General features: G+C 71.6%; 52 protein-coding genes, 1 pseudogene and 1 riboswitch. Of the genes and pseudogenes, 21 read left to right on the top strand and 32 right to left on the bottom strand.

Going from position 1 to position 53,820, the window contains the following annotated elements; all coding sequences use genetic code 11:
* The first annotated feature begins 189 nt into the window (after positions 1-189).
* Positions 190-852, top strand: a complete 663-nt coding sequence (locus D0D28_RS23785) for a ComF family protein (RefSeq protein WP_116112514.1) — start codon at positions 190-192, stop codon at positions 850-852.
* A 404-nt stretch (positions 853-1,256) separates the two neighbouring features.
* Here D0D28_RS23785 and D0D28_RS23780 read toward each other — a convergent pair whose 3' ends face one another.
* Entirely contained in the window at positions 1,257-2,102 is an 846-nt protein-coding gene (locus D0D28_RS23780) for a MurR/RpiR family transcriptional regulator (protein WP_233157541.1), read from the bottom strand.
* A gap of 173 nt (positions 2,103-2,275) precedes the next feature.
* Between D0D28_RS23780 and D0D28_RS23775 the strand changes: the two genes are divergently transcribed.
* The 3 genes from D0D28_RS23775 to D0D28_RS23765 are packed head-to-tail and all read left to right on the top strand — an operon-like array spanning position 2,276 to position 5,309.
* Positions 2,276-3,667, top strand: a complete 1,392-nt coding sequence (locus tag D0D28_RS23775) for an MFS transporter (protein ID WP_094008937.1) — start codon at positions 2,276-2,278, stop codon at positions 3,665-3,667.
* A complete protein-coding gene (locus D0D28_RS23770) occupies positions 3,664-4,098 on the top strand; it encodes a GAF domain-containing protein (protein ID WP_094008936.1) in 435 nt (144 codons plus the stop codon). The genes D0D28_RS23775 and D0D28_RS23770 overlap by 4 nt, the downstream gene beginning before the upstream one ends.
* The gene (locus D0D28_RS23765; protein WP_094008935.1) at positions 4,095-5,309 is read left to right on the top strand and encodes a metal-dependent hydrolase family protein; all 1,215 of its coding nucleotides are present in this window, start codon (positions 4,095-4,097) and stop codon (positions 5,307-5,309) included. Before D0D28_RS23770 ends, D0D28_RS23765 begins: the two co-directional genes overlap by 4 nt.
* A 511-nt stretch (positions 5,310-5,820) precedes the next feature.
* Here D0D28_RS23765 and D0D28_RS23760 read toward each other — a convergent pair.
* The 7 genes from D0D28_RS23760 to ahcY all read right to left on the bottom strand — a co-directional run bounded on the left by D0D28_RS23760 (position 5,821) and on the right by ahcY (position 12,951).
* The gene (locus D0D28_RS23760) at positions 5,821-7,566 is read right to left on the bottom strand and encodes an LpqB family beta-propeller domain-containing protein (protein ID WP_116112508.1); all 1,746 of its coding nucleotides are present in this window, start codon (positions 7,564-7,566) and stop codon (positions 5,821-5,823) included.
* Positions 7,563-9,257 (bottom strand): MtrAB system histidine kinase MtrB, encoded by a 1,695-nt coding sequence (gene mtrB / locus D0D28_RS23755; RefSeq protein ID WP_240323325.1) that lies wholly within the window; start codon positions 9,255-9,257, stop codon positions 7,563-7,565. The genes D0D28_RS23760 and mtrB overlap by 4 nt, the downstream gene beginning before the upstream one ends.
* 7 nt (positions 9,258-9,264) lie before the next feature.
* A complete protein-coding gene (gene mtrA, locus D0D28_RS23750; protein WP_116112503.1) occupies positions 9,265-9,942 on the bottom strand; it encodes an MtrAB system response regulator MtrA in 678 nt (225 codons plus the stop codon).
* A gap of 73 nt (positions 9,943-10,015) precedes the next feature.
* Positions 10,016-10,663 (bottom strand): dTMP kinase, encoded by a 648-nt coding sequence (locus D0D28_RS23745; RefSeq protein WP_116112500.1) that lies wholly within the window; start codon positions 10,661-10,663, stop codon positions 10,016-10,018.
* A 23-nt stretch (positions 10,664-10,686) separates the two neighbouring features.
* Positions 10,687-11,133 carry a type II toxin-antitoxin system VapC family toxin gene (locus D0D28_RS23740; protein ID WP_240323324.1) on the bottom strand — a complete coding sequence of 149 codons (447 nt, stop codon included), beginning with the start codon at positions 11,131-11,133 and terminating at the stop codon, positions 10,687-10,689.
* Positions 11,130-11,417, bottom strand: a complete 288-nt coding sequence (locus D0D28_RS23735; RefSeq protein ID WP_116112496.1) for a toxin-antitoxin system HicB family antitoxin — start codon at positions 11,415-11,417, stop codon at positions 11,130-11,132. The genes D0D28_RS23740 and D0D28_RS23735 overlap by 4 nt, the downstream gene beginning before the upstream one ends.
* Positions 11,418-11,475: 58 nt before the next feature.
* A complete protein-coding gene (gene ahcY / locus D0D28_RS23730) occupies positions 11,476-12,951 on the bottom strand; it encodes an adenosylhomocysteinase (protein ID WP_116112493.1) in 1,476 nt (491 codons plus the stop codon).
* An 86-nt stretch (positions 12,952-13,037) separates the two neighbouring features.
* Here ahcY and D0D28_RS23725 point away from each other — a divergent pair, with 86 nt between their 5' ends.
* A complete protein-coding gene (locus tag D0D28_RS23725) occupies positions 13,038-15,338 on the top strand; it encodes a hypothetical protein (RefSeq protein WP_162831168.1) in 2,301 nt (766 codons plus the stop codon).
* Positions 15,339-15,387: 49 nt separating this feature from the next.
* Here the strand turns inward: D0D28_RS23725 and D0D28_RS23720 are convergent, their stop codons facing one another.
* From D0D28_RS23720 to D0D28_RS23710, 3 genes are all read right to left on the bottom strand, one after another.
* On the bottom strand, positions 15,388-16,923 hold the full coding sequence (locus D0D28_RS23720) for an amino acid permease (protein ID WP_116112488.1): 1,536 nt from the start codon (positions 16,921-16,923) through the stop codon (positions 15,388-15,390).
* A gap of 80 nt (positions 16,924-17,003) precedes the next feature.
* On the bottom strand, positions 17,004-17,918 hold the full coding sequence (locus D0D28_RS23715) for a cation diffusion facilitator family transporter (RefSeq protein ID WP_094004749.1): 915 nt from the start codon (positions 17,916-17,918) through the stop codon (positions 17,004-17,006).
* A 57-nt stretch (positions 17,919-17,975) separates the two neighbouring features.
* Entirely contained in the window at positions 17,976-18,434 is a 459-nt protein-coding gene (locus D0D28_RS23710) for a DUF2000 domain-containing protein (protein ID WP_094004748.1), read from the bottom strand.
* An 80-nt stretch (positions 18,435-18,514) separates the two neighbouring features.
* On the opposite strand from D0D28_RS23710, the gene D0D28_RS23705 reads away from it, so the two are divergent.
* Positions 18,515-18,967 (top strand): Lrp/AsnC family transcriptional regulator, encoded by a 453-nt coding sequence (locus D0D28_RS23705; protein ID WP_094004774.1) that lies wholly within the window; start codon positions 18,515-18,517, stop codon positions 18,965-18,967.
* On the opposite strand, the gene D0D28_RS23700 is transcribed toward D0D28_RS23705, so the two are convergent.
* From D0D28_RS23700 to D0D28_RS23675, 6 genes are all read right to left on the bottom strand, one after another.
* The gene (locus D0D28_RS23700) at positions 18,964-19,584 is read right to left on the bottom strand and encodes a maleylpyruvate isomerase family mycothiol-dependent enzyme (RefSeq protein ID WP_205413340.1); all 621 of its coding nucleotides are present in this window, start codon (positions 19,582-19,584) and stop codon (positions 18,964-18,966) included. The two genes, D0D28_RS23705 and D0D28_RS23700, sit on opposite strands and share 4 nt — an antisense overlap.
* A 35-nt stretch (positions 19,585-19,619) precedes the next feature.
* Positions 19,620-20,843: a mannose-6-phosphate isomerase, class I gene (manA, locus tag D0D28_RS23695; RefSeq protein ID WP_116112483.1), complete on the bottom strand. Its 1,224-nt coding sequence runs from the start codon at positions 20,841-20,843 to the stop codon at positions 19,620-19,622.
* A 68-nt stretch (positions 20,844-20,911) separates the two neighbouring features.
* The gene (locus D0D28_RS23690; RefSeq protein WP_116112481.1) at positions 20,912-22,006 is read right to left on the bottom strand and encodes a hypothetical protein; all 1,095 of its coding nucleotides are present in this window, start codon (positions 22,004-22,006) and stop codon (positions 20,912-20,914) included.
* Entirely contained in the window at positions 21,990-22,202 is a 213-nt protein-coding gene (locus D0D28_RS23685; protein WP_094004745.1) for a Trm112 family protein, read from the bottom strand. The genes D0D28_RS23690 and D0D28_RS23685 overlap by 17 nt, the downstream gene beginning before the upstream one ends.
* Before the next feature lie 11 nt (positions 22,203-22,213).
* Entirely contained in the window at positions 22,214-23,569 is a 1,356-nt protein-coding gene (locus D0D28_RS23680) for a phosphomannomutase/phosphoglucomutase (RefSeq protein WP_116112478.1), read from the bottom strand.
* 79 nt (positions 23,570-23,648) lie between these two features.
* Positions 23,649-24,005: a DUF3499 domain-containing protein gene (locus tag D0D28_RS23675; protein ID WP_094004743.1), complete on the bottom strand. Its 357-nt coding sequence runs from the start codon at positions 24,003-24,005 to the stop codon at positions 23,649-23,651.
* A 96-nt stretch (positions 24,006-24,101) separates the two neighbouring features.
* Between D0D28_RS23675 and D0D28_RS23670 the strand changes: the two genes are divergently transcribed.
* Complete coding sequence (locus tag D0D28_RS23670) at positions 24,102-24,563, top strand: metallopeptidase family protein (protein WP_116112475.1); 462 nt, start codon at positions 24,102-24,104, stop codon at positions 24,561-24,563.
* Positions 24,564-24,685: 122 nt separating this feature from the next.
* Here the strand turns inward: D0D28_RS23670 and D0D28_RS23665 are convergent, their stop codons facing one another.
* A complete protein-coding gene (locus tag D0D28_RS23665; protein WP_116112473.1) occupies positions 24,686-26,611 on the bottom strand; it encodes a hypothetical protein in 1,926 nt (641 codons plus the stop codon).
* Positions 26,612-26,746: 135 nt separating this feature from the next.
* Positions 26,747-27,070, bottom strand: a complete 324-nt coding sequence (locus tag D0D28_RS23660) for a WhiB family transcriptional regulator (protein ID WP_026153473.1) — start codon at positions 27,068-27,070, stop codon at positions 26,747-26,749.
* 213 nt (positions 27,071-27,283) lie between these two features.
* Between D0D28_RS23660 and D0D28_RS23655 the strand changes: the two genes are divergently transcribed.
* Positions 27,284-28,045, top strand: coding sequence for a site-2 protease family protein (locus D0D28_RS23655; RefSeq protein WP_094004740.1), 762 nt, complete (start codon positions 27,284-27,286; stop codon positions 28,043-28,045).
* Positions 28,046-28,048: 3 nt separating this feature from the next.
* Here the strand turns inward: D0D28_RS23655 and D0D28_RS23650 are convergent, their stop codons facing one another.
* The 3 genes from D0D28_RS23650 to mshB are packed head-to-tail and all read right to left on the bottom strand — an operon-like array spanning position 28,049 to position 29,954.
* Positions 28,049-28,759, bottom strand: coding sequence for a hypothetical protein (locus D0D28_RS23650; RefSeq protein WP_198958177.1), 711 nt, complete (start codon positions 28,757-28,759; stop codon positions 28,049-28,051).
* A complete protein-coding gene (locus D0D28_RS23645) occupies positions 28,752-29,123 on the bottom strand; it encodes a hypothetical protein (protein WP_094004738.1) in 372 nt (123 codons plus the stop codon). The genes D0D28_RS23650 and D0D28_RS23645 overlap by 8 nt, the downstream gene beginning before the upstream one ends.
* Complete coding sequence (mshB, locus tag D0D28_RS23640) at positions 29,124-29,954, bottom strand: N-acetyl-1-D-myo-inositol-2-amino-2-deoxy-alpha-D-glucopyranoside deacetylase (protein ID WP_094004737.1); 831 nt, start codon at positions 29,952-29,954, stop codon at positions 29,124-29,126.
* Between the two features lie 384 nt (positions 29,955-30,338).
* Between mshB and D0D28_RS23635 the strand changes: the two genes are divergently transcribed.
* The 5 genes from D0D28_RS23635 to D0D28_RS23615 all read left to right on the top strand — a co-directional run bounded on the left by D0D28_RS23635 (position 30,339) and on the right by D0D28_RS23615 (position 36,303).
* A complete protein-coding gene (locus D0D28_RS23635; protein WP_094004736.1) occupies positions 30,339-32,090 on the top strand; it encodes an ABC transporter family substrate-binding protein in 1,752 nt (583 codons plus the stop codon).
* A gap of 167 nt (positions 32,091-32,257) precedes the next feature.
* Positions 32,258-33,238 carry an ABC transporter permease gene (locus tag D0D28_RS23630; protein WP_094004735.1) on the top strand — a complete coding sequence of 327 codons (981 nt, stop codon included), beginning with the start codon at positions 32,258-32,260 and terminating at the stop codon, positions 33,236-33,238.
* Positions 33,231-34,172 (top strand): ABC transporter permease, encoded by a 942-nt coding sequence (locus D0D28_RS23625; RefSeq protein ID WP_094004734.1) that lies wholly within the window; start codon positions 33,231-33,233, stop codon positions 34,170-34,172. The genes D0D28_RS23630 and D0D28_RS23625 overlap by 8 nt, the downstream gene beginning before the upstream one ends.
* Positions 34,169-35,254 (top strand): ABC transporter ATP-binding protein, encoded by a 1,086-nt coding sequence (locus D0D28_RS23620; RefSeq protein ID WP_094004733.1) that lies wholly within the window; start codon positions 34,169-34,171, stop codon positions 35,252-35,254. The genes D0D28_RS23625 and D0D28_RS23620 overlap by 4 nt, the downstream gene beginning before the upstream one ends.
* Positions 35,251-36,303: an ABC transporter ATP-binding protein gene (locus D0D28_RS23615; RefSeq protein ID WP_094004732.1), complete on the top strand. Its 1,053-nt coding sequence runs from the start codon at positions 35,251-35,253 to the stop codon at positions 36,301-36,303. Before D0D28_RS23620 ends, D0D28_RS23615 begins: the two co-directional genes overlap by 4 nt.
* 173 nt (positions 36,304-36,476) lie before the next feature.
* Here D0D28_RS23615 and D0D28_RS23610 read toward each other — a convergent pair whose 3' ends face one another.
* Together D0D28_RS23610 and typA are read right to left on the bottom strand one after the other, a co-directional pair.
* Positions 36,477-38,207 (bottom strand): ABC transporter family substrate-binding protein, encoded by a 1,731-nt coding sequence (locus tag D0D28_RS23610; protein WP_430732405.1) that lies wholly within the window; start codon positions 38,205-38,207, stop codon positions 36,477-36,479.
* Between the two features lie 192 nt (positions 38,208-38,399).
* Entirely contained in the window at positions 38,400-40,322 is a 1,923-nt protein-coding gene (gene typA / locus D0D28_RS23605) for a translational GTPase TypA (RefSeq protein WP_116112467.1), read from the bottom strand.
* A gap of 142 nt (positions 40,323-40,464) precedes the next feature.
* Here typA and D0D28_RS36265 point away from each other — a divergent pair, with 142 nt between their 5' ends.
* The gene (locus D0D28_RS36265) at positions 40,465-40,620 is read left to right on the top strand and encodes a hypothetical protein (RefSeq protein WP_167481539.1); all 156 of its coding nucleotides are present in this window, start codon (positions 40,465-40,467) and stop codon (positions 40,618-40,620) included.
* Between the two features lie 39 nt (positions 40,621-40,659).
* Here the strand turns inward: D0D28_RS36265 and D0D28_RS23600 are convergent.
* Positions 40,660-41,444 (bottom strand): annotated as a pseudogene (locus D0D28_RS23600) (integrase core domain-containing protein); the annotation flags it as partial.
* A gap of 102 nt (positions 41,445-41,546) precedes the next feature.
* Positions 41,547-41,846, bottom strand: coding sequence for a YciI family protein (locus D0D28_RS23595; protein WP_027934134.1), 300 nt, complete (start codon positions 41,844-41,846; stop codon positions 41,547-41,549).
* Between the two features lie 300 nt (positions 41,847-42,146).
* Here D0D28_RS23595 and trpS point away from each other — a divergent pair, with 300 nt between their 5' ends.
* Positions 42,147-43,112, top strand: a complete 966-nt coding sequence (gene trpS / locus D0D28_RS23590) for a tryptophan--tRNA ligase (RefSeq protein WP_116112465.1) — start codon at positions 42,147-42,149, stop codon at positions 43,110-43,112.
* A gap of 205 nt (positions 43,113-43,317) precedes the next feature.
* Here the strand turns inward: trpS and D0D28_RS23585 are convergent, their stop codons facing one another.
* Genes D0D28_RS23585 through D0D28_RS23575 form a run of 3 tightly spaced genes read right to left on the bottom strand, consistent with a single transcriptional unit; the run spans position 43,318 to position 45,733 of the window.
* Positions 43,318-43,704 (bottom strand): (deoxy)nucleoside triphosphate pyrophosphohydrolase, encoded by a 387-nt coding sequence (locus D0D28_RS23585; RefSeq protein ID WP_116112462.1) that lies wholly within the window; start codon positions 43,702-43,704, stop codon positions 43,318-43,320.
* Positions 43,701-44,996, bottom strand: coding sequence for a sensor histidine kinase (locus tag D0D28_RS23580; protein ID WP_162831170.1), 1,296 nt, complete (start codon positions 44,994-44,996; stop codon positions 43,701-43,703). The genes D0D28_RS23585 and D0D28_RS23580 overlap by 4 nt, the downstream gene beginning before the upstream one ends.
* Before the next feature lie 32 nt (positions 44,997-45,028).
* Entirely contained in the window at positions 45,029-45,733 is a 705-nt protein-coding gene (locus D0D28_RS23575) for a response regulator transcription factor (protein WP_162830641.1), read from the bottom strand.
* Between the two features lie 144 nt (positions 45,734-45,877).
* Here D0D28_RS23575 and D0D28_RS23570 point away from each other — a divergent pair, with 144 nt between their 5' ends.
* Genes D0D28_RS23570 through D0D28_RS23560 form a run of 3 tightly spaced genes read left to right on the top strand, consistent with a single transcriptional unit; the run spans position 45,878 to position 48,800 of the window.
* A complete protein-coding gene (locus D0D28_RS23570) occupies positions 45,878-46,936 on the top strand; it encodes a LolA family protein (RefSeq protein WP_116112457.1) in 1,059 nt (352 codons plus the stop codon).
* The gene (locus D0D28_RS23565; protein ID WP_116112455.1) at positions 46,933-47,937 is read left to right on the top strand and encodes an ABC transporter ATP-binding protein; all 1,005 of its coding nucleotides are present in this window, start codon (positions 46,933-46,935) and stop codon (positions 47,935-47,937) included. The genes D0D28_RS23570 and D0D28_RS23565 overlap by 4 nt, the downstream gene beginning before the upstream one ends.
* On the top strand, positions 47,934-48,800 hold the full coding sequence (locus tag D0D28_RS23560) for an ABC transporter permease (RefSeq protein ID WP_094004725.1): 867 nt from the start codon (positions 47,934-47,936) through the stop codon (positions 48,798-48,800). Before D0D28_RS23565 ends, D0D28_RS23560 begins: the two co-directional genes overlap by 4 nt.
* Here D0D28_RS23560 and D0D28_RS23555 read toward each other — a convergent pair.
* The 3 genes from D0D28_RS23555 to D0D28_RS23545 are packed head-to-tail and all read right to left on the bottom strand — an operon-like array spanning position 48,797 to position 52,463.
* On the bottom strand, positions 48,797-49,804 hold the full coding sequence (locus D0D28_RS23555) for an ABC transporter ATP-binding protein (RefSeq protein ID WP_094004724.1): 1,008 nt from the start codon (positions 49,802-49,804) through the stop codon (positions 48,797-48,799). The two genes, D0D28_RS23560 and D0D28_RS23555, sit on opposite strands and share 4 nt — an antisense overlap.
* A 2-nt stretch (positions 49,805-49,806) precedes the next feature.
* A complete protein-coding gene (locus D0D28_RS23550) occupies positions 49,807-51,408 on the bottom strand; it encodes an ABC transporter permease (RefSeq protein ID WP_162831169.1) in 1,602 nt (533 codons plus the stop codon).
* A gap of 14 nt (positions 51,409-51,422) precedes the next feature.
* The gene (locus tag D0D28_RS23545; protein WP_116112452.1) at positions 51,423-52,463 is read right to left on the bottom strand and encodes a thiamine ABC transporter substrate-binding protein; all 1,041 of its coding nucleotides are present in this window, start codon (positions 52,461-52,463) and stop codon (positions 51,423-51,425) included.
* Positions 52,464-52,485: 22 nt separating this feature from the next.
* Positions 52,486-52,596, bottom strand: a riboswitch (TPP riboswitch).
* A 33-nt stretch (positions 52,597-52,629) separates the two neighbouring features.
* Between D0D28_RS23545 and D0D28_RS23540 the strand changes: the two genes are divergently transcribed.
* The 3 genes from D0D28_RS23540 to D0D28_RS36260 all read left to right on the top strand — a co-directional run.
* Complete coding sequence (locus D0D28_RS23540; protein WP_094004723.1) at positions 52,630-52,920, top strand: 4a-hydroxytetrahydrobiopterin dehydratase; 291 nt, start codon at positions 52,630-52,632, stop codon at positions 52,918-52,920.
* Positions 52,921-52,983: 63 nt separating this feature from the next.
* Positions 52,984-53,208 carry a hypothetical protein gene (locus D0D28_RS23535; protein ID WP_094004722.1) on the top strand — a complete coding sequence of 75 codons (225 nt, stop codon included), beginning with the start codon at positions 52,984-52,986 and terminating at the stop codon, positions 53,206-53,208.
* A gap of 366 nt (positions 53,209-53,574) precedes the next feature.
* On the top strand, positions 53,575-53,820 hold a 246-nt coding region (locus D0D28_RS36260; protein ID WP_430732404.1), incomplete at its 3' end, for a hypothetical protein.

Here is a 53,820-nt window from a genome sequence, read left to right as displayed (position 1 = left end):
GCCACCGCCCCACCTCCAAGCCCAGGACCGACGCAGCCACCGGCCCCACCTCCAAGCCCAGGACCAGGCGACCACCACCCACCGCCCCACCGCTGCCAGCGGCGCGGCCGTTGCTCCATTTGATCTAATCCCCCTCCGCTGGTCGCCGGAGCGCCCGGAACTGTCGGTCCCCCTCCGCACACTCTCCGCATGAACCTCGGAACCCTTGCCCTCGACCTGCTCCTCCCCGCGCTGTGCGCCGGCTGCGGCGTGGCCGGCGCCGCCTGCTGTGCGGCCTGCCTGCTCGAACTCGCGCGCCCGCACCCGGCGCCCCGCGGGGCGGCCGGGGTGCCGGTCTACGCGCTGGCTCCCTACGGCGGCACCCCGCGCCGCCTGGTGCTGGCCTACAAGGAGCGCGGCAGGCGCGACCTGGCCGATCCGCTGGGCCGCGCACTGGCCGGCGCCCTGCCCCATCTCCCCGAGGCCAGGGCAGCCCCGGACGGCACGTGGTGGCTGGTCCCGGCGCCGTCCCGCCGCTCGGCGTCCCGGCGACGAGGTGGCGCGCACCTTCTCCGCCTGGCCCGCCGGTGCGCCGCACACCTGGCCCTGGCAGGCCATGCGGCCGCCGTCGCCCCGGCGCTGGGCTTGTCGTCGCGCGCCCGGGACGCGGTGGGGCTCGACCGCGACCAACGGGCCCAGAACCTCGCGGGCCGCCTCCGGCTCGATCCACGGGGCCACCCACCACCCCGCACACCGGTCGTCCTGCTCGACGACGAGATCACCACCGGCGCGACGATCGCCGCCTGCACCCGGACGCTCGCCTCCGCGGGCTGGGAGGTGAGCGCAGCACTGGTACTGACGTCAGCGAGCTGACCGAAAGACTCGCCGTCCGTCACCCGTGGCGAGCACGCTCCACCGGGCACGGGTAACACCGCGCACGAACGTGCGGCGGCGGCAGCGCCAAACGGCGGGATCAGCCGCCCCAACGGCGGGATCAGCCGCCCCAACGGCGGGATCAGCCGCGCAACGGCGGTGCCCAACCGTCGTGGTGGCGGCGACACCCTCCCCGCCTGGAGGGCGGCGGCCGCCCGGCCGGGTGCCGGCTAGTGACGGGCAGGCAGTAGGCAACGGTCCCGGAGGCACCAGCGGCCGCCACTCGCCGACCCCAAGAGGCAACAGCCGATCAACCACCCCAAAGGCTGCAACAACCCAGCCCGAAAGCGGCAACCGCCCAAACCCCCAGGCGACAACCGCCCACCCCCGAAGACAACACCCGCTCAACCGCCCTGCGGGTGGCGGCTGCTCACGGGCCGGCGGTGCAGCAACTCGAAACGGGACCACATCGCCTCGGCCGCCTCGATGGAACTGTTCGTGCGCTGCGGATCGACCGCGGCCAGCTGGGCCACGATCGCCTGCACCAGGGCCATTCCCGCGGTCAACGACGGAAAGAAGGTGACCCCCTCGGCCGGAACCATCAACACCCGCTCGGCGGCACCCGCCAGGGCCGGGCTCGCGGCATCGCTGATCGCGAACACCCGCGCGCCCCGGTCATGGGCCTCGTTCGCCGCGCGGACGGTGCTCTCGTACAGCCGCCAGAAGCTGATCGCCACCAGGACGTCGTCGGCGGTGAGCTTCGCCGTGGCGTTGGCCAGTTCGGCGTCCCCCGCGGTCACCGCGTGCACGTCGTACCCGGCCAGGCGTGCGTTGTGCGCGAAGGCGATGCCGACGGCGGCGTAGCTGCCGTCCGCGATGACCGTCGTCCGCCGGGCCGCGGCCACCGCTTCCGCGACCGCGCGGATCTCGTCCTCGTCGAAACGCCGGTTCACCAGGGCCAGGCTGTCGAGGTCGCGCCGCAACGACGCGGACGCCGGCGAGCCGGCGCTGTGGTGCTCTTCGGCGACCTGGGGCGCGCTCAACGACGACAGGTACCGCGCCCGCAACTCCTGTTGCAACGCGGGCCAGCCGGCGAACCCGAGCGCCTGCGCCGTCCGGGTGACCGTCGCGACGTTGACCCCGGCCAGCCGGGCCAGGTCACTCGTCGAACCGAACGACGCCTGCCTGGGCTGCGAGACCAGCACGTCGACCACCGCCGCGGACTTCGGCCGCAACCCCCGCGGCGGCATCCGCTCGCGCAGCCACTCCTCGAGACCCTCGTCCGCCACCGCCAGCCCTCCTGCCGCGCACACCGTATCCCACCTGAAAGGTGTTACAGACATGCAAAGCGTATTGCAGTTCCTCCGATTTGCAGTTTATGTTGACCCGACCATCCCTCCCCCACCTCAACGGAAGGCGTGTCATGACCCTGCTGGCACGACTCGACCGGCTCCCGCTGAGCCGTCCGCACTACCTCCTCCTGCTGATCGGCGGGCTCGGCTACACCTTCGACGGCATGGACTCGGCCGTCGTCGCGTTCCTCCTGCCCAGCGCGAAGGAGGCTTGGGGCCTGAGCAACGGCGAACTCGGCCTCATCGGCTCGGCCACCCCGTTCGGGTTCCTCTTCGGCGCGATCGCGGCCGGCCTGCTCGGCGACCGCATCGGCCGCAAGAAGGTCATGATGTACGCGCTCGCCTTCTACGCGGTCTTCTCGGTGGTCGCCGCGTTCGCGCCGAACTACGAGGTCTTCCTGGCGGCGCGGGTGCTGGCCGGTACCGGGGCCGGGGCGGAAAGCGCGATCATCGCGCCGTTCCTGTCCGAGTTCGTGCCGGCCAAGCGGCGCGGCTGGTTCGTCGGGGCGCTCGCCGGGTTCTTCTCGTTCGGGTTCGTCGCGGCCGCGCTGCTCGGCCGGTTCGTGGTGTCCACGCTGCCCGAGGGCTGGCGCATCGCGCAGGTGATCACCGCGCTGCCGATCGTGCTGCTGCTGTGGTGGCGTCGTTCGCTGCCGGAGTCGCCGCGGTTCCTGCTCACCCAGGGCCGCGCCGAAGAAGCCGAACGGGTGGTCGCGAAGATCGAGCGGGACGTCGAGAAGGCCACCGGCAAACCCCTGCCGCCGGTACCGGAATCGGTCACCGAACCGCTCACCAGGACGCCGAAGGTCGGCCTGTTCACCGCGCTGAAGTTCCTGTGGAGCCGCAAGATGGCGCGTCGCACCGCGGTGATCTGGGCGGTCTGGTTCGTCATCACGTTCTCGTACTACGGCTTCTTCTCGTGGATCCCGACGCTGCTGATCGAACGCGGCATCACGGTGACCAAGAGCTTCGAGTTCTCGATCATCATCTACCTCGCCCAGGTGCCCGGGTACTTCTCCGCCGCCTGGCTGTCCGAACGCCTCGACCGCAAGCACACCATCGCGCTGTACCTGACCGGCTCCGCGGTGAGTGCGTTCTGGCTCAGCCAGATGAACGCGCCGTGGTCGATCACGCTGGCCGGCGCCGTGCTGTCGTTCTTCCTCAACGGCACCTACGCCGGCGTCTACTCCTACACGCCCGAGGTGTTCCCGACCTGGATCCGCGCCACCGGAACCGGCCTGTCCAGCGCGTTCGGCCGCGTCGGCAGCATTCTCGCGCCCTCGATCATCGGCGTCTTCGCGGCGAGCCTCGGGTTCGGCGGGGTGTTCGGCCTGACCACCGCGGTGCTCGCGATCGGCGTGCTGTGCGTGATGGTGTTCGGCCTGTCCACGGCCGGGCGCTCGCTGGAGGAACTGACCGAGGAGGGCGCGCCCGTCGCCGCCACGAAGGAGATGACCAAGTGACCGATCTGTCCACAGTGGAAGAACGAGTGGCGGAAGCCGTCGGCGCACGGCTGTTCACCGTGCTCGCCTGGTTCCCCGAGCGCCGCGCGATGCGCCGCGTCTACAGCAACCACCCCGAGCAGTACCCGGTCGGTGGGGAGAAGACCGTGGAGATCTCCGCGGGCTGGCTCCGGCAGTGCGTCGAGCTGCAGCAGCCCTACCTGGGCGCCGACCGCGACGCGGTGCGGGCGGTGTTCGCCGACGCCGGGCTGATCGAATCGCTCGGCTGCGGCGCGGTGATCAACGTGCCGGTCGTCGACGACGGCCGGACGCTGGGCGCCCTGAACATCCTCGACGCGGAAGGAAAGTACGACGAGGCGTCGGTGGCCGCGGCGGTGGAGCTGGCGCCGCTGGCCGTCCCGGCCCTGCGGAAGGTGGTGGACGCACGATGAGCGGGAACCTGTTGCTGCGCAACGCGACCCTGCTGGATCCGGAGACGGGTGAGTACACCGAGGGCGACCTGCGGTGCGCGGACGGCCGCATCGCCGAGACCGGCCGCGGCCTGAGCGCGGGGGACGCCCGGATCGAGGACGTGCGCGGCGCGGTGGTGCTGCCGGGGTTGATCGACGCGCACGTGCACGTCACCGCCTCGACCGCGGACCTGGGCTCGCTGCCGTCCACCGCACCGTCCTACGTGGCCCTGCAGAGCGCCCACACCATGGGCCGGATGCTGGACCGCGGGTTCACCACGGTGCGGGACGCGTCCGGCGCCGACTACGGCTTGGCCGACGCGCAGGCCGAAGGGCTGTTCCGCGGGCCGCGGCTGTTGTTCTGCGGGCGGGCACTGAGCCAGACCGGCGGGCACGGCGACAACCGCAACCGCGGCACCCGCGTGCACGACGACCACCCGTGCTGCGCCGGGCTGGGCCGGATCGCGGACGGGGTGGACGCGGTGCGCGAGGCAGCGCGGGACGAGCTGCGCAAGGGCGCCCACCACATCAAGGTGATGGCCTCCGGCGGGGTCGCCTCGCCCACCGACCGCATCGACTCGACCCAGTACTCGGCCGACGAGCTGCGTGCGATCGTGGAGGAGGCGGAGGCGGCGAACCGCTACGTCGCCGCCCACGCCTACACCGCGCGGGCCGTGAACCGGGCGCTGGAGCTGGGTGTGCGGTCGATCGAGCACGGCAACCTGATCGACGACCGCAGCGTGGAGCTGTTCCGCGAGCACGACGCGTTCCTGGTCCCGACGCTGGTCACGTACTGGGCGCTCAAGCAGGAGGGCCGCGAGTTCGGGCTGCCCGAGGCGAGCTGGCGCAAGGTCGACGAGGTGCTGGGCGCCGGGCTGGCCGCGCTGGAGCGGGCCGCGCGGGGTGGCGTGCGGATCGTGTACGGGACGGACCTGCTGGGCGGGATGCACCGGCACCAGAACCACGAGTTCCGCCTGCGGGCCGAGGTGCAGTCGCCGCTGGAGATCATCCGTTCCGCCACGACGGTGGCCGCGGAGCTGGTGAACATGGCGGGCGAGATCGGCACGCTGCGGCCGGGTTCGTTCGCCGACCTGCTGGTGGTGGACGGCGACCCGCTGGCCGACATCGGCGCACTCGCCGAGCCGAAGCACTTCCGGCACGTGATCCAGAGCGGCGAGATCATCCCCCGGTGACGCGACCCGCCGTTCTGCCCGGGCCGGCTCAGCCCGGGCAGAACGGCGATCCGCTCGCCGAGCACTAGCGCCCCGGCGCGTGATCGGCGGGATCGTCCCCGGGTGAGCGCGGCCGAGCGTTTTGCCAGGGCAGACCCAGCTCGGGCAGAACGGCACCCCCAGGCCGACACCGACGTGCTCGCGCCCAGCACGCCGGCAGGTGATCCAGAACGACGAAAACGCCCCGGGGTGATGGCGAGCCGCCGCTGCCCGGGTAGAAACCCCCGATCCGAACACAACTGGCGCCTGCTCCAGAAACGCCGCCGGCCGTTCTACCGGACAGGCTCAGCCCGGGCGGACGCGATCCGCCGGCCGGATGTCGGCGCGCTCGCCCAGCCCAAGTACCTGCGGCAATACTCCAGAGCAGCGGGATCCGGATGAGCGCGACCCGCCCTGCCCGCAGACGCGCCCCGCCCAAGCACCTCCGCCACATCCCCCACAGCGCCGCCAGCCGTTCGGCCCCGGCAAAAGTTCAGCCCGGGTAGAACGGTGACGCGTTGCCGCCGAAGCTGTGGGGGTGTGGGCGCCACACCTCGCCCACGTCGGAGGCTGTCCAGAGGCCTCCGTCGTCCGCCACGACTATCGACCGGCCCGGTGCGGCGGTGATCGCGTGGACCGGGAGTGTCAGGTTCGAGATGTTGAACGGGTCCAGCCGCAGGCCGTCGATCGGGATCTTGACCACCGGTTGTGACGGCATGGTCGTCGCGGCGACCAGGGTGTCCTGGCTGAGCCAGTCGACGTCCACGACCCCGCCCAGCGTGCCGCCCTGCAGGATCCGCGGCGCGCGCAGCGTCACCGAGTCCTGGGTGCGCACCACGGACGCCACCAGCAGCTGCCCGCCGGCGACCACCGCCGCCCGCGCGCCGTCCCGGGACAACCGCAGCACGCTGATCGGCCCCACCTGGAGGATCTCGTCCGCGTTCACCACCTGCGGCACCCAGCTGCCGTCCGGCGTCCGCAGCGCGCGGACCACCGTCTGCCCGTCCACGACGGTCCACACCTCGCCCGAACCGTCCGCCGTGGCCGTGGGCCGCCAGGTGGGCCGGGTCATCGTCGCGCCAGCCAGGTCGACCGCCGCGGCCTCCCGCCCGAACTGGCCCACCCGCAACCGCTGCCGCCCATCGGCGTACTCGACGATCGCCAGCTGACGGCCGTCGATCGACTGCGCCGCGCTCGCCACCTGGTAACCGCTGCCCTGCCCGGCCGGACCCGAGATCAGCGAACCGTCACCCAGCGACCGCACCCGCCCGTTCACCGTCACCAGCCCGGGCTGGTCCGCGCTCGGCGACGCCAGCGCCGTGTAGGACGGCAGGTCGCTCGGCACCCAGTCCTCGTGCCCGTCCACCAGCGGCGCACCGTCGGACAACAGCCGCACCCGGTTCGTCGTCACCGACTGCAACGACAGCACGATCTGCGCCGCGATCAGCCGCCGCACGTCCGCCGTCTGGTCCGCCACCCCGGTCAGCGGCACCACGCCCTCACCGTCCGGCGCGGTCGTCACGTTGCCCTCGGTGTTCGCGTCCTCCGGCAGCAGGTTCCGCACCGCCCCGGCCAGGCTGGCCGACGGCCCGGCCAGCAGCAGCCCGACCACGCGCCCGGCCAGCCCGGTCTGCGGTTTGCCCGCCACGTACCGCAGGTCCGGCACCACCGTGTTCGAGTCCTGCGCGAAGAAGAACGCCTGAACCCGCACGTAGTTCGCGGTGAAGTCGCTGTAGGGCATCACCAGGTTCGGCGGCGGGTTCGTGATCCGCCACTGCCCGTCGGACTGCCGCCGCACCAGCAGCTTCAGCTCGACCGGCGTGCGCAGCGAGATGAACGCGCCGTCCTCACGCAGCGTGCCCAGGCCGGTGCCGCGCAGCACGACGTTGACCTCGTTCGGGTTCGCCGTGGTGTCCGCGCCGCTCGCCGGGACGGTCGCGAACACGTCGTCGATGATCGTGATGACCTTGCCGGGCGTCCACGCCTTGCCCGCGGCCTCGTCGAGGTACATGCGCGCGGCGGCGTTGTTGCTGATCGGCTGGGCGCTCGCGCGGACGAAGTCGCGGACGACGGTCAACGCGTCCAGGTCCTTCGCCGGCTGCGGCACGTCCGGGTTGACCGGCTGCCCCAGCTCCTGCTGCGGAACGGCGACGGGCTGCGACTCCTCGGGGACGTTCGCGCAACCGGCGGCCAGCACGAGACAGGCCAGCAGGGCGAACAGCCGCGGCAGGAGCTTCACACGTCCTCCTTGCGCATCTCGCCGATCGTGATCGTGTACTCGGTGGGCAGCCCGACCTGCAGGTGGCCGTTGGTCGCCGGCGCGTCGTCCGGCACCAGCGGCAGCGGGCTCTCCTCGAACGGCTCGCCCTGCTTGCGCGGCAGCGTCAGCCGGAAGCACGCCCCCTGCCCCGGCGCGCCCCACGCCTCCAGCTGACCGCCGTGCAGGCGCGCGTCCTCGTGGCTGATCGCCAGCCCCAGGCCGGTGCCGCCGGTGCGGCGGTTGCGGGACGGGTCCGCGCGCCAGAACCGGTTGAACACCAGGTCCGCCTCACCGGGCCGCAGGCCGACACCGTGGTCCCGCACCGTGATCGCCACGGCGTGCTCGTTCGCCGCCAGCGTGAGCCGCACCGGGTTGCCCTCGCTGTGGTCGACCGCGTTGGCCAGCAGGTTGCGCAGGATCCGCTCGACGCGCCGCGCGTCGATCTCGGCGAGCGTCTCCTCCTCCGGCAGCTCCAGCTCGATCTCGGTCTCCGCGTTGCCCGCGATCACCCGCACCTGCTCGACCGCCCGCCGCGCGATCGACGACACGTCGATGAACTCGGCCGCCAGCTCCTCGACACCGGCGTCCAGCCTGCTGATCTCCAGCAGGTCGCCGAGCAGCGCCTCGAACCGGTCCAGCTCGTCGACCAGCAGCTCGGTGGACCGGGCCAGGCCGGCGGGGAACTGCTCACGCGAGGCGTGCAGCACGTCCGCCGCCATCCGCACGGTGGTCAGCGGGGTGCGCAGCTCGTGCGAGACGTCCGAGGTGAACCGGCGCTGCAACGTGCCGAACTCCTCCAGCTGCCGGATCTGGTGCTGGATGCTCGCGGCCATCTCGTTGTAGGACACGGCGAGTTTCGACAGGTCGTCCTCGCCCGTCACCGGCAGCCGTTCGTCCAGCTCACCGCCCGCGAACCGGGCCGCGGCCGCCGCGGCCTGCCGCACCGGGCGCACGACCTGGCGGGTGACCAGGTTCGCGATGCCGGCCAGCAGCGCGAGCAGCACCAGGCCACCGACCAGCAGCGTGTTCTGCACCGTCTGGACCGTGCTCTGCTCCGCGGTCATCGGGAACAGCAGGTACAGCTGGATCGGGCGGCCGGTGCTGGTGACCGGCGCGCCGACGATCAGGTGGGTGGTGCGGGTGCCGTCCGCGTCGGTGTCGGTGTTGATCTGCCAGGCGACCTGGTTGTTCTCGACGAACCGCTGCAGGCCGTCCGGCACCTTCGTGATCGGGCCGGCCGAGTCGGTCGAGTCCTCCCCGCCCGCGGTCAGCACCGGCTCGAACGCGCCGGCCGCCGACGCCGCGGTGCCCTGGTCCTCCGACGAGCTGCTGGTGATCTTCTTCAGCGCGTTCTGCAGCCGGTCGGCCAGCGCGTCCTGGTCGCTGATGCCGACCAGCTCGTTCTCCGCGGTGCGCACGACCTGCAGGGTCTGCGCGACCGCGGCCTGCCGCTTGGTGTCGGTGAGCCGCTGGGTGATCTGGTTCTGCAGCACCATGCCCAGCACGAGCCCCACCGCCGAGGACAGGGCGAGCGTCGACACGGTCACCTTGAACTGCAGCGACCGCCGCCACAGCACGCCGAACGCGACGGCGCGACCGCGGGCGTAGGCACCCGCGCGGGGGGCCAGCCGCAGCACCGCGCGGACGAAGGCCAGGACTCTTCGCTTCATTTCGCTGTTACGGCGGGCCCGCCTTGTACCCGACGCCGCGGACGGTCAGGACGACCTCGGGGTGCTCGGGGTCCTTCTCGACCTTCGAGCGCAACCGCTGGACGTGCACGTTGACCAGGCGGGTGTCGGCCGCGTGCCGGTAGCCCCAGACCTGCTCGAGCAGGACCTCGCGGGTGAACACCTGGCGCGGCTTGCGGGCCAGCGCGACCAGCAGGTCGAACTCCAGCGGGGTGAGCGGGATGGACTTGCCCTCCCGGGTCACCTCGTGGCCGGGCACATCGATGGCCAGGTCACCGATGGTCAGCGTCTCGGCCGGCTCGGCCTCGGTGCGCCGCAGCCGGGCGCGCACGCGGGCGACCAGCTCCTTCGGCTTGAACGGCTTGACCACGTAGTCGTCGGCGCCGGACTCCAGGCCCAGCACGATGTCGACCGTGTCGCTCTTCGCGGTGAGCATGACGATCGGCACACCCGACTCGGCCCGGATCGCCTTGCAGACGTCGATGCCGTTCATGCCGGGCAGCATCAGGTCGAACAGCACGAGATCGGGCTTCAGCTCCCGCAGGGCGGGCAGCGCCCGGGAGCCGTCCGCCACCACCGCGGTGTCGAACCCCTCGCCGCGCAGCACGATGGTGAGCATCTCCGCGAGAGCGGGGTCGTCGTCGACGACCAACACACGTGCCTTCATGACCACATATTCGCACTACGGAGACCGTTCGTGACGGCCGACCCTGCGAACGGCTCACGGACCCGCACGCCCGTTACCCCGGATGGACGAGCGCGGCGACGAGCCGGGCGTGGTCGACGCCCGCCGCGCCGTCCACCACGTGCCAACCGGACAACCAGGACACCGCCGCCAGCTCGTCGTAGACGGCGGCGCAGCGGGACTGCAGGTCGTCGTCGGACTCGAAGGCGTCCTTGGCTCGCCCGGCGTCGGCCGAGGCGCGGCGCTCGGCCCGCTCGGCGGCCACGGCGGGCGGCACGCGCAGCAGGATCTGGGCGTCCGGCAGCGGCAGGGCGAAGCGGTCGATCTCGATCTCGCGCACCCACCGGACGAACTCGCCGTCCGCGTGCTGCCGCAGGCGGGCCGCGCCGTAGGCGGCGTTGGAGGCGACGTACCGGTCGAGCAGGACGACGTCGTGGGTGGCCAGGTCGCGGCGCAGGTCGGCGGCGGCATCGCGGCGGTCGAGGGCGTAGAGCAGGCCCATGCCGTAGACGGAATCGGTGAGGTCACCGTGGCGGCGGTGCAGGCCCTCGTGGATGAGGTCGGCGTGCACGCTGCGGCCGTACCGGGGGAAGGCCTGGGTGGTGACCGTGTGGCCCTGGTCGTGCAGTGCCTTGGTGAGGCCGTCGGTCAGGGTGCGCTTGCCCGCACCGTCGAGCCCCTCGATGACCACCAGCCGTCCCACGCGCCCAGGTTATCGGGCGGCGGTCAGCGGACTTCGAGACCGTGCGCCTTCGCGGCGTCGGCCTGGCGCTGGTCGCGGGTGACCATCACGACGGACTCCCCGTCGGCCAGTCCGGTCGTGTCGTGCAGTGCGACGGCCAGGTGGATCGCGTCGAGCGTCCGGAGCGCGTGGTGGTCGGACACCAGCCGGTACGCCGCCGGCATGATCACCTGCGGCGCGAACGGGACGAGGCTCAACGCGCCCTCCCCACCGGCTTCGGCGTCGAAGCGCGCGAGCGCGAGCTTGGTGTCGCGGATCCGGCCGTTGTTCCACGCGGTCGCCATCGCACTGGCGAACTCGACCCGTGTCAGCTCGCTCGTCAGCACCAGGTCTTCGTTGTCCAGGAGCAGCTCGATCATCTGCTCGTGCTCGGGCTCGTCGGGGAGGAACGCCCGGACGACCGCGCTGGTGTCGGCGTAGAAGACCGTCACCACTCGCCTCGCGACCAGTCCAGGGCCTCACTGACGGCGGTTCCGCTGCCCTTCAGGACCTCGTCGAGTTGCTCGCGGGTGGGCACTGGCCCCTCGGGAGCGAACGAAACGATCTTGCCTTCGGCGAGCAGGCGTCGCTTGCGTTCCGCGCGGGACTCGGGGCGATCGACCGCCGCCTTGAGGAGCTCGGTGACGAACTCGTTCACACTGCGCCCCTCCGCCTCGGCTTTCGCCTTCACGCGGGCGTGCAGCTCGTCGTCGATGCGCGTGATCATCTGCCGCATACTGCGATGCTATCACGGGCAAGCCCCGATGATAGCACCGCAGAGTGGCCGTACGCGGTCAGTAGCGGTAGTGCTCGGACTTGAACGGGCCCTCGACGTCGACGTCGATGTACTCGGCCTGGTCCTTGGTCAGCTTGGTCAGCTCGCCGCCCAGCGCCTGGAGGTGGATGCGCGCCACCTTCTCGTCCAGCTTCTTCGGCAGGCGGTAGACCTCCTTGTCGTACTCCTCGTGCTTGGTGAACAGCTCGATCTGCGCGATCACCTGGTTGGAGAAGGAGTTCGACATCACGAACGACGGGTGCCCGGTCGCGTTGCCCAGGTTCAGCAGCCGGCCCTCGGACAGCACCAGCACGCTGTGCCCGTCCGGGAAGACCCACTCGTCGACCTGCGGCTTGATGTTGATCCGCCGGATACCCGGGTACCGCGCCAGGCCGGCCATGTCGATCTCGTTGTCGAAGTGGCCGATGTTGCCCACGATCGTCTGGTGCTTCATCCGCGCCATGTGCTCGGCCATCACCACGTCCTTGTTCCCGGTCGTGGTGATCACGATGTCGGCCTCCGGCAGCGCCGACTCCAGCGTCTTGACCTGGTAGCCGTCCATCGCCGCCTGCAACGCGCAGATCGGGTCGATCTCGGTCACGATCACCCGCGCGCCCTGCCCGGACAGCGACTCCGCCGCACCCTTGCCCACATCGCCGTACCCGCACACCACGGCGACCTTGCCGCCGATCAGCACGTCCGTGCCCCGGTTGATGCCGTCGATCAGCGAGTGCCGGATGCCGTAGCGGTTGTCGAACTTCGACTTGGTCACCGAGTCGTTGACGTTGATCGCCGGGAACAGCAGCTCACCCGCCGCCGCCAGCTGGTACAGCCGCAGCACGCCGGTGGTGGTCTCCTCGGTCACGCCACGCACACCCTGGCCGATCCGGGTCCACTTCTGCCCGTCCGCCGCCAGCGACGCCCGCAGCAGCTCCAGCACGACCTTCCACTCCTCGGAGTCGTTGTCGTCGGGCTGCGGCACCACCCCGGCCGCCTCGTACTGGGTGCCCTTGTGCACCAGCAGCGTCGCGTCCCCACCGTCGTCGAGGATCATGTTCGGACCCTCACCGTCGTCCCAGGTCAGCATCCGCTCGGTGCACCACCAGTACTCCTCCAGCGACTCACCCTTCCAGGCGAACACCGGCACCCCCCGCGGCGCCTCCGGAGTCCCGTGCGGGCCCACCACCACCGCGGCCGCGGCATGGTCCTGCGTGGAAAAGATGTTGCAGGACGCCCACCGGACCTCAGCACCCAGCGAGACCAGCGTCTCGATCAGCACCGCGGTCTGCACCGTCATGTGCAGCGAACCCGACACCCGCGCACCACGCAGGGGGTTCACCTCCGCGTACTCACGGCGCAGCGCCATCAGCCCCGGCATCTCGTGCTCGGCCAGCCGGATCTCCTTGCGGCCGAACTCGGCCAGCTCCAGGTCCGCGACGGCGAATTCCACCCCGTTGCGGGTGTCGTGCCACTTCGCAACGCTTTCGGGGGTCATAGCGGCATTTCCTCCAACGATCGACTCCACCTGAACAGTACCGTTGTCCGTTCATCGCAGGACACCCGGAAAAGGAGACAGCCGACGTGCCGCTTCCTGGCCCCGACACCCGAGTGGTCGAACTACGCGTGCCGGGCCTGTCCGGCACCAGCGGTGAGCAGCTGCTCGACGCGGCCGGGACGGTGGAGGTCGCCGGGGACGGGGTGGGCCGGGTCATCCGCCCGTCGGACCGGCTGCGGCGCCCGGCGCCCGGCCCGGTGCTGCAGGCGCTCGGCCGGTCGGTGCCGCGCACGCTGGAGGGGTACCTGTGGAGCGGCATGACCTCCGGGGGCGCGGCGAAGGCGGCGTGGGCGCTGCTGTTCCCGTTCTCGCTGGCCAACGTGGCGCACTGGATGCTGCCGCCGGTGCCGGCGGGCAGCCGCGCGGCGGCCGTGCTCGGCGGGCTGTGCCGGGGTGTGCTGCGGATCGCCGCGCTGCTGCTGACGATGCTGCTCGTCGCGCAGGGCGCGGTCATCACGCTCGACCTGTTCGCCGCGCAGTGCCTGGCGCCCGGCCGCCGCTGCCTGACCGGGCTGCCGGGCTGGATGCGCGACGTCGAGCAGGTCCGCCTGGCCGCGGGGCTGCTGCCGGTGGCGCTGGTGGTCCTCGTGCTGTACCGGGTGTCCGGGACGAACTGGACGGTCCGCGCGCACACGCCACCGCCGCCCGGCGACACGCTGCCCGGTGACGTGCTGCGCGGCGACACGGACTCGCCCGTGCTGCGCTGCGTGCACACCGTCGCCGCGCTGAGCACCGTCGCGCTGCTCGCCGTCGGCGGGCCGCTGGACGTGCCCGGCGACGTGTCCGGGCGGCTGCTGTGGGCCGCTTCGCTCGTGCTGACCGGGGTCGCGCTCGTCACGTCGGCGTCCGGGGCGCGGGACCTGCCGGGGTGGGCACGCGGCGGGCTGCTGTTCGTGGCGGTCGCGTTGCTGGTCGCGGTCGGCGTGCGCGGTGCGGTGCCCACCGGCTCGGACGCCACCGTCGAAGGCGTCGGCGCGGCGCTGATCGGCGCGTGGCTGGTGTTCGCGTTGCTGCTGGTACCCGCGGCGCTGCTGGCCCGCCGGACCTGGCGCGAGCTGCCGAAGCGGCTGCGCCCGTGGGCCGGTGGCTGGGCGGCGGCGCCCGCGCTGGCGCTCGCGGCGCTGCTCGGCGCCGGGTTCGGCGCGTGGCTGGCGACCGGGTTGCGGCGGCTGTCCGGGGCCGGTGACCTCCGCCTGCCGGACAGCTACCGGCTGGTGACCGCGCTGTGGGGTGGCGGCCTGGTGCTGGCGATCGTGCTCGGCGTGCTCGGGTTCGCCGTGGGCGTGCCGCTGCGACGGCGGTCGCGCGGGGTGCCCGCGATCGTGCGGATGCTGCAATCCCCGGCGGACGAGCAGGCCGCGGCCGCCGCGTGGGCCCGGTCCGCGTGGGAACGGCGGCACCTGCACCACCTCGCGCTCGGCGTGATCGCGGGCCTGTCCCTCGGCGCGGCCGCGCTGCTGGTGGCCTGGTACGGCTTCGGCACGCTGCCCGGCTGGCTCGACCCGCTGTCCGCGGCCGGGGTGTTCGGGCTCGGCGTGCTGGCCGTCGGGTTGCTGCGGGTCGTCTACACCGCGGCGACGAAGCCCGGGCGCAACCGGCACCTCGGGGCGCTGGCCGATCTCGTGTGCTTCTGGCCGCGGGCGGCGCACCCGGCGATCCCGCCGTGCTACGCGCTGAAGGTGGTGCCGGACCTCGCGGCCCGCGCGAAGGAGCACCTGGCCGAGCCGAACACGCGTGTCGTGCTGGGCGGCGAGAAGCTGGGCAGTGTCCTGGCGGTGATCGCGGCCGCGCGGCTCGTGCACAGCGTCTCGCCGGCCGACCGGGAACGGGTCGGCCTGCTCAGCGCGGGGTCACCGCTGCAGTGGGGGTACCAGCGCGCGTTCCCCGCGGTGCTGCCGCACGCCGCGCTCGCCGCGCTGTACGGGTCGCTGGACGGGCGGTGGCGCGGGCTGGCACGCGGCACGGACATCTTCGGCGGCGGCGTGACGACGTGGCGGCACCAGGTCGACGGCGACAAGCTCACCGGCGAGGGCTACCTGCCCGACGGCGGCTGGGGCGCGCTCCCGCCGGCCGCCGCGGGCGCGACCGGAGCCCTCGTCCTGGGCGGCGACCACTGGCTACCCGACCCGGTGCACCCGCCATCCGGTGCGCGCCGGTGGACCGCCGGGGTGCTGGGGCACGCGGACTACCTGGTGGACCCGGAATGGGACCAGGCGGTGGCGATCGCGGCCGGCCTGGAGACGCCGGGCAAGCCGGCCCGCGGGGAGGCCGAGCAGGTTCCCCTGTTCCCCGACCTCCCCCGGTTCCACCTGAACTTCGCCCGCTGAGCACAACGAAAAGGCCCCCTCCGCGCGAGGGGGCCTGTTCGCTACGGTCTCACGGCTTCGTCGGGTCGGCGCCGTCCACCGGCAGCGGCGTCTCCGTCGCCTGGCGCTTGCCCAGCAGCGAGTGCCGGCGGCTGTAGACGAAGTAGATGACCACGCCGAGCGCCATCCACGCCAGGAACCGCAGCCAGGTCAGCACCGTCAGGTTCAGCATCAGCCAGAGGCACGCCAGGATCGCGAGGATCGGCACCACCGGCACCCACGGCACCCGGAACGAGCGCGGCAGGTCCGGCCGCGTCCGGCGCAGCACCAGCACACCCGCCGACACCAGCACGAACGCGAACAGCGTGCCGACGTTGACCATCTCCTCCAGCTTGTTCGCCGGGAAGAACGTCGCCGCCACCGCGACCAGCAGGCCGACCAGAACGGTCGCGCGGGCCGGGGTGCCGCGGTCGCTCGCGCGGGCCAGCGAGCGCGGCAGCAGGCCGTCCCGCGACATCGCGTACAGCACCCGGACCTGGCCGAGCATCAGCACCATCACCACGGTGGTCAGACCGGCCAGCGCGCCGACCGAGATGACGTTCGCCGCCCAGTTGACGCCGTTCGCGGCGAACGCGGTCGCCAGCGTCTTGTGGCTGCCGTCGCCGGCGTCGGTCGCCAGGTCGGTGTAGGGCACCATGCCGACGACCACCAGCGACACCGCCACGTACAGCACGGTGACGATCGCCAGCGAGCCGAAGATGCCGCGCGGCACCGAGCGCTGCGGGTTCTTCGTCTCCTCCGCCGTGGTGGCGACGATGTCGAACCCGATGAACGCGAAGAACACCAGCGAGGCAGCGGCCAGCAGCCCGAACGGGCCGAACGAGCTGCTCGCCCCGCCCGCGATGACCGAGAACAGCGACTGGTCCACGCCCGACTCGCCGGCGGCCGCCTCCGCGGCCGGCGGGATGTAGGGCGTGTAGTTGGCGCCCTTGACGTAGAACAGGCCGAGCACGATCACGAACAGCACGATGCCGACCTTGATCGCGGTGATCACCATGGAGACCCGGGACGACAGCTTCGTGCCCATCGTGAGCACCAGGGCCAGCGCGATCACCAGGATCAATGCACCCCAGTCCACCGTGACGCCGCCGATGGCGAAGCTCGTCTTCGCCCCGTCGCCGACGATGTAGCCGAGCACCGTCTCCAGGTACGCCGACCAGCCCTTGGACACCGCGGCCGCGCCGACGGCGAGTTCCAGCACCAGGTCCCAGCCGATGATCCAGGCCATGAACTCGCCGAACGTCGCGTACGAGAACGTGTACGCACTGCCCGCGACCGGCACGGTCGAGGCGAACTCCGCGTAGCACAGCGCGGCGAGACCGCACGCGATCGCGGCGAACACGAACGCCAGCGACACCGACGGGCCGGCGTAGTCACCGGCGGTGCGCGCGGTCAGCGTGAAGATGCCGGCGCCGATCACGACCGCGACCCCGAACACCGTCAGGTCCCAAGCGGACAGGCTGCGCCGCAGCCTGGTATCCGGCTCGTCGGTGTCCTTTATGGACTGCTCAATCGACTTCGTGCGCCACAGCCCGTTACCTGGCAAGGGTGTCTCCTCCCGGTGTCCTGGGTCTCAGGTCCGGTTGGTCACCCTAACGCGAACGGGTGAGGCGAGCGAATCGGAGGTCAGACGAGTTGACGATCCAGGTCCGGCTCCAGGTAGATCAGCCGCGCGGACGGCACCCGCTCGCGCACCCGGGCCTCCGCGGAGTCGATCTCGCCGGCCACCTCCGACAGCTCCAGACGCGGGGCGAGCGCGAGCTTCGCGGCGACCAGCAGTTCGTCCGGGCCCAGGTACTGGGTGCGGATGTGGATCACGCGGTCGACCCGGCCGCCGGTCAGGGCCTCGCAGATGCTGTCCAGCTCGCGGTCGGTGGCGCCCTCGCCGATCAGCAGGCTCTTCATCTCGACGATCAGGATGATCGCGATGATGCCGAGCAGGACACCGATCATCACGGTGCCGATGCCGTCCCACACCGGCTCGCCGGTCACCACCGACAGCCCGACGCCCATCAGCGCGAAGACCAGGCCGAACAGGGCGCCGGCGTCCTCCAGCAGCACGACCGGCAGCTCCGGGGTGCGCGACTGGCGGATGAACTGCCACCAGGTCGCGTCGCCCTTGATCTTGCGGGACTCCGTGATCGCGGTCCGGAAGCTGTAGGTCTCCAGGCCGATCGCGACGACCAGGATGCCGACCGCGACCAGCGGGCTGGTCAGCGGTTCCGGGTGCTCGATCTTGTGGATGCCCTCGTAGAGCGCGAACACCGAACCGAGCGTGAACAGCATCAGCGCGACGACGAACGACCAGAAGTACCGCTCCCGCCCGAAACCGAACGGGTGCTCCCGCGTGGCCCGCCGCCGCGCCTGGCGCTGGCCCAGCAGGAGCAGGCCCTGGTTGGACGTGTCGGCGACCGAGTGCACCGACTCGGCGAGCATCGACGACGATCCGGTGATCAGGAACCCGACGAACTTCGCCGCGGCGATCCCGGCGTTGGCGATCAGAGCCGCGACGATCGCCTTCGTTCCGCCACTTGCCGACACGCTGACCCCCTGCTGAAGTCTTTCCGTTTTGTCGCAGTGAGCCTAGAGCTTCCCGCCTCAGCGCAGCAGTGGGAGTCCGCCGACCAGTTTGTCGATCTTGTTCCGCGGTCCCACCAGGCTCACGGCGTAGTACTCGAAGGCCTCCTCCTCGGTACCCGCCATCGCCTCGGTGTACTCCACGTAGGACCGGCTGGCCTGCGCGTGCTTCGACATGTCGGCGACGAAGATCCCCTCCCGGTTCGCGGCCTTCGTGCGGATCTGCAGCAGCTTGACGGCGTCCGCGGCCAGGATCGAGCAGCCGGTCCACGGCAGCCCGGCGTGCGGGCGCCCGGAGGCGTCCGCGACCTCCGGGCCGAGCAGCGACGGCAGGACCTTGCCCACCGCGGCGCCCAGGCACGCGGTGGCGTTGGCGACGAGCCCCGGCCCGAGCGAGGGATCGGCGACGATCACCCACTTGACCTTCGCGGTGCGGGTGGTGGCGTCGAGCTGAACCTCAACCTGATGATCTGTGGTCACGAGCGCACAAGTTAGGCAAAGATGTGAGTTGCATCCAGCAGAGCCGAACTTAATTCGACAGGAGACCCGTTTTGGCCGGTTTGGACGAACTTGATCAGGCACTGCTGCGGGAACTGCAGCGCGACGGACGGCGGACCAACCGCGAACTGGCCGCCGCGACCGGCGTCTCGCCGTCGACCTCGCTGGAGCGCATCCGGGCCCTGCGGGAGCGCGGGGTGATCCGCGGGTACAACGTCGACCTGGACCTGGCGAAGATCGGCCGCCCGGTGCAGGCGCTCATCGCGGTCCGGGTGCGCCCGCCGTCCCGGCCGGTCATCGATGCCTTCCGGGAATGGGTGACGCTGCTGCCCGAGACGCTCGGCGTGTTCGTGGTGACCGGCGGCGAGGACTTCCTCGTGCACGTGGCGGTGCCGGACAACGACAGCCTGTACGCGTTCGTCATCGACCGGCTCACGCAGCGCCAGGAAGTGGCCGACGTCCGCACGAACGTGATCTACGAGCACATCCGCAGCCGCGTGATCGAGCCGGCCTAGCGGGCCCGGAGCACCTCGACGCCGTCGCCGTCGAGTTCGTCGCAGTACGCCGTGCGGCCGGTCATCGCCATGATCAGCGCCAGCGTGCGGCCGCTGACCAGCGGGCCGGAGCCGGTGGCGAACGGGCCGTCGGTGGCCGCGAGCCGCAGGCCGCCGACGCGACCCTTGGCGGCGACGACGAGGTCGGAGCCCGCGTAGTACTCCGCCAGCCGGGTCAGCGTGGCGATCGGGTAGTCCCGGCGCACGCCGAGCGGCCGCCGGATGTCCTCGCCGTGCACGACCGCCTCGCCGAGCATCGCGACCACCGGCAGGGGCGGTTTGGTCGTGCTCGCCACCACGCGGCGGAACCGGGCGAGCGTGTCGGCCGGCGCGGCGCCCAGCTGCTCGGCCAGCCGCATCGCCACCTGGCGGTCGAAGTCGAACCGGCAGCGGATCACCCCCGCCAGCCATCGCACGGGGGTCAGGCTCGCGCCCGCGGTGAGGTGGGCCAGCACCTCGCGCACCGACAGCCCGGCGCACAACGACGGCGTGGCCCACTGCCCGTCCGTCAGATCGGCGAGGTCATCCGCGAGCGCGGCCCGTTCGGCGTGCACCAGCGGCCAGAGGTTTTCGGTCATGCCGGTGAGACCGCCCCGGCGCGCCGGAATCATCGCTACAGGCAGCCGGAAGTGGCGCGGAACAGTTGCGTCCGCCCGATTTCCGCCGGGTGCACGGCGACCGCCGGGTCCGACGCCGGCACCCACACCGACTGGCCGCGGCGCAACTCGATCTCCTGTCCGCTCTCCGCCTTGACCCGCACCGAGCCCTGGGTGCACAGCAGGATCTGCGGCTTGCCGTTGTCCACGGTCAGCGAACCGGTCTCCCCCGCTTCCCACTCGCACCGGGACAGCTCGAACTCCGGCGCGTCGGTCGTGTAGACCTCGCCGCACGCGGACGGCTCGCCACGCAGGATCGGCATGTCCGCGCACGTGAAGTCGACCACGCGGAGCAGCTCGGGCACGTCCACGTGCTTCGGCGTCAGCCCGCAGCGCAGGATGTTGTCCGAGTTCGCCAGGATCTCCACCGCGGTGCCGTGCAGGTACAGGTGCAGGTTCCCGGCCGGCAGGTAGATCGCCTCGCCCGCGCTCAGCGTCAGCCGGTTGAGCAGCAGCGCGGCCAGCACGCCCGCGTCGCGCGGGTGCGCCTCGCCCAGTTCGAGGATCGTCCGGCACTCCACGTCGAACTCGCCGTGGTCCTTCACGTGCAGCACGCACGCGTCGAGCACCTCGGGCAGCAGCTCGTCCAGCACCGGCTGCGGCAGCGTGATCCACGTGGTGAACAACGCGCGCAGGCCGTCGGAGTCCGGCTGGGCGGCCAGCAGCTCGGTGTACTTGGCCAGGCCCGGGGTCTCGATGGCGCGCAGCAGCTCGACCGTGCGTTCCGGCTCGCGGAACCCGGCCAGCGCGTGGAACTCGGTGAGCGCGCACACCAGCTCGGGCTTGGCGGTGGGGTCCGGGTAGTTCCGGTTCGGCGCGTCCCGCGGGATGCCGGCGGCTTCCTCGCGCGCGTAGCCCTCGGCCGACTGCTCGGCCGACGGGTGCGCCTGCATCGACAGCGGCTCCTCGACGGCGAGGATCTTCAGCAGGAACGGCAGCCGGTTGCCCCAGTGCTCGGCGCACTCCCGGCCCAGCTGGCCGAGCGGGTCGGCCTCGACGAGTTCCAGCAGGCTGCGCTCGACACCGTCCGGACCCACGATGCGCGACGGGTCGCCCGGGTGGGCGCCCATCCACAGCTCCGCCTCCGGGTGCGGCGCGGGCACCTCGCGGCCCAGCAGCTCGGGGATGGTCGTCCGGGACCCCCAGGCGTAGGGCCGCACCGCATTGCGCAGCAGCTCCACTGTCGTCTCAACTCCTTGGTTCTTCCAACCCCTCGCCCGATTCCCGCGGGATCGGGCCCGAACCGGCGTCAGGCGGACGCGGGCTCGTAGTGCCCGCCACCCCCGGTGGCGCCAGTGGCCAGCCCGAGGTAGACCGCGGCCAGCTCGAACCGTAGCGCCAGCACCCCGGCGCGCACAGGCTCGTCACCGACGATCTCGTCCGCGGGGGCGACCACTCCGGCACCGGGAAGCGTATGCGAAGCGTCGAGGCGCGCCGCGTCGACCGCCGGGCCGCTGTGCACCGCGAGCAGCAGCACCCGGTAGTTCGGCAGGTCGGTGTCCAGATCGGGGTCGGCGAAGATGTCCCGCTCGCCGGAGCTGTTCGCCGCCGCCTGACGCAGAGCGCGACGGGTCAGCGCCTGCCGGTAGTCGGCGATGTCGGCGACGACGCCGGCGAACGAGCCCAGCGCGTAGCCGGCGTGCTGGGCGACCGCGACCGCGATCGGGTCCAGCCCCCACAGCAGCGGGATCCGGTCGGCCAGGCGCAGGGCGAGCGCCTTGGCGGGGTTGGCGAAGGAGTCGCGGCCGAGGTGGCCGCGCTCGGCCTCGGCATCGAGCTGGTCGGCCAGCAACTGCACGTCGGCGACCAGCAGGCCGAGGGCGTTCGCGGTGAGCAGCCCGGCGGCCAGGCCGCGGGCGAAGGTCAGCTCGGGCGGCACCGGGACCCGCGGCACGAGCTGGACGCCCTTCCCGGCGACCGACGCCGCGACCGGGCCCTCGTTCGGCGCGGACAGCACCACCGTCGCGCCGTACCGCGCGGCCCGCTCGATGCCGGCGGCCAGCTCCCGGTCGAACGGGTCGTCGGTGTGCGCGAAGACGACGTCCAGCGCCCCGATCCACGGCGGCACCGCCTCGGAGACCAGGACCGGCGCCGGGCAGGCCGGGGCCAGCAACGCGTACAGCAGACGGGCCACGCTGCGGCTCACCCCGGGACGGACGACGAGCACGAGCGCCCGCGGACGGCCCAGGTCGAGCCGGTCGGCCAGCTCGGCGTCCGGGGCGACCTCGGCGGTGGACCGCACCTGGGCGCCGGCCATCGCCGCCGCCCTCAGCAGTCCTGCCGTGTCGGCCTCCGCCAGGCGCGCGGGGTCGTCCAGGAGGGTGTCGTCAAGCACCGTCGGCACGGGACTCACCCGGAATCGTGGCCTCGTCGAGCAACAGCACGGGGATGCCGTCCCGGACCGGGAACTCGCGGCCACAGGAGGTGCACGTCAGCGCGTCGGCCTCCGGGTCGCTCGCCGTTCCCGGGCGCAGCGGCGCGTGGTCGTCGGACGGGCACGCCAGGATCTCCAGCAACTGGGCATCGAGCGCGACTGCCATGTGGAACCTCCCTAGCTGCGAACGATCGCGAGGACTTCGTCGGTCAGCGCGCGGACCGCGTCCTCGTCGGCGGCCTCGACGTTGAGCCGCAGCAGCGGCTCGGTGTTGGACGGGCGCAGATTGAACCACGCCTTGCCCGGCAGCTTCACGGTCAGGCCGTCCATCTCGTCGATCTCCACGCCGGGACGGCTCGCGAACGCGTCCTTGACCGCGAGCTGCTTGGCGACCTGGTCGTCGACCGTCGAGTTGATCTCGCCGGAGGCCGCGTAGCGCGAGTACTCCGCGGTCAGCTCGGACAGCGGCCGCTCCTGCTCGCCGAGCGCGGCCAGCACGTGCAGCGCGGCCAGCATGCCGGTGTCGGCCCGCCAGAAGTCGCGGAAGTAGTAGTGCGCGGAGTGCTCGCCGCCGAAGATCGCGCCGGTGGCGGCCATCTCCTGCTTGATGAACGAGTGCCCGACGCGGGTGCGGACCGGCTTGCCGCCGTTCTCGGCGACGATCTCCGGGACCGCCTGGGAGGTGATCAGGTTGTGGATGATCGTGCCGCCCGGGTCCTTGGCCAGCTCGCGCACGGCGACCAGCGCGGTGATCGCGCTCGGCGACACCGGGTCGCCCTTCTCGTCGACCACGAAGCAGCGGTCGGCGTCGCCGTCGAAGGCCAGGCCCGCGTCGGCGCCGACCTCGCGGACCTTGGCCTGCAGGTCGACCAGGTTCTTCGGGTCCAGCGGGTTGGCCTCGTGGTTGGGGAAGCTGCCGTCCAGCTCGAAGTACATCGGCACGAGCTCGATCGGCAGTCCCTCGAACACGGTCGGGACGGTGTGGCCGCCCATGCCGTTGCCCGCGTCGACGGCGATCTTCAGCGGGCGGCTGCCGGACAGGTCGACCAGCTTGCGCAGGTAGGCGGCGTAGTCGCGGAGGACGTCCCGCTCGGTGACGCTGCCCGGCTGCCCGGCGAAGGACGGCACGCCCTGCTCGACGGTGTCGCGGATCTCGGCGAGCCCGGACTCCTGCCCCACCGGGGCGGCGCCCGCGCGGCAGAGCTTGATGCCGTTGTACTTGGCCGGGTTGTGGCTCGCGGTGAACATCGCCCCGGGCAGGTTGAGCGAACCGGAGGCGAAGTAGAGCTGGTCGGTGCTGCACAGGCCGATCGACACGACGTCCAGGCCCTGCGAGGTGACGCCCTCGGCGAACGCGGCGGCCAGTCCCGGCGACGACTCGCGCATGTCGTGGCCGATCACCACCGACGGCGACTCCGGCTTGATCAGCAGCGCGAAGGCGGCGCCGAAGTCCCGGACGAGGCCGGCGTCCAGCTGCTGGCCGACGACACCCCGGATGTCGTAGGCCTTGACGATGGCCGACAGGTCTGACACGCGCTCTCCCCGAGAGTTGTCCATGGGCTGCGGATACCCGAGAGCCTACCGGGGGAACGCTCGGCGGATGTGGCGTGACCTACGAGATCGGGTCGGGCAGCACCCGCAGGTGGCCGCGACGGCCGGAGGGACCCTCCGGTTCCGGTGGCGGGGCGGGCCGGTCGGACCGGCCGGCTTCGCGGACGGCCTCGGCCAGCGCCGTGAGCTCGTCGTCGGACCGGTCCGGGGCGGCGAACTCGCCCTCGTGCCGGACGACCTCCCAGCCCCGGGGTGCGGTGAGGCGGAGCGCGTGCTCCTCGCACAGGTCGTAGGAATGCGGCTCGGACGCCGTCGCGAGGGGACCGACCACCGCGGTCGAATCGCTGTAGGCGTAGGTAAGCGTGGCGACGGCCGGGTTCAGGCACCCCGTTCGCGAACACTTTCGTACGCTCGACACGATCGCAGACGATAGCGCTTCCCCCCGGCAAGTGCGCGCAGGCGCACCGGTGGGGGCCACCGACCGACGCCAACGCGTAACCTTCCGGATGTGTCTATGGCTCGAAGTTCCCGGCATCGGCGGCGCGTCCGCCGGGACCGGCATGGCCGCGGGCTGCGTGGGCCGCTGTACCCGGCGACCCTGCCAGCCGCGGCCAGCCGCGCGGAGAAGTTCGACCAGCTCGTGCTCGACGCGCTCGAGCCGATCGAGGCCCGGTGGCGGGACCAGCTGACGAAGCTGGACGTGGCGGTCGACGACGTGCCCGAGATCCGGGGCGCGGGCGGCCCGGCGGGCGTCGGGGTGCTCCACGACGGGGCGGTGCCGCTGTCCCGGCTGGTGCCGGCGGGCGTGGACCGGGCCGGCCTGCCGACGCGCGCGCGGATCGTGCTGTACCGGCGGCCGCTCGAGGCGCGGGCCAAGGACCCCGGCGAACTGGCCGAACTGGTGCACGACGTGCTGGTGGAGCAGGTGGCGGGCTACCTGGGCGTCGAACCGGACATCATCGAGGGCGGCGAGTAGTTCCCGGAACGGGTGGTTTTCCGGCGTCCGGTTCTCAGCCGGAGGCGGCGGCTGCCGGGCGCAGCCGCGGGCCAGCTTCACGGCGGCCAGCACCGCCCCACCCGACACCAGCACACCAGGGCTCAGGCGCGCGCCGGCTCCAGCGGGCGTGGCTCGCGCAGGCGGGTGGGCACCGCGGTCAGCAGGGTGAACAGCGCGGCCGCGATCTGCACCAGCAACAGCACGTCCCGCAGGGTCGAGGGGTGTTCGAGCGTCACCTCGGCCTGGGTGGTCGGCACCGCGACCGCCACCTGGTGCCCCCACGCCGGCACGATCGGCACCGGCTTGCCGTCCACCTGCGCGCGCCACCCGTCCTCGTGCTCGGCGGCCAGCACCAGCAGCCGCCCGGGCACGCCCTCCGACACCCGCACCCGCACGTCCGGCAGCTCCGCGTCCACCGGCGTCACCCCGAGCGTGCTGGTCGGCGCCTGCGACGTCACCGCCTGGCGCGCCACCCCGGGCGGGATCAGCACGACCTGCCCGCCGGGCTCCAGCAGCCGCAGCACCGGCCGCCCGTCGGACGTCGGCGCGACCGACGACGCCAGGTCGCCCGCCATCGTGACGATCGGTCGCGGATCCGCCCCCGCCGGGAGCACCACGAACAACGCCCCCGACGCCGCCGCGCCCGAGAGCGCCGCCCGCGTCCGCTGCGCTTCCGGGTTCACGAGCGCGTCCTGCCACCCGGCCAGCCGCCCGGGCGTCGCCGCGCTCACCGCCAGCTGCTCGTCCCCGAACCGCGGCATCCGGCCGCCCGTCTGCAGCGCGGGCGCGGGCCCGGTGCCCAGCACCAGCACCGACCGGCCGGTGCGGGCCAGCTCGTCAGCCTGGTCCGCCGCCAGCGCCGGCCCGCCGCCGGAGTGCAGCGGCCCGCCACTGCCCGCCACCACGACCCCGACGGCCAGCGCCACCACCAGCGCCGCCCCACCGGCGAGAAAGGGCTTTCCGGCCGCGCCGCGGCACGCCGACAGCACGATCCACAGCAGCCCGGCCCCGATGACCAGCAGCGGCACCCCCGCGAAGCCCGGGGACACCGGCCCGCCCTGCAGCGGCGTCACCGCCACCAGCCGCACGACCAGCAGCCCGGCGACCCCGAGCACCACCACGGCGAGCCCGGCCCCGGCCGCGCGGCCCGGCCGCACCGCGAACGCGATCACGGCGGCCAGCAGCACCGCGAGCCCGACCGGCCACGCCCCGGCGCCGCCCGGATCCAGCCCGGCCAGGTCGACCGCGGTCACCGGATCGCCCGGGCCGCTCAGCCCGTGCAGCACCAGCTCCGGGTGGTTGACCAGCACGGTCGGCCAGGGCATCAGCAACGCCAGCGGCACCAGCACCACGATGACCACCGACGCCGCGCGCTTGAGCAGCGGCGCGGGCGAGGGCAGCACGACGAACCCGATGACCAGCCCGGCCAGCGCGAGCAGGTGCGCCAGCGGCGAGAACGCGCCCAGCAGCGCCAGGCCCAGCGCGCACAGCGACGACGAGTGCAGCCACCGCTGCCCGGGATCGGACAGCACGCCCGCGATCCCGGCGATCACCGGCGGCAGCAGGATGTGGACGGCCACGACGTCGAGCCGGCCCTGCGCCACCCCGGCGGTCGCGGCGGGCAGCAGCCCGTAGGCGGCGGCGATCACCGCGCGGACCCACGGCTGCACCGGAAGCCGCCGGGTGGCGAAGAACGCCGACACCCCGGCCAGCGGAGCATCGGCGATCATCAGCAACGACACGAACCCGTGCGGGGTGAACACCGCACCGAAGATCCCGAGCACGGCCAGCGCGGCCGGCGCCGCGCTCGCGGTGCCGCCGTCCACGGCGTGCCAGCCGGCCAGGTAAGCCGACCAGACCTCGCTCAGCGAACCGGCTTCGAGGAGCCGTCCGCCGGCGAGGTCGAAGCCCAGTCGTCCCGCGTTCACCGACAGCCCGAGCGCGGCGAGCACCACGAAAACGCCCGCCACCGGGGCGATCCTGGCCACCGTCGAGATCCTGTCCGGGACGTTCACGTTGTCGGGCAAGGCTTCTCCAGTGGGCGGCGGCGATCGGTGAGATCTTCTGCCGCGCCAGCCTAACCGAGCCGACCGTGACTCCACGCACCCGCACGAGCACGCGCCAGCCCTGCCACCTCGTTGTGAAGCAGGTGTTAAATTTCCTTACACAGCCCGCTTTTTGAGCTTCCGACGCTCCCGTTCGGACAGACCACCCCAGATGCCGAAGCGCTCGTCGTGGGCCAGCGCGTACTCCAGGCATTCGCCCTTCACTTCGCAGCCCTGACAGATCCGCTTCGCCTCACGGGTCGAGCCGCCCTTCTCCGGGAAGAACGCCTCGGGATCGGTCTGCGCGCACAGTGCGCGGTCCTGCCACTCGGGGGGCTCGTCGTTGTCGAAGAGGTCGACGAGCTCGCCCAGTTCCACCTCCGGGCCTTCTCGCCACTCCACGACGTTCCCCCAATCCCTTCCGTCGGATTCCAACCGCACGTCCGCCTCCTCTGCTTCCACGCACTCCCCAGGCTGGCGGTCTTGCATCGCCGTACCCGTCGCCCCCTTGCAGCAACGAATAACAGCACTGTGATTACACCCGTGTAATGAGGCTAGGTCAAGCGGAGTAGCGAGGTTGGGGGATGCTTCTGCCCCGTCGCGCAAGCGGACACGCCGAACATCAACTCGCCAGGATGCGAGAGACTGGGCCCCGTGCAACGATCCGCGGTCCGACCCAGTCCTGTCTTCTTCGGCATTCTCGCACTCACCGTAGTGGGTGGTGTACTCGCCGCTTTCGGTCAGCCGAGCAACGACGATCCCATGACGGTGGGCGGCATCTTCCTGCTCGTCATCGGCGGGTGGGCGCTCTCGCTCACCCTGCACGAGTTCGGGCACGCCTTCGTCGCCTTCAAGGGCGGCGACTACGAGGTCGCCTCGAAGGGCTACCTCAACATGGATGTCCGCCGGTACACCGACCCGGTGCTCTCGCTCGTGCTGCCGCTGCTCTTCCTCGCCATCGGCGGGATCCCGCTACCGGGTGGCGCGGTGTGGATCAACCGGTGGGCGCTGCGCAACCGGGCGTTCGCGTCCTGGACCTCGCTCGCCGGGCCGCTGACCAACCTGCTGTTCGGCATCGTGCTGGCGGTCGCCGTGCAACTGATCCCGATGCCCCTCACCCTGCTGATCGGGCTGTCGTTCCTGGCGCTGCTGCAGATCGCGACGTTCGTGCTGAACATCCTGCCGGTGCCCGGTCTGGACGGGTACGGCGCGATCGAGCCCTACCTGTCCCCGGAGGCACGGGAGTTCGGCGCCAAGGCGCGGCCGTGGGCGCCGCTCGTCCTGTTCGCCCTGCTGTTCGCGGTTCCCGCGGTCGGAGCGACGTTCTGGGACGCCGTCTACTGGCTGTACGAGGTGTGCGGGGGCGACTCGTACTCGGCCCGGGTGGGCGGCGGAACCTTCCAGTTCTGGCGTTAGCGGTCAGGCCGCGCGGGCGAACCACTCGTCCGCGCGGCGCACGACCCGCTTGAGCCCGCTGCGCTCGCCGAGGTAGTCGCCGACCAGGCCGACCACCGGCAGCATCCCGACGGCCCGGTGGTAGAACCGGCCGTGCGGCCGCTTCTCCAGCTCGTCGGTGATGGCCATGAGCGAGCGGCCCATCCGCCACAGCGTCTTGCCGGCCGACTTCAGCGTGATGCGCCGCGGCCGGTGCTCCACCTGGGAGAACTCGCCGGCCAGCTTCGCGGTCTCGGCGTCCTCGTCGGCCGTCGAGTACTCCTCGTGCTTGCCCGCGGCGAGCGCGGCGTCGATGTCGCGCTGGAACAGCACCCACGCGACCAGCCGGACCTTCTCGCCGATGTCGGCGATGCCGTGCTCCTCGGCGATGGCGGTCAGCAGCAGCGCCTGCGCGGCCGTGCCCAGCGCGTCCTGCACCGGCAGCCGGTCGGCGAGCACGCCGCCGAGCCCGGGGATCGAGGTGACCAGCGACGTCAGCCGGCCCAGCCGGTTGACCCACCAGTCGATGTGGCCGTCCCGGTCCATCGCCTCCCACGCGGCCGACCCCGGCACGCGCACCGACGCCAGTCCTTCCAGGCGGCCGGGTGTGCGCAACGCGTGCAGCACCGGGCCGGACGCGCGCACGATCGGGCGCAGCACGGCGACGACCTGACGGTCGGAAATCGCTTCACCCACGACTGGTTGCACTCCTCTTCGGCGGCACGGCGAGCACGCCACCGAGGCTCATCGCCGCCGGCAGCGCCCCGCCGGCGATGAGCAGCAACGCTCGCCAGTCCTGCAGCAGCACGAGATCACCGCCGGGCCCGAACAGCCCGACGATCACAATCACCAGTACCCACGCGACGAGCGGGGCAAACGCGGCCCGCGGCGCGACCAGCCGCCCGGCCAGCCGCACGAGCAGCGGGGTGGTGAGCGCCGCGACGAGCACGGTGACCGGGAACGGGATCGTCCCGCCGACGTGGAGCGGCAGGAAGAACAGCTCGAGCACGGCCAGCAACGCCGCGTCGAGCACCAGCAGCACCAGCAGCAGCCTGGACACCTACAGCCCTCCGAACAGGTCGCGCTCCGCGCCCTCGGCCGGGCCGTGCACCAGTACATAGTGCTCGATTTCGTCGATGGGCTGCGCGATGCCGTTGGACAACGCGAACGCCGGGGGCCGGACGCTGATCTGCGTCTCGTGCGCGGCCAGGGCCGCGATCTTGGCGTCGAGGTGGTCCCGCACGTCGATGGCGGTGGTGATCTCCTCGTCCGGCGTGGTCGGCAGCTCGCCGTCGGCGGGCAGCCGCCACGGCAGGCCGGGCTCCTCCCGCAGGCGCGCCACCCCGCGGTCGAGGGCGTCGCGGGAGGCGGCGATGTGGAAGACCCGTCGCACGTACGGGGCATCCTGGACGGCGATCATGGTTACTGCGTGTGCCCGGATGTGGTCCGGGTGCCCATACCCGCCGAAGGCGTTGTAGGTCACGACCACATGCGGGCGCACGTCGTCGAGAACGGCCCGCAGCTGGGTGGCCTGCTCATGTGGATCTCCTCCGGAAAACGCGCGCGGGTGGCCGGCCGACGGCGTGCCCGCCATGCCCGAATCACGCCAGCGCCCGATACCTCCCAGATAACACTGCCGGGTCAACCCGAGCGCCCGGACGGCGGAAGCCAGTTCCCCCGACCGGTAGCCACCGAGCTGGTCCCCGGCCCACGCCCCGAGCTGGTCCAGACCCTTGGGGATGATCTCCCCCTCCTCGCCGAGTGTGCAGGTCACGAGGGTTGTGTCGACCCCTTCGGCGGCGTAGCGGGCGATGGTCCCGCCGGTCGTGATGCTTTCGTCGTCGGGATGGGCGTGCACGAGCAGGAGCCGGCGTGCGGAGGTAGCGGTCACGAGTTCAGGTTAATTAGAAGATTGTGTGGCGTTCCTGTCACAGGCGTATGACTAGTCCTTTCGTGGGGTCCACAAAGTGGGACGCGTCGGTTATTCTCCCCCGAGCTACGCACCGCGCCGTAGCAGGGGATATCCAAGAAGGGGTGCCCGTGCACCGAGTTCCGGGGGGAAGGTCAGGCGGCCACGAACGGCAACGCTCCTCACCCGTTCGAGTGAGGGACGGCGCGTCACTGTTCCATCACAATCTCACGCTGAGTGGCCGTCTCGGCTGTTCCTCTGCCTAGGTTGCACGACTACGGTGAGCAAACTCGATCACCTCGACAGTTCGCCGCCACAGGACGAGGCCGCCTCGCTACCCACGACGGCGTCGAGCAAGGAGAATGAATGTTAGGGAAGACCAAGTCACGTGCCGCCAGAATCGGCGCGCTCGCCGCGACCGCCGCGCTGGTCCTCGCCGCCTGTGGCGGTGGCGGCGGTGACAACAGTGGCGTCCAGACCGGGCAGGCGTTCGCCGAATGCGACGCCAACCCGAACGCGTGCAACTCGGCCGCCGCTGACCAGCTGCAGGACGGCGGTGACGTCACCTTCGCGATCGAGAAGAACATCCCGAACTGGAACGTCACGTCCGGTGAGGGCAACGTCTTCGAGACCGGCATGGTGACCAAGGGCATCCTGCCCTACACCTTCTACACGACGCCGGACCTCAAGCCGACCCTGGCCACCGACTTCGTGACCTCGGCCGACATCACCAGCACGAACCCGCAGACGGTGGTCTACAAGATCAACCCGAAGGCCGTGTGGTCCGACGGCACGCCGATCACGGCCGACGACTTCGTCTACAACTGGAAGGTCCAGAACGGCAAGGACTGCCCGGACTGCGCCCCGGCCAGCTCCTCCGGCTACAACCTGGTCAACTCCGTCGTGGGTTCGGACAACGGCAAGACGGTCACCGTGACCTTCGACCGGCCGTACACCGACTGGAAGAACCTGTGGAGCTCCTCGGGCGCCATGTACCCCGCCCACCTGGCCGCGCAGCACGGTGACGTGAACACCCCGGCCGGCCTGGCGGAGTCGTACAAGTGGTTCGGCGAGACGGTCCCGACCTGGTCCGGCGGCCCGTGGAAGATCGACAACTTCCAGAACAACGTGTCGATCACCATGGTGCCGAACCCCGCGTGGTGGGGTGCCAAGCCGAAGCTGTCGCGCGTGATCTTCCGGATCATCACCGACGCCTCGCAGGAGCCGACGGCCCTGCAGAACAACGAGGTCCAGGTCATCTACCCGCAGCCGCAGGTCGACCTGGTCAACCAGGTGCGCAACATCCCGAACGTGTCCTCCTACATCGGCCTCGGCCTGACCTGGGAGCACTTCGACTTCAACCTGAAGAACCCGGCACTGGCGAACAAGGCGCTGCGTCAGGCGCTCTACACCGCGGTCAATGTCCAGGGGATCATCGACAAGACCGTCGGCCAGTTCACCGACAAGGTGAAGCCGCTGCACAACCACAACTTCATGCCGGGCCAGGAGGGCTACCAGGACGTCATCTCGTCCACCGGCCAGGGCACGGGTGACATCAACAAGGCGAAGCAGATCCTCACCAGCGCCGGGTACAAGCTGCAGGGCGACCAGCTGATCGACCCGAGCGGCGCGCCGGTGCCGACCCTGCGGATGCGCTACACCGTGGGCAACCAGATCCGCCAGAACGAGTGCGAGCTGTTCCAGCAGGCCGCCAGCCAGCTGGGCGTCAAGGTCGACATCGTGCCGACCGACGACCTCGGTGACACCACCAGCAACGGTGACTTCGACGTGATCGTGTTCGCGTGGGTCGCCTCGCCGTTCCCGTTCTCCGGTGCCGAGCAGAACTGGACCACCGGTTCGGAGAGCAACTACGGCGAGTACAGCAACCCCCAGGTCGACCAGCTGATCGCGCAGGCCAACGCCGAGACCGACCAGGCCAAGGCGGCGGAACTGCTCAACCAGGCCAACCAGCTGATGGCCGAGGACGCGTACGTGCTTCCGCTGTACCAGAAGCCGACCTTCATCGCGTCGTACGACAACATCGCCAACATCCGCAACAACTCGACCCTCGACGGGCCGGTCTACAACATGCACGAGTGGGGCATCCGGAAGGGCTGATCGCTCCGCCGGAGTACATTACTGAGAAGTAATTCGGTGGGGGAGGCCGGCATCGCCGGTCTCCCCCACCCCCTAACCGCACGAAACCACCCCAACCAGACAGGTCGCGCCGCCCGGTTCCGCCGTCACGAGCGGCGTGCTGGTCGAACTTCAGCAGGAAGACCTCCATGCTCGCCTTCGCATTGCGCCGGCTGCTCGTGTCGGTGCCGATCCTCATCGTGTCGACGTTCGTCGTCTTCGTGATGGTGTCGCTGTCGGCCAACCCGCTCAGCGGTCTCCTCACCCGGAATCCGCCACCACCACCGCAGACCATCGCGGCCGAGACCCGCCGGCTGCACCTGGACCAGCCGCTCATGGAGCGGTACTGGAACTGGATCACCGGCATCTTCCGCGGCGACTTCGGCCCGTCCGTCAACTCGACGATGGACATCGGGTCCGAGGTCATCTCCCGCTTCGCCGTCACCTTCCGCCTGATCTTCCTCGCGATGATCATCGCGTTGATCCTGGCGATCGTGGTCGGCGCCGTCAGCGCCGTGAAGCAGTACTCGAAGCTGGACTACACGGCCACCTTCTTCGGCTTCCTCTTCCTGTCGATGCCCTCGTTCTGGCTCGCGGTGCTCCTCAAGCAGGGCGGCATCTCGGTCAACAACGCCGTGGGCGACCAGGTCTTCTACACGATCGGCGCGAGCTCGATCTACGTGACGGGCGGGTTCTGGGCCCACCTCACGGACGTGCTGGGGCACATGATCCTGCCGACCATCTCGCTGGCGCTGATCTCCTACGCGTCGTGGAGCCGCTTCCAGCGCGGCTCGATGCTCGAAGTGCTCAACAGCGACTACGTGCGGCTCGCCCGCGCCAAGGGCCTGTCCCGCGGCGTCGTGATGCGACGGCACGCGCTGCGCAACGCCCTCATCCCGCTGACCACGGTCACCGCGCTCGACCTGGCCTCGATCATCTCCGGCGCCGTCGTCACCGAAAAGGTGTTCCAGTGGCAGGGCGCGGGTACGTTCCTGCTGGACGCCATCGCCGCGAGCGACGTGTACGCCGTCGAGGCCTGGCTGTTGATCTCGGCGACCTTCGTCATCCTGTTCAACCTTGTCGCCGACCTGCTGTACGGCGTGCTCGACCCGAGGATCCGCCATGCCTGAGCGCTCGACCACCGAAACCACCGTGACCGCCCAGCTCCAGGACGCGACCCCGAAGGGGACGGTCGAGCGGGAGTTCACGGTCCAGGAACGCGGCCAGTTCCAGCTGGTCCTGCGCCGGTTCATGCAGCACCGGCTGGCCGTGGCGAGCCTGATCCTGCTGATCGTGATCGTGCTGCTGGCCTACGTCGGCGGCTGGCTGTGGAAGTACGGGCCCGAGGACATCACCCCGGACAACTCCGAGGGGCCGTCGCTGGCGCACCCGTTCGGCACCGACGCGGTCGGCAAGGACATGCTCGCCAACGTGCTGCGCGGCACCCAGATCTCGCTGCAGATCTCCGTGCTGGTGGCGATCTTCGCCACGGTCGTCGGCACTATCTGGGGTGCGGTGGCCGGCTACTACCGGGGCTGGATCGACACCATCCTGATGCGCATCGCCGACCTGGTGCTCACGCTTCCGCTGCTCGCCGTCGCCGCCGTGCTCGCCCACAACGTGGGTGGCAGCTGGTGGCTGATCGCCGTCGTCATCGCCGGCCTGTACTGGGCCTACGTGTCGCGCGTCGCGCGCGGTGTGGTGCTGTCGCTGCGGGAGAAGGAGTTCATCGAGGCGGCCCGCGCGCTCGGTGCCGGTGACGCGCGGATCATCTTCCGGCACCTGGTGCCCAACGCGCTCGGCTCGGTGATCGTGAACGCGACGATCCTGGTGTCCATCGGCATCCTGCTGGAGACCGCGCTGTCGTTCCTCGGCTTCGGCGTGCGGCCCCCGGACACCTCGCTCGGCCTGCTGGTGAGCAGCGCGCAGACGGCGGTCGACACCCGCCCGTGGCTGTTCTACTTCCCGGGCCTGTTCATCATCCTGATCGCGCTGACGATCAACTTCATCGGGGACGGGCTCCGCGACGCGTTCGACCCCCAGCAGACGAAGGTGCGCGCATGACCTCGTTCGACTCCCAGACGACGGCCGACCCCGTCCTCTCGGTGGAGGACCTGACCGTCCAGTTCCCCAGCGACGACGGCCTCGTGCAGGCCGTGCGCGGCGTGACCTACCAGCTCGGCCGCGGTGAGGTGCTGGGCGTGGTCGGCGAATCCGGCTCCGGCAAGTCGGTGACCTCGCTGGCGATCATGGGGCTGCTGCCCCGCACGGCGCGGGTCAAGGGCACGATCAACTTCAGGGGCCGGAACCTGCTGGAACTGTCCGAGAAGGAGATGACCCGGGTCCGCGGCAGCGGCATCGCGATGGTCTTCCAGGACCCGATGACGTCGCTGAACCCGGTCTACCCGGTGGGCGACCAGATCGCCGAGGCCATCACCGCACACCACGACGTGCGCAAGGACGTGGCCCGCAAGCAGGCCGTGGAGCTGCTGGACCTGGTGCGCATCCCGAACCCGCAGCAGCGGGCGACGGAGTACCCGCACCAGCTCTCCGGCGGTATGCGGCAGCGCGTGGTGATCGCGATCGCGATCGCCAACCGGCCCGAGGTGATCATCGCCGACGAGCCGACGACCGCGCTGGACGTGACCGTGCAGGCGCAGGTGCTGGACGCGCTGCAGGCCGCGAAGCAGGAAACCGGCGCCGCGATGGTGCTGATCACACACGACCTGGGCGTCATCGCCGGCCAGGCCGACCGGGTGCAGGTCATGTACGCGGGCAAGGTGGTCGAGGCCGGCACGGTCGACGACATCTTCTACACCCCGCGCATGCCCTACACGCTGGGCCTGCTCGGCAGCCTGCCGCGGCTGGACATCAAGACCGACCGGCTCACCCCCATCGCCGGCTCCCCGCCCTCGGTGGTCAACATGCCGCCGGGCTGCCCGTTCAGCCCGCGCTGCCCGATGGCGCAGGAGATCTGCGACGCCGAGGAGCCGGCGCTCGAACCGACCACGGACGGTCTGCACAAGGCGGCCTGCCACTTCAGCGACGAGCTGGCCGGCCGCGAAGCCACTGATCTGTTCAACCCGACCTCGGTCGACGACGTCGACGCGGTGGCCGCGGTGACTCCCGGGGAGAAGACCGAATGAGCGAGAGCGCAGCCGGCGTGCTGCCCGAGCAGGACCAGCGGACCCCGGTGCTGTCCGCCCGCAACGTCGTCAAGCACTTCCCGGTGCGCAGCGGCGGGCTGATCCGGCGCCAGATCGGCGAGGTCCAGGCCGTGTCCGGGGTGTCGTTCGACATCTACGAGCGGGAGACGCTCGCCCTGGTCGGCGAGTCGGGGTGCGGCAAGTCGACCACCGCGCGGGTGGTGCTGAACCTGCAGCCGGCCACGAGCGGTGAGGTGTTCTTCGAGGGCACCGAGCTGCACAAGCTGAACCGCAAGCAGATGCAGTCCCTGCGCAGGCAGATGCAGATCGTGTTCCAGGACCCGTACGCCTCGGTCGACCCGCGCATGCCGGTCAACGAGATCATCGCCGAGCCGCTGCGGATCCACAACCTGTACGAGAAGGGCGGCCGGGAGCGGGTGCGTGAGCTGCTCGCCACGGTCGGCCTGCGGCCCGAGCACGGCAACCGGTACCCGCACGAGTTCTCCGGCGGTCAGCGGCAGCGCATCGGCATCGCCCGTGCGCTCGCGCTGCAGCCGAAGCTGCTGGTGCTGGACGAGCCGGTGTCGGCGCTGGACGTGTCGATCCAGGCCGGTGTGCTGAACCTGCTGCAGGACCTGCAGTCGGAGTTCGGCCTGTCGTACCTGTTCGTCTCGCACGACCTGTCGGTGGTCCGGCACATCTCCAACCGCATCGCGGTGATGTACCTGGGCAAGATCGTGGAGACGGCGCCGTCGGAAGAGTTGTTCTCCAATCCGGCGCACCCGTACACGCAGGCGCTGATCTCGGCGATCCCGGTGCCGGATCCGCGCAAGGAGCGGTCGCGCGAGCGGATCGTGATCACCGGCGACGTGCCGAGCCCGGCGAACCCGCCGAGTGGGTGCCGGTTCCGGACGCGGTGCCCGAAGTTCGCGAACGAGTTGTCGGATGCGGAGCGGACCAAGTGCATCGACGAGGAGCCGTTGCTCGTCGATCGCGGACAGGGTCATCCGGCGGCTTGCCACTACGCACAGGCGCGGCAGTTGATCTGATTCTCGTGGCTTGCGGAGCCGCTACGCGGGTATCTACTGCGCCGGCTTCGCTTCGCTACGCCCGGATCTGCCCCTCCGAACCCGATCTTTCAGTGTTTGGCTGGGGATCGGGTTGCGGGAGAGGGGTGGCTGGCTTTCGTTGCCGGCCGCCGGTTGATCCAGCCGCGCGCCGCTCAGCGGGGGCTGCGGGTCCAGTTCACCGCTTCGCCGAAGGGGCCCAGCAGTGGGGGTCCCACCGTCATCCCGGAGATCCCCTGTCCCGTCGCCAGCGTGTCGGCCAGCTGGAACAGCGGCATCACCGTGTGCTGGGCCCACAGCTTCGGCTCCAGCTCGGCCAGCGCGTCGGCCAGGGGCTTCTTTCCCGTGAGCGCCTCTTCGATCGTCGTCTGCAGTGTCTCGTCGCAGACGGCGGCCGGGTTGGCCGGGATCACCGCGACGTTCGCCGACGGTGTGGACTGCCCGGGGCGGCATCCGAACGTCGAGGCGAGCACCGTCGCCGCGTCGCCGCCCACCGGGAGTGGCACCACCGCTATGTCGACCCCGACGGCACCCGAGTTGCCCGCCGGGGCGGTCGAGCCCTGGCTGACCGGCAACGCCAGCAGGTTGGCGAACAGGTCCCGCGGCTGGGCGTTCAGCGTGTTCACCTGGATGCCGGCCGCGATCAGCTGGTTGCTCAGCTCCTTGGCCATGCTCGCGTAGGGCTCCTGCTGCCCCGGCGACGCGACGACCAGCGTGAGCGCCTTGCCGTCCTTGCGCCAGATCCCGGCTTCCTTCACGTAGCCCGCCGCGGTCAGCAGCGACTCCGCCTTCGCCGGGTCCGGCACTCCGTACCCGGCGGGGATCGTGGGCGCGTACCCGGCCTGCGACGGCCACCGCACCTGCGCCTCGGCCCGCAGCCCGGCCGACGGGCCGCCTCCGGTGCCCTCGTCGATCAGGGCGTTCCGGTCGATGAACGCCGACACGGCCTCGCGGACCTGCTCGTCGACGAGCGGGCCGTTCGCCGGGCGCAGCAGCACCTCGGCCACCCGCGGCCCGGCCACCGTGGTCAGCTGGACCGCCGGGCCGAGCGCCTGGAACTGGTTCAGCCCGGCGCTGTCGGTGCGGGACATCACGAACTGGTCGTTGCCGCTGCGCAGTGCCCCGGCCAGGCCGGTGGCGTCCGACCGGCGCAGCACGATCTGGTCCACCGCGGCCGGCTTGTCCCAGTAGCGCTCGTTGCGCTCCAGGATGATCTCACCGCGCGCGTTGTCCCGCGTCTTGATCGAGAACGGGCCGCCGTAGGCCGGGAAACTGTCCTGCAGCGCACCCTGCCAGCCGCCCGGGGCGTCCTTGAGCAGGTGCTGCGGCAGCAGGTTCGAAAACAGCGTCTGCCAGCCCGGGTACGGCTCGGCGAACGTCACCTGGACGCCCTTGCCGCCCTCGCTGGGCTGGATGCCGCTGATCAGCCGGTACCCGGCGGGCTGCACGACACCGGGCTGGTCGCGCATCGCCTCGGCGAGGTAGACGAAGTCCTCCACCGCGATCGGCGCGCCGTCGGACCACGAGGCGTCCTGCCGGATCAGGTAGGTGACCGTGAACGGGTCGGTCGAGGTGACCTCGGCCGAGCGCATCAGCGTGGTGTCGAGCTGGTACTCGCCGTGGGCGTCGGGCCGGAACACCGACGGCAGCAGCATCTGCGACAGCGCCGTGGTGATGGTGGACTGGTCGGCCAGGTTGTGCGGGTTGTACCCGCCCGCGATGTCGTCGACGCCGATCACGATCTGCGACGCCGTCGGCACCGCGGGGGTCGACGAGTGGGCCACCGGCGAGGTCACCACCGGCGGCGGCGGGGTGCTGGTGCAGGCGGCGGCCACCGCGGTCAGCAACACCGTGACCAGTGCCGCCGCTTTACCGCTTCCCCGCACGCTGCCTCCCCTGATGAGCCCATGATGGTGTCACAAGGCCTGTAGCCGCGGTACCGAGATTGCCAGACCGGCCGGGACTCGCTGTCACCGGATCAGGTACCGCCGAAAGGTGGACGTTGCTGAGCGTGTCGTGGTTCCCCCGGACAACGAAACGGGGGACGTCCACCGCGATGGACGTCCCCCGCTCAGACCTCAGCCGCGCGACTTGGCGCGCGAACGCTCCTTGGCCCGCTGCGTGATCTCCAGCGTCACCTTCCGCACGCGCACCGCGTTCGGCGCGACCTCGACGCACTCGTCGGCGGCGCAGAACTCCAGCGCCTCCTCCAGGCCGAGCTTGCGCGGGCGCGCCAGGCGCTCCAGCTCGTCACCGGTGGAGGAGCGCATGTTGGTGAGCTTCTTCTCCTTGGTGATGTTGATGTCGAGGTCCTCGGCGCGCGGGTTCTCGCCCACGACCATGCCCTCGTACACCTCGGCGCCCGGCTCGACGAAGAACGTGCCGCGGTCGGCGAGCTGGATCATCGCGTAGGAGGTCACCGGGCCGGACCGGTCGGCGACCAGCGAACCGCTGTGCCGGGTGCGGATCTCGCCCGCCCACGGGTGGTAGCCCTCGAACACGTGGTTCGCGATGCCGGTGCCGCGGGTCTCGGTCAGGAAGTCGGTGCGGAACCCGATCAGACCGCGGGCCGGGAGCACGAATTCGAGCTTGATCCGGCCGGTGCCGTGCCCGCCCATGTCCTCCATGCGGCCCTTGCGCGCCGCGAGCAGCTGGGTGACCGCGCCCAGGTGCTCCTCGGGGATGTCCAGCGTGAGGCGCTCGAACGGCTCGTGCAGCTTGCCGTCGATGGTCTTGGTGACCACCTGCGGCTTGCCCACGGTCAGCTCGAAGCCCTCGCGGCGCATCTGCTCGACCAGGATCGCCAGCGCCAGCTCGCCACGGCCCTGGACCTCCCAGGTGTCCGGGCGCTCGGTGGGCAGGACGCGGATCGACACGTTGCCGATCAGCTCCTGGTCCAGCCGGGCCTTGACCAGGCGCGCGGTGACCTTGTCGCCGCCGTTGCGGCCGGCCAGCGGCGAGGTGTTCACGCCGATCGTCATCGAGATGGCCGGCTCGTCGACGGTGATCCGGGGCAGCGCCACCGGGTTCTCCACGTCGGCCAGCGTGTCGCCGATCGTGATGTCCGGGATGCCGGCGATGGCGACCAGGTCACCGGCCGAGGCCTCCTGCGCGGGCACCCGCTCCAGCGCCTCGGTGACCAGCAGCTCGGAGATCCGGACGTTCTGCACCGCGCCGTTCTCGCGCAGCCACGCGACGGTCTGGCCCTTGCGGAGCTTGCCGGCGTGGATGCGGATGAGCGCGATGCGGCCGAGGAAGTTCGACGCGTCGAGGTTGGTGACCAGGGCCTGCAGCGGGCTCTCCGGGTCGGCCTGGGGCGGCGGCACGTGGCGCAGCAGGGTGTCGAACAGCGGGTCGAGGTTCTCGCTGTCGGGCAGCTCACCGTCGGCGGGCTGCTCCAGGCTCGCCCGGCCGGCGCGCGCGGAGGCGTAGATCACCGGCAGGTTCAGAATCGAGTCCAGGTCTGTGTCTTCCAGGTCCTCGATGTCGCCCGCGAGGTCGAGCAGCAGGTCGTGGGTCTCTTCGACGACCTCGGCGATGCGGGCGTCCGGGCGGTCGACCTTGTTGACCACCAGCACGACCGGCAGGCCGGCCTGCAGGGTCTTGCGCAGCACGAACCGGGTCTGCGGCAGCGGCCCCTCGCTGGCGTCGACCAGCAGCAGGACGCCGTCGACCATGGCCAGGCCGCGCTCGACCTCGCCGCCGAAGTCGGCGTGGCCGGGGGTGTCGATCACGTTGATGGTGACCGGGCCGTCGGCGGTCTGGCGGCGGATGGCGGTGTTCTTGGCGAGGATCGTGATGCCCTTCTCACGTTCCAGCTCGCCCGAGTCCATGACGCGGTCGACGAGCTCGGCACGTTCGCCGAAGGCACCGGACTGCCGCAGCATGGCGTCGACCAGGGTGGTCTTGCCGTGGTCGACGTGCGCGACGATGGCGACGTTGCGGAGGTCGGTGCGGACCTTCTCGGCGGTTGCTGTGGGCACGCGAGGGCTCCTGAACATTTCGAAGGGATGAATCGCGGGCCCGCTTTGGCATACGCGATCCCGTTCAGGATACCCGGTACCACATTGTGACCAGGGCCACGGTGGATGATCACTTAGGTTCACCTAACCTAAGGGCACCTCGGAGCTGTGGAGTGGTGGTTTGGGCAAGAAGGACGCGGACCCGCGCAAGGTGGTCCGCAAGCTCATGAAGGCCGGCAAGGTCAAGAAGAAGTGCTGCCGGTCGAAGCCGCGCTGCAAGAAGTGCCCGGTCCTCGCACTCCAGCGGGCGAAGGCGGACCTGAAGAAGGCGGCCTAGGTGTACTTGGCCATCAGGTTGGTGGCAGTCGGCTGGTGATGGGTGGCTGCCGAGTGCGCCGCGGCGGTGTTGGGTGTTGTAGTGCTTGAGCCAGGGTGCAAGTGCGGTTGCTCGTTGGGTGTTGCTGGTGAAGACCCTGCCGGTAGGCCCACTCGGTGTGCAGGGTGCGGTGGTAGCGCTCGACTTTGCCGTTTTGCCAGGGGCAGTGGGGTTTGACGAACCTCTGGCGGATGCCGTGCTCGGCGCAGTCTGGCGTAGGGACCAGCGGTAGGCCCAGGCGTTGCCGGTCATCAACCGCTCGATCCGGGGATGCCGCGACGGGCGAAGGAAGGCAGGGCACGTCGCGCCTTTGTCGTCGGGCAGGATCGCGGAGCAGGCCGGCCGGGAGTGTTCATCGGCCAGGGAGTGGACGTCGTCGAACCCGACTTTGGTCGTGCGGTCCCGAGTGGTTTCCTGCTGGGTGCGGCCGTGGGCCCGCCACCCTCCTCCGCCGGGGATGCGGCCGATCTTGTTCACGTCCATATGCACCAGCTCGCCCGGTCGGTCGCGCTCATACCGCACCGCACTGGCCCTGCTTGACCGGATACCCGCCCCGGTCAACGGGTCCAGCATCGACAACGACGGAACCTGACGGCAGGCCAGTACCCGCGACACCGTCCGTGCCGGCACACCCAGTTCCGCGCCCAGCCAGCCCGGGGCTCCGACGCCCCCGCTCCCGCAGCTCGACGATCCGTCGAGATATGAGCCTGCAGCCACCCCGCGTGATATCGCTGGACGATCAGCAACATGCACAGAAACGTGGTGCGCGCATAACAGTGAGGCACGAAAGCCGCCGGTCAAGCGTGGCCCTAGACAAGCACACCCAACCAGGGGCTCCCCCCATCTCAAGATCACCCCACCCCTACCAACGTCCTGGCCGAGTACACCTAGACGGCCAGCGCTTCGTTCACCAGGCGGAGTTCCGGCGCGGTGCGGGTGGCGCCGAACTCGACGATTTCGTGCCGCGCCAGCCGGCGCAGGTGGAACGGATCCGAGGCGAGGATCGCCTCCAGTTTCACGCGGGGCATCGGCCGCGTGATGATGACGCAGCCGGAATGCGGCGTGCGCCGCCCGGCGGTCAGGAACTCGCCTGACCGGAAGTGCCGGTCCAGCCATTTCGCGTGGTCAGCCAGGTAGTAGTCGACTTCCTCCACCGGGGCCGTGTAGTCGATCAGCACGATGTACATACCTTCACGGTAGCCCCGGGAACGGCCCCCGGGAAATGATTCTCAGCCATTTGCCAGTAATCTGTGCGACACCGGTTCGACAATCCAAAGAATTGCTTTCCGGAAGGCAATGTGGATATTACTTTCGGCCGCTGCTACGCTGCTGGTGTGCGCACGATCGCGAACTTCTGGTGGCCGCCGGCAGGCGGTCCCACCGACGTGCGCTGACACCAGCACCCACGACGAGGCCGCCCGCGCAGGCGGCCTTCGTCGTTCCCGGGGGCCGTGGCGGGGGTGGCCACCGACCCGAGGACACCACCGATGCGAATTTCCGGGATCACCCCGTCCGGCCACACCCACCTCGGCAACCACCTGGGCGCGATCCAGCGCTGGGTGACCGACGGCGGCCCGGACGACCTGTACTTCGTGTCCGACCTGCACGCCATGACGACCACCCACAACCCGGCGAAGCTGCGCGGGCGGACCAGCGAGATGCTGGCCGTCCTTGTGGCGGCCGGGATCCCCGCCGAGCGCGTGTTCGTGCAGTCGGACCTGTCCCGCGAGCTGGGCGCGCTCACCTGGATCCTGGAGTGCACCTGCAGCTACGGCGAGGCCGCGCGGATGATCCAGTTCAAGGAGAAGGGCAGCGGCCAGCCGGGCGTGCGGCTGAGCCTGCTGACCTACCCGGTGCTGATGGCCGCCGACATCCTGCTGCAGGGCGCGGCGGAGGTCCCGGTGGGCGAGGACCAGAACCAGCACGTGGAGCTGGCCCGCGCGCTGGCCCGGCGGTTCAACAGCACCTACGGCGAGGTGTTCACGGTGCCGCGGCCGGTGCTGCCGCCGACGGGCGCGCGGGTGCGGAACCTGTCCGACCCGGCGCGGAAGATGTCGAAGTCGGCGCAGGAGGAGGCCGGGGTGGTGTTCGTGCTGGACGAGCCCGACCTGATCCGCCGCAAGGTGCGCCGCGCGGTGACGGACGGGTTCAGCGGGGTCGCGTACGCGCCGGAGGAGCGCCCCGGGGTCGCCAACCTGCTGGAGATCCTGGCCGGCTGCCGGGGCGCGCGTCCGGCGGACGTGGCGGCGGAGTTCGCGTCGTACGGCGAGCTGAAGGAGGCCGTGGCGGAGGCGGTGATCGAGACGCTGCGCCCGATCCGGGAGCGGACGCTGGAGCTGCTGGCGGACCCGGCGGAGCTGGCCCGGATCCGCAAGGAAGGCGCGCACCGGGCCGCCGAACGCGGCGAGCACCGCCTGACCTCGGCGATGCGGCTCGTCGGCGCGGGCATGTGACCCGGGATTGCTGATCCGGCAACTTTCCGTGCCCGCGAGGAGCGCCCGTGCCAGGGGTGGCGGCCACGCCTCCCATCACGCGCCGTCGTGACCGCCCGCAGAGGACCGGTCAAGGGGACCGGGACGTGCTGGCGGGTCCCCTCGCCTACCTGCGCTGCGCTGGACCCTCACCCACGACGCCACGCCGGGCATCCTGGACGCTGACTCAGCGCAGCAGCAGCCGCAGGTCGGGGAGCAGTTCCAGGTCCGCGGGCAGCCACTGGACGCTGTCCAGGCCCGCCTCGTCGAGCCAGCGCAGCGCCTTGTGGTCCAGCGCCTCCGGCCGGGCGCGCTCGTCGGTCAGCGAGGCGGCGAACACGCGCAGCACCAGTCCGGCCCGCAACGGCACGTCCGGGCCGACCCGGATGCCGACCGCGACCTCCACCCCGAGCTCCTCGCGACACTCCCGCCGCAGGGCGTCCACTTCGGACTCACCCGGCTCGACCCGGCCGCCGGGCAGCTCCCACAGGCCCGCCACCTCACGCGGATACGCGCGCTGCTGGGCGAGCAGGGACCGGCCCCGCACGATGGCCGCTCCCACGATCACCTTCACGAGGTGGAGACGTTACCGGCCGCCCGCCACACGATCTGGAAGCGGGCACCGCCCTCGGGGGACTCGCCCACCGACACCCGCCCGCCGCGCCGCCGCACGGTTTCGGCGACCATCGCCAACCCGAGCCCGGTGCCGCCGGAGGTGCGCGCCCGGTCGTCGCCGACGCGGTAGAACCGGTCGAACACCCGGTCGCGGTGCTCGGGCGGGATGCCCGGCCCGTCGTCGTCCACCACCACCCGCACGGTGGAGTGCCCGGGCAGCACCGACACGACGATCTGCGACGAGGCGTACCGGCAGGCGTTGCGCAGCAGGTTGTTCAGCACCAGCTCGACCTCGGAGTGCGCCGCGTGCGCCCACGCCTGCCCGACCACGCCCGTCACGCGCACCGCGGGCGATCCGGGCGGCAGGCGGTCCGCGGCCGCGCGCGCTTCGGTGAGCAGTTCGACCGCCTCGGCGGGCGGCAGCTCCCCGGCGTCGGACCGGGCCAGCGTCAGCAGCCCGTCCAGCAGCGCGGACAACCGCTCGGCCTCGGCGAGGATGTCGGCCAGCGTCTCCTGCGCCAGCTCCGGATCGGGGTTGGCGACGGCCACCTCGGCCTGCACGCGGATCGACGCAACCGGCGAGCGCAGCTCGTGCGCGGCGTCCCCGGTGAACCGCCGCAGCCGCTGGGCCGCCTCCTCCTGCCGCGCCAGCAACGCGTTGAAGTCCGCCGCCAGCGCACGCAGCTCGTCGTCGGCCTCGGGCAACGGCACCCGCTCCCCCGGCGGCAGCGCGCGGACCGTCCGGCGCAGCCGGCTCACCCGCCGCAGCGCGAACCGCACCACCAGCCAGGTCGCGACCGCGGCGAGCGCCGCGCCGAGCCCCGCGGCCCACAGCAGCCAGGTCGCCGCCTTCTGCACGGCCGCCCGCTGGCCCACCAGCCCGGTGCCGGCGGCGACCAGCCGCAGCTGCCCGTCCGGCGCGGTCGCCACCGCGCCCAGCCACCGCATCCGGTCCACGGTCACCGGCTGCCCGGCCTTGAGCGCACGCACGTCACCCGGCCCGAGCGGGGGCGCCGGACCGCCGTCGACCGGTGCGCCCGCGGTGTCGAGCACGCGCAGGACCACGCCGTCCGGCGGCCCGGGCAGCCCTCCCGCGGACACGGTCGCGACCGCCGGGCCGAGCGCCTCGGCCAGTTCGGTGTCCACGGAGGAGTCCCGCAGCGGCCCGAGCCCGCGCCCGGCGACAACGGCGAGGCCGAGCAGGAACGCCAGCGTGACCGCGGCGGCCGGCGCCGTGATCCGGAACTGCATGGACCGGCGTTCCCACCACCGGCGGAGGAAGCTCACCCGGGCAGGACCTCGTCCAGCGCCGCGTCGGAGGCCAGGTAGCCGTGCCCGCGCACGGTCCGCACCAGCGCGCCCGCGCCGACCGCGTCGAGTTTGCGGCGCACGTACCCGACGTAGACCTCGACGACGTTGCGGGTCGCCGCCTGCTCGTCACCCCACACCGCGCGCAGCAGCTCGTCCTTGGTGACGACCGTTCCGGCGCGCCCGACCAGCACCTCGAGCAGGCTGAACTCGCGCGGGCTCAACGCCACCGGCTCGTCGTGCCAGCGCACCTCGCGGGTGGCGCGGTCGACGACGAGACCCCCGATGCGCAGCGGCCCGCGCGTCCCCTCGGTGGCGGCGCGCCGCAGCACGGCGCGGATCTGCGCGACCAGCACGACGAACGAGAACGGCTTGACCAGGTAGCCGTCGGCGCCCAGGTCGAGCCCGTCGGCCTGGTCGACCTCACCGTCCTTGGCCGAGACCATCAGCACCGGCGTGGTGATGCCCTGCGCACGCAGCGCCTGCAGCACCCGGTACCCGGACAGGCCGGGCAGCATGATGTCCAGCAGCAGCACGTCGAACGACCCGGTCTGCGCCAGGCGCAGGCCGCTCGGGCCGTCGGGGGCGGTGACCACGTCCATGCCCTCCGCCCGCAGTCCGCGGTGCAGCGCCTTGCGCACGCCGGGCTCGTCGTCCACCACGAGAATCCGAGGGTTCACGATTGACAAGCATGCCCGGTTTTTCCAGCTCGGGCGCGCGCTCTCAGCGGTCTCTCAGCATCTCAGGTCCATCTCAGGGCCGACGGAGGAGTGTCAGCGGCGGGGAAAGAGCACACTGGTGCTCGCCGACACAGGGAGAGCGAAATGCAGCCGAAGACGAAGGCCATCACCGCGGCGGTCACGGGGTCCGCGCTCGGCGCCGCCGGGCTCGCGTGGCTCGCGATGCCGGCCACCGCGGGCGAGGCCCCGGAGCTGCCGGCGATCAGCGCGGAGGAGCTGGTGCAGTCGGTGGTCACCACCAAGACGCCGGCGCTGGCCGGCACGGTCGAGGTGGACAACAACCTGGGCCTGCCGGTCTCGGCCCTGCCGGGTGGCACGAGCCTGGACATCGACGCGGCCCGCGTCTACAACGACGGGGCGGGCAACAGCAAGCTCGCCATCGAGCAGGGCGCCAGCGAGCACACCGTGGTCCGCAACGGCGCGACCGTGTGGACGTACGACTCGGCGGAGAACGCGGCGACGAAGGTCACCGTGCCGCCCGAGGCGCTGCAGAAGCCCGGGGAGTACGAGCTGAGCGACCCGGCGACGGCGACGGCGCAGCTGCTCGCGAAGGTGCGGGAGAGCAGCACCGTGACCGTCGAGGGGACGGCCCGGGTGGCCGGCCGGCCGGTCTACGAGCTGGTGCTGACGCCGAAGCCGACCGAGCGCACGCTGCTGCGCGAGGTGCGCGTCGCGGTCGACGCCGAGAAGCGGGTCCCGTTGCGGCTGGCCGTGATGACCTACGGCACCTCCGACCCGGCGTTCCAGGTCGCGTTCAGCGACATCGCGTTCGCGCCGCAGCCGGCGAGCGAGTTCCAGTTCACGCCGCCGCAGGGCGCGAAGGTGACCGAGGAGCAGGTGCCCGCCGGCCGCCCGGAGCAGCGGGACCTGGAGAACGCGGTCCAGGTCAGCGGCGACGGGTGGGACAGCGTCGTCACCGGCACGTTCCCGGCCGACGCGCTCGCGCCGCAGCAGGGTGAGCGCGGCGACAGCGTCGACCCGAAGGCCCTGCTGGCGCAGTTCGGCAAGCCGGTCAGCGGCGCGTTCGGCACCGGCTACGTGATCACCACGAAGGTCGGCACCGCCCTGATCACCGACGACGGCCGCTTCGCCGCCGGCGCGGTGCCGGAGCAGGTGCTGGTCGAGGCTCTGGGAGCGAAATGACGGAGACACTGCCGGTGGGCGCTTCGGTCGAAGCGCCCACCGCGGGTCCGGCACTGGCCGCGCGGACCAGGGGGTTGCGCAAGGTGTACCGGACCGCGGTCGCGGTGGACCAGGTCGATCTGGACGTGCCGGAGGGCGCGGTGCTGGGCATGCTCGGGCCGAACGGCTCGGGCAAGACCACCACGATCCGGATGCTGCTCGGCCTGGTCCGCCCGACCGAGGGCGAGGTGGAACTGCTCGGCAGGCGGATGCCGGAGGGCGCGCAGCGGGCGTTGCCGGACGTCGGCGCGCTGGTCGAGGGGCCGGGCTTCCACCCGTTCCTGTCCGGGCGGGAGAACCTGCGCCGCGTCGCCGCCGCCGAGCCGCGGCTGTCGTCGGCGGCCATCCCCCGCGCGGTCGAGGACGCGCTGGAGCGGGTCGGGCTGGGGCACGCGGCGCACCGGCGCTACCGGGGGTACTCGCTGGGCATGAAGCAGCGGCTGGGGCTCGCCTCGGCGCTGCTCGTGCCGCGGCGGATGGTGGTGCTGGACGAGCCGACCAACGGCCTGGACCCGGCGGGCACGCGGGAGATCCGCCGGATCATCGGCGAGCTGCACGCCGAGGGCGTCACCGTGCTGGTGTCCTCGCACCTGCTCGCCGAGGTCGAGGCGACCTGCACGCACGTGGCCGTCCTGCACGACGGCACGGTGGTGGCGCAGGGCGAGCTGGACGAGCTGCTGGAGTCCGGCACGCCGTCGCTGGTGGTGTCCACTCCGGACGGTGACCAGGCGCTCACCGCGCTGCGCGAGAACCGCATCCCCGGCCGGCTCACGCCGGAGGGCGTGCGGGCGGACCTGAGCGCGGCGACCGCGCCGCAGGTGATCGAGACGCTGGTGCGGGCCGGGGTGTCCGTGCACGAGGCGAAGCGGGCCCGCACCGGGCTGGAGGACCTGTTCGCGCGGCTGACGCAGCGGGATTCCGAAACCGGTCGCCTGCCGGATGTGGACGAGGGGGCGGCATGACCGCGACACTGGACGCGACGCCGGTGGAACGGTGGAGTGTGCCGTTCCACCGGCTCTACCGCGCCGAGCTGCGGTGGATCTTCCGCCGCCCGCGCACCCTGATCGTGCTGGGCCTGCTCGCGCTGATCCCGGTGATCATCGGGATCGGGCTGACCATCGCGGCGAACAACGACGCCCAGCCCGGCGGCGGTGGCGGCAACGACTCGCTGCTGACGTCCGCGGCCGGGAACGCGCTGGTCCTGCCGCTGGCCACGCTCGGTGTGACGCTGAACCTGATGCTGCCGCTGATCACGGCGATGTCGGCCGGGGACGCGCTCGCCGGTGAATCGTCCGTGGGCACACTGCGCGGGCTGCTGCTCGCGCCGGTGAGCCGGGGCAGGCTGCTGATGATGAAGGCGCTCGGGGTGGCGACGTTCACGCTGGCCGCGGCGCTGCTGATGGCCGTGGTCGCGATGGCGACCGGGCTGGTGATCAACGGGACCGGTTCGCTGTTCACGCTGTCCGGCAACACGCTGTCCGTTGTGGACGCGATGGGCCGGGTGGCGCTGGCGGCGGCGTGGGTGACGCTGCAGCTGTGGGCGGTCGCGGCGATCGCGCTGGCGATCTCGGCGTGCACCGAGCACCCGATGCTCGTGGTGGTGTCGATACTGGCCGGCGTCGTGGTGTCGTCGGTGCTGCTCCTGCTCTCGGCGGTGGACTGGCTGCACCCGTTCCTGCTGCCGCAGTCCTGGACGGCGATCGCGGACATCCTGCGCGACCCGATCCCGGCCGACCAGCTGGGCGAGGGCGCCATCCGGGCCGCGTGCTACGTCGTGATCGGCCTGTCCCTGGCCTACGCGCGGCTGTCCACGAAGGACGGTTAGCCGACCAGGGCCACCCCGTCCGGGTCGAGGGCGAGGTGGATCTCGTCACCCGGGTTGACGTCGGCGGACACCGCCGCGACCGCGTCCACCGTGCCGGCACCGGTGCGGACGGAGAGGCGGACGTTGTCGCGGCGGTGCACCTTGCTCAGCACCTCGCCGGCGATCCCGGCGCTTGCCAGCCTAAGGCCGGTGGGGCGCAGGCCCAGCCGGACCGGCCCGTCGAGCGCCTCGGGCACGGCGACCTCGCCGAACGGGCAGCGCACGATCCCGTCCGCCGCCCGGCCGTCGACGACCGTGATGACGCCCAGGAAGCGCGCCACGTTCTCGTCGGCCGGACGGCGCCACACCTCGCGCACGGCCCCGGCTTGGCGGATCTTCCCCGCCTGCAGCACGGCGACGCGGTCGGCGAGCGTGAACGCCTCCTCCTGGTCGTGCGTGACGAGCAGCGCGGTGATCTTCGCGCTGCGCAGCATCTCGGCCAGGTCCACGGCCAGCTGTTCCCGCAGCCCGGCGTCCAAACCAGACAGTGGCTCGTCGAGCAGCAGCAGGCGGGGCTCCGGCGCGAGCGCGCGGGCCAGCGCGACCCGTTGCGCCTCACCGCCGGACAGCTCGGTCACCCGCCGCTTCTGGTAGCCGGCCAGGCCGACCAGGTCGAGCAGCCGGCTCACCCGCTCCGCGCGCCCGGCCGCCGGCATCCCGTGCATCCGCGGCCCGAACGCGATGTTGCCTGCCACGTCCCGGTGCGGGAACAGCTGGCCGTCCTGGAACACCAGGCCGAACCCGCGCTTGTGCACCGGCACCCGGGCCAGGTCGGCGCCGTCCCAGCGCACGCTGCCCGCGGTGATCGGCTCCAGGCCGGTGATCGCGCGCAGCAGCGTCGACTTCCCGGAACCGGACGGGCCGAGCAGCGCGAGCACCTCGCCGTCGGCGATCTCCAGGTCCACGCCCGACACGGCGGTGAAACCGCCGTACCGCACGGTCAGGCCGGACACGGTCAACGCCATCGTCAGAACTCCCCAACCCGGCCGGACGCGAGCCGGTCGATCACGATCACCGCGGCCGCGGTGACCAGCATGAGCAGGGCGCACGCGGCGTACGCCATCTGGTTGTTGAGCTGTCCCGGCCGCGCGATCAGCGCCGCGATCGCGACCGGCAGCGTCGGCGTCTGCGGGCGCGCCAGGAAGCTCGTCGCGCCGAACTCGCCGAGCGCGACCACGTATCCGAACCCGGCCGCCGCGACCACCGCGCGGAAGGTCAGCGGCACGTCGATCTCGCGCCACACCCGGGCCGGGCTCGCGCCGAGGGTGGCGGCGGCCTGGCGCAGCCGGTCGTCGATCGAGCGGACCACCGGCAGCACCGTGCGGATCACCAGCGGGATCACCACCAGCGCCTGCGCGAGCGGCACCAGCAGCGGCGACCGGCGCAGATCGCCGGGCAGCGCGTCGAGCGTGATGAGGTAGCCGAACCCGACGGTCACCGCGGACACGCCGAGCGGCAGCATCAGCGCGGCGTCCATCGACTCGCCGACCCCGCGCGCGAGCCGTCCCGGTGCGCGGCGCAACGCGACCAGCAGCACCGACGCCGACACCCCGATGACCATCGCCAGCACCGTCGCGTCGGTGGCGGTGCGCAGCGAGTTCAGCGCCGCCTCCCAGCCGGAGACCTGGAGCGTGCCGTCGTTGCCGGTGCTCGACAGCGCCCGGTAGCCGGCCAGGCTCCAGCCGTCCGCGGTGGACACCGAGCGCACCAGCAACGCGACGATCGGGGTCAGCAGCAGGCCGAGCACGACGACCGCGGCGCCGACGACGGCCCACTCCCCGCCGACCGGGCGCCGGGCGGTCTCCCGCCTCGACCGCAGCCGGAGCGCGCTCTCCCGGCGCTTGCGGGCCGCGGCGCCGAGCAGCAGCGCGGCCAGGACGGCGGCGATCTGCACCAGCGACAGCGCCGCCGCGCCGGTCAGGTCCAGCAGGTTCTCGGTGCGCAGGTAGATCTCGGTCTCCAGCGTCCGGTACCGCGCGCCGCCAAGGATCAGCACCACGCCGAAACTGGTGGCGCAGAACAGGAACACCACCGCGGCCGCGGACGTGATCGCCGGCATCAGCGCGGGCAGCGTCACCGAGCGGAACGCCCGCCAGCGGGACGCGCCCAGCGCGCGGGCGGCGTCCTCGGCCCGCGTGTCGAGCACCGCCCACAGCCCGGCGACCGTGCGGCCGACGACGGCGACGTTGAAGAACGCGTTGGCCAGCACGATGGAGATCCAGCCGCCGTCCGTCCACAGTGCCCGGAACGCCAGGCCCACCACCACGGTGGGCAGCACGAACGGGACCAGCACCAGCGTCCGGACCGCCGCGACCCCGGGCAGCCGCACGCGCGCCAGCAGGAACGCGACCGGCAGCCCGGCGACCACCGCGATCAGCGTCGATCCGGCGGCCTGCGCGACGGTGAACCAGGCCAGCCGCCACGTCTCGCCCTCGGCCAGTGCCGCGAGCACCTCGCCGTCGACGAAGCCCAGCCGCAGGATCGCCCCGACCGGCCAGGCGAAGAAGACCACCAGGAACCCGAGCGGCAGCACGGCCAGTGCCGCCAGCCCGAGCCCGGTGCGGCTCAGTGGCCGAGTGCTGGTCACTGGCCGAGCAAGGAGCGCCACTGTTCGATCCACCGCTCACGCCCGGCCTGCACCGTCTCGGCGGGCAGGCTCGCCGGGTTCTGCGGCAGCGGGGCGGCCGTCGTCCAGGACGCGGGCAACGCCACGCCCTCGCGCGCCGGGTAGACGTACATGTTCTCCGCCACCGTCGCCTGGAACTGCTGGGACAGCAGGAAGTCGATCACCTTCCGGGCGTTGGCCGCGTTGGGCGAGCCGGCCAGCACACCGGCGTACTCGACCTGGCGGAAACAGGTGTCCAGCAGCGCCTTGGTGCGCGGCTTGCCGTCCTCACCGATCTCCGCGGCCGGCGAGGAGGCGTAGGACACCACGACCGGGCGCGGGCCCTTGCCGGAGGAGCCGGAGAAGTCCTGGCCGTAGGCCTCCTCCCAGCCGGCGACGGCGCGCATGCCGTTGTCCTTGAGGCGGGTCCAGTAGTTCTGCCAGTTCTGCTCGCCGTAGCGGGCGATGGTGCCGAGCAGGAACGCCAGGCCGGGCGAGCTGGTGGCCGGGTTCTCCACCACCAGCAGGTCCTTGTACTCGGGCTTGGCCAGGTCGTCGTAGGTCGCCGGCTCCGGGATGCCGCGTTCGGCGAACCAGGTGGTGTCGATGTTCACGCACACGTCGCCCAGGTCGACGGCGGACAGGCGGTGCTCGGAGTCCACGGCGTAGCGCTGCGGGCCGCGGTCGGCCTCGGGGCTGGTGTAGGGCGCGAAGACGCCCTCGGCGAGCGCGCGCGAGGCGAAGGTCGAGTCCACGCCGAAGGCCGCGTCGCCGATCGGGTTGGCCTTCGTGAGGACCAGGGTGTTGGTGAGCGCGCCCGCGTCGCCCTTCTTCACGACGTTGATCGTGATGCCGGTCTGCTGCTGGAAGGCGTCCAGGACCTGCTGCGGCGCGGCGAACGAGTCGTGGGTGACCAGCGTGACCGTGGCCGGGCCGTCTTCCGCGTCGTTGCCGGCCAGCGTGCAGCCCGCGGTCAGGGCGGCGACCAGGCCGACCAGGACGCCCGTGCGGAATTTCATGACCACTCCTCGCTCGTTCCGGCGAGAAAGGTCGGGGCCCTCCCTGCGCCGGCATGATCCGGATCAGGTGCGAACGGTCGCGGGGCGAACCCGCCTCTCAGCCCGGTGGACCCGGACTCCCGTGGCAACCGTGCAGCGTACCCGCCCCCGTACCACCATGGAGCACATGGCGGAACTACTGAGCGAAACCGAGATCTCCGAGGCCCTGAACAAGCTGCCGTACTGGCAGCGCGCGGGCGACGCGCTGGAGCGCACGGCCGAACTCGCCGACTTCCCGCAGGCCATTGCCGTGGTCAACCGGGTCGCGGAAATCGCCGAGAACGTGAACCACCACCCGGACATGGACATCCGGTGGCGCACCGTGACGTTCCGGTGCAGCACGCACTCCGCGGGCGGGATCACCGCGAAGGACGTGTCGCTCGCCGAGCGGATCGACGGCACGATCGACGCGCTGTGATCTAGGCCGGACCGGCAACATCGGAGCCGGTCTCGTGCGTTCCCCGGATGGAGGGAACGCATCATGAGGAAGGTTGTCGCGCGACTGGCCGCCGTGGGGGCCGCCGTCGCCGTGTTGCTGGGAGTGCTGGCCGGAACCGCGTCGGCGGTCTCGTCCACCGGGGTCGCCGCCGAACCGCCGAGCGAGACGCGCGCGGTGGTCGTCGGGACGCTGTCGTTCGGGTTGATGATCGCCGCGGCGGGCGCGGTGTTCTGGTACACGGCCCGCCACCGAGGGCCACAGGAGTGATTTCGGTCACGTCTGGTTCGGCGCGGTAACGACCACGGGTACGCGGGCGCTGTACGCGCAGAAGTCCCTGATCACCGCGAGGTTCGCCATGAACAGCACGCCCGCCCTGTCGCCGGCCCAGCGCGCCTGGATCACCGGCCTGGCCACCGCCATCACCCTGATCGCCGTTCTCGTGCTCGCCGCGCTGGGCTGATCCCAGCTGGTCAGCGGCCCGCCGGTGCGCCGGCGGGCCGTTTTTCTGCGCAGTTGATCTGTGTCCATGACCACGGATTGGTGACTTTTCCGTGTCCTATTCGTAATCTCACGGACGGCCATCCCCCGAACGGCCGAAACAAGTCCCCTCCCCGAAAATGGTGATCTTCCGAAATGGTGGGTCGACATAGATCCAAAGCGAAATCGCTGACAGTTTCCCTGGCGATCGGCCTGGCCGCGGCGTCCGTGCTGGGCTTCGCGGTGTGGCTGACCGGCAACTTCAGCCGGCAGGACACGGCGAGCATGGCGGCGCAGATGAAGCCGCTGCCGACGACCTCGACCCCGACGAGCACGTCGAGCAGCACGACCACCCCGCCGCCGCCCCCGCAGCCGGTGACGACCACGCCCCCGGTGGCACCC

Source organism: Amycolatopsis ruanii (assembly GCF_003385175.1).
GTDB lineage: Bacteria > Actinomycetota > Actinomycetes > Mycobacteriales > Pseudonocardiaceae > Amycolatopsis_E > Amycolatopsis_E thermalba.
Note: the sequence above shows the minus strand (reverse complement) of the source record. Positions and strands in the feature narration are given on the sequence as shown.

Bases quoted from the DNA above. Each gene is read 5' to 3' on its own strand.
- D0D28_RS23780 (WP_233157541.1), bottom strand. From the start codon at position 2,102: ATGCCGCCGCGGGGGTTGCGGCCGAAGTCCGCGGCGGTGGTCGACGTG.
- D0D28_RS23630 (WP_094004735.1), top strand. From the start codon at position 32,258: ATGCTCGCCTTCGCATTGCGCCGGCTGCTCGTGTCGGTGCCGATCCTC.
- D0D28_RS23570 (WP_116112457.1), top strand. From the start codon at position 45,878: ATGCAGCCGAAGACGAAGGCCATCACCGCGGCGGTCACGGGGTCCGCG.
- D0D28_RS23560 (WP_094004725.1), top strand. From the start codon at position 47,934: ATGACCGCGACACTGGACGCGACGCCGGTGGAACGGTGGAGTGTGCCG.
- D0D28_RS23595 (WP_027934134.1), bottom strand. From the start codon at position 41,846: ATGTACATCGTGCTGATCGACTACACGGCCCCGGTGGAGGAAGTCGAC.
- D0D28_RS23670 (WP_116112475.1), top strand. From the start codon at position 24,102: ATGGCTCGAAGTTCCCGGCATCGGCGGCGCGTCCGCCGGGACCGGCAT.
- D0D28_RS23635 (WP_094004736.1), top strand. From the start codon at position 30,339: ATGTTAGGGAAGACCAAGTCACGTGCCGCCAGAATCGGCGCGCTCGCC.
- D0D28_RS23685 (WP_094004745.1), bottom strand. From the start codon at position 22,202: ATGGCAGTCGCGCTCGATGCCCAGTTGCTGGAGATCCTGGCGTGCCCG.
- D0D28_RS23620 (WP_094004733.1), top strand. From the start codon at position 34,169: ATGACCTCGTTCGACTCCCAGACGACGGCCGACCCCGTCCTCTCGGTG.
- mtrB (WP_240323325.1), bottom strand. From the start codon at position 9,257: ATGAAGCGAAGAGTCCTGGCCTTCGTCCGCGCGGTGCTGCGGCTGGCC.
- D0D28_RS23555 (WP_094004724.1), bottom strand. From the start codon at position 49,804: ATGGCGTTGACCGTGTCCGGCCTGACCGTGCGGTACGGCGGTTTCACC.
- D0D28_RS23540 (WP_094004723.1), top strand. From the start codon at position 52,630: ATGGCGGAACTACTGAGCGAAACCGAGATCTCCGAGGCCCTGAACAAG.
- D0D28_RS23565 (WP_116112455.1), top strand. From the start codon at position 46,933: ATGACGGAGACACTGCCGGTGGGCGCTTCGGTCGAAGCGCCCACCGCG.
- ahcY (WP_116112493.1), bottom strand. From the start codon at position 12,951: ATGACCCCCGAAAGCGTTGCGAAGTGGCACGACACCCGCAACGGGGTG.
- D0D28_RS23615 (WP_094004732.1), top strand. From the start codon at position 35,251: ATGAGCGAGAGCGCAGCCGGCGTGCTGCCCGAGCAGGACCAGCGGACC.
- D0D28_RS23765 (WP_094008935.1), top strand. From the start codon at position 4,095: ATGAGCGGGAACCTGTTGCTGCGCAACGCGACCCTGCTGGATCCGGAG.
- mtrA (WP_116112503.1), bottom strand. From the start codon at position 9,942: ATGAAGGCACGTGTGTTGGTCGTCGACGACGACCCCGCTCTCGCGGAG.
- D0D28_RS23625 (WP_094004734.1), top strand. From the start codon at position 33,231: ATGCCTGAGCGCTCGACCACCGAAACCACCGTGACCGCCCAGCTCCAG.
- D0D28_RS23775 (WP_094008937.1), top strand. From the start codon at position 2,276: ATGACCCTGCTGGCACGACTCGACCGGCTCCCGCTGAGCCGTCCGCAC.
- D0D28_RS23700 (WP_205413340.1), bottom strand. From the start codon at position 19,584: ATGACCGAAAACCTCTGGCCGCTGGTGCACGCCGAACGGGCCGCGCTC.
- D0D28_RS23785 (WP_116112514.1), top strand. From the start codon at position 190: ATGAACCTCGGAACCCTTGCCCTCGACCTGCTCCTCCCCGCGCTGTGC.
- D0D28_RS23735 (WP_116112496.1), bottom strand. From the start codon at position 11,417: ATGCGGCAGATGATCACGCGCATCGACGACGAGCTGCACGCCCGCGTG.
- D0D28_RS23535 (WP_094004722.1), top strand. From the start codon at position 52,984: ATGAGGAAGGTTGTCGCGCGACTGGCCGCCGTGGGGGCCGCCGTCGCC.
- D0D28_RS23545 (WP_116112452.1), bottom strand. From the start codon at position 52,463: ATGAAATTCCGCACGGGCGTCCTGGTCGGCCTGGTCGCCGCCCTGACC.
- D0D28_RS23580 (WP_162831170.1), bottom strand. From the start codon at position 44,996: ATGCAGTTCCGGATCACGGCGCCGGCCGCCGCGGTCACGCTGGCGTTC.
- typA (WP_116112467.1), bottom strand. From the start codon at position 40,322: ATGTTCAGGAGCCCTCGCGTGCCCACAGCAACCGCCGAGAAGGTCCGC.
- trpS (WP_116112465.1), top strand. From the start codon at position 42,147: ATGCGAATTTCCGGGATCACCCCGTCCGGCCACACCCACCTCGGCAAC.